The sequence below is a fragment of the Nitratireductor sp. genome, assembly GCF_017794765.1.
Classification (GTDB): domain Bacteria; phylum Pseudomonadota; class Alphaproteobacteria; order Rhizobiales; family Rhizobiaceae; genus Nitratireductor.
In genome coordinates, this window is sequence record NZ_CP051236.1 from 232,101 (window position 1) to 288,516 (window position 56,416).

The 56,416-nt window shown below is 61.3% G+C and carries 53 protein-coding genes, 1 tRNA gene and 1 other annotated feature (2 of these 55 only partly in view); of the genes, 22 read left to right on the forward strand and 32 right to left on the reverse strand.

The features are described 5' to 3' along the window. The 4 genes from HF949_RS01125 to HF949_RS01140 form a co-directional block, all read right to left on the reverse strand. Window positions 1-1,519, reverse strand: partial view of an ATP-binding cassette domain-containing protein gene (locus tag HF949_RS01125; protein WP_292897772.1) — the 5' portion only. It extends 170 nt beyond the left edge of the window; 1,519 of the gene's 1,689 nt are visible here — the first part of the coding sequence; its start codon is at window positions 1,517-1,519; the stop codon falls past the left edge of the window. Further along, window positions 1,519-2,910 carry a high-affinity branched-chain amino acid ABC transporter permease LivM gene (livM, locus tag HF949_RS01130; RefSeq protein WP_292897774.1) on the reverse strand — a complete coding sequence of 464 codons (1,392 nt, stop codon included), beginning with the start codon at window positions 2,908-2,910 and terminating at the stop codon, window positions 1,519-1,521. Before livM ends, HF949_RS01125 begins: the two co-directional genes overlap by 1 nt. Next, window positions 2,910-3,833: an ABC transporter permease subunit gene (locus tag HF949_RS01135; protein WP_292897776.1), complete on the reverse strand. Its 924-nt coding sequence runs from the start codon at window positions 3,831-3,833 to the stop codon at window positions 2,910-2,912. The genes livM and HF949_RS01135 overlap by 1 nt, the downstream gene beginning before the upstream one ends. A 371-nt stretch (window positions 3,834-4,204) precedes the next feature. Then, window positions 4,205-5,701, reverse strand: coding sequence for a CoA-acylating methylmalonate-semialdehyde dehydrogenase (locus tag HF949_RS01140; protein ID WP_292897778.1), 1,497 nt, complete (start codon window positions 5,699-5,701; stop codon window positions 4,205-4,207). Window positions 5,702-5,846: 145 nt separating this feature from the next. On the opposite strand from HF949_RS01140, the gene HF949_RS01145 reads away from it, so the two are divergent. The 4 genes from HF949_RS01145 (at window position 5,847) to HF949_RS01160 (ending at window position 9,334) form a co-directional block, all read left to right on the forward strand. Beyond that, window positions 5,847-6,728, forward strand: coding sequence for a LysR family transcriptional regulator (locus tag HF949_RS01145; RefSeq protein ID WP_292897780.1), 882 nt, complete (start codon window positions 5,847-5,849; stop codon window positions 6,726-6,728). A gap of 75 nt (window positions 6,729-6,803) precedes the next feature. Continuing rightward, entirely contained in the window at window positions 6,804-8,366 is a 1,563-nt protein-coding gene (locus HF949_RS01150) for a serine hydrolase (protein WP_292897781.1), read from the forward strand. Window positions 8,367-8,431: 65 nt separating this feature from the next. Next, a complete protein-coding gene (locus tag HF949_RS01155) occupies window positions 8,432-8,734 on the forward strand; it encodes an alkylphosphonate utilization protein (protein WP_292897782.1) in 303 nt (100 codons plus the stop codon). 150 nt (window positions 8,735-8,884) lie between these two features. After that, window positions 8,885-9,334 (forward strand): DUF305 domain-containing protein, encoded by a 450-nt coding sequence (locus HF949_RS01160; protein WP_292897783.1) that lies wholly within the window; start codon window positions 8,885-8,887, stop codon window positions 9,332-9,334. Window positions 9,335-9,352: 18 nt separating this feature from the next. Here the strand turns inward: HF949_RS01160 and HF949_RS01165 are convergent, their stop codons facing one another. From HF949_RS01165 to HF949_RS01210, 10 genes are all read right to left on the reverse strand, one after another. Further along, a complete protein-coding gene (locus HF949_RS01165) occupies window positions 9,353-10,519 on the reverse strand; it encodes a diphosphate--fructose-6-phosphate 1-phosphotransferase (protein ID WP_292897784.1) in 1,167 nt (388 codons plus the stop codon). Between the two features lie 89 nt (window positions 10,520-10,608). After that, window positions 10,609-11,463 (reverse strand): universal stress protein, encoded by an 855-nt coding sequence (locus tag HF949_RS01170; protein ID WP_292897785.1) that lies wholly within the window; start codon window positions 11,461-11,463, stop codon window positions 10,609-10,611. A gap of 111 nt (window positions 11,464-11,574) precedes the next feature. Continuing rightward, window positions 11,575-13,059, reverse strand: a complete 1,485-nt coding sequence (locus HF949_RS01175; protein WP_090328545.1) for a SulP family inorganic anion transporter — start codon at window positions 13,057-13,059, stop codon at window positions 11,575-11,577. Between the two features lie 72 nt (window positions 13,060-13,131). Next, window positions 13,132-13,187: a sequence feature (sul1 is cis-regulatory element that is thought to sense ions involved in sulfur or methionine metabolism; They are found in Alphaproteobacteria), on the reverse strand. Between the two features lie 69 nt (window positions 13,188-13,256). Continuing rightward, complete coding sequence (locus HF949_RS01180; protein WP_292897787.1) at window positions 13,257-15,056, reverse strand: DEAD/DEAH box helicase; 1,800 nt, start codon at window positions 15,054-15,056, stop codon at window positions 13,257-13,259. Window positions 15,057-15,215: 159 nt separating this feature from the next. Continuing rightward, window positions 15,216-16,610, reverse strand: a complete 1,395-nt coding sequence (locus HF949_RS01185) for a DHA2 family efflux MFS transporter permease subunit (RefSeq protein ID WP_292897788.1) — start codon at window positions 16,608-16,610, stop codon at window positions 15,216-15,218. Between the two features lie 59 nt (window positions 16,611-16,669). Further along, complete coding sequence (arsC, locus tag HF949_RS01190) at window positions 16,670-17,068, reverse strand: arsenate reductase (glutaredoxin) (RefSeq protein WP_292897789.1); 399 nt, start codon at window positions 17,066-17,068, stop codon at window positions 16,670-16,672. 11 nt (window positions 17,069-17,079) lie between these two features. Next, a complete protein-coding gene (arsB, locus tag HF949_RS01195; protein ID WP_292897791.1) occupies window positions 17,080-18,159 on the reverse strand; it encodes an ACR3 family arsenite efflux transporter in 1,080 nt (359 codons plus the stop codon). A gap of 9 nt (window positions 18,160-18,168) precedes the next feature. Further along, complete coding sequence (locus HF949_RS01200; protein WP_292897793.1) at window positions 18,169-18,678, reverse strand: arsenate reductase ArsC; 510 nt, start codon at window positions 18,676-18,678, stop codon at window positions 18,169-18,171. A 12-nt stretch (window positions 18,679-18,690) separates the two neighbouring features. After that, window positions 18,691-19,023 (reverse strand): ArsR/SmtB family transcription factor, encoded by a 333-nt coding sequence (locus HF949_RS01205; protein WP_292897795.1) that lies wholly within the window; start codon window positions 19,021-19,023, stop codon window positions 18,691-18,693. Window positions 19,024-19,964: 941 nt separating this feature from the next. Continuing rightward, window positions 19,965-20,792, reverse strand: coding sequence for a ferredoxin--NADP reductase (locus HF949_RS01210; RefSeq protein WP_292897797.1), 828 nt, complete (start codon window positions 20,790-20,792; stop codon window positions 19,965-19,967). A gap of 195 nt (window positions 20,793-20,987) precedes the next feature. On the opposite strand from HF949_RS01210, the gene HF949_RS01215 reads away from it, so the two are divergent. Further along, window positions 20,988-23,075, forward strand: a complete 2,088-nt coding sequence (locus HF949_RS01215) for a hydantoinase/oxoprolinase family protein (protein WP_292897799.1) — start codon at window positions 20,988-20,990, stop codon at window positions 23,073-23,075. Continuing rightward, on the forward strand, window positions 23,072-24,823 hold the full coding sequence (locus HF949_RS01220) for a hydantoinase B/oxoprolinase family protein (protein ID WP_292897801.1): 1,752 nt from the start codon (window positions 23,072-23,074) through the stop codon (window positions 24,821-24,823). The genes HF949_RS01215 and HF949_RS01220 overlap by 4 nt, the downstream gene beginning before the upstream one ends. Window positions 24,824-24,894: 71 nt before the next feature. On the opposite strand, the gene HF949_RS01225 is transcribed toward HF949_RS01220, so the two are convergent. The 4 genes from HF949_RS01225 to HF949_RS01240 all read right to left on the reverse strand — a co-directional run bounded on the left by HF949_RS01225 (window position 24,895) and on the right by HF949_RS01240 (window position 29,523). Continuing rightward, entirely contained in the window at window positions 24,895-25,812 is a 918-nt protein-coding gene (locus HF949_RS01225; RefSeq protein ID WP_441338396.1) for an esterase-like activity of phytase family protein, read from the reverse strand. A gap of 88 nt (window positions 25,813-25,900) precedes the next feature. After that, complete coding sequence (cobT, locus tag HF949_RS01230) at window positions 25,901-27,787, reverse strand: cobaltochelatase subunit CobT (protein ID WP_292897804.1); 1,887 nt, start codon at window positions 27,785-27,787, stop codon at window positions 25,901-25,903. 30 nt (window positions 27,788-27,817) lie between these two features. Continuing rightward, on the reverse strand, window positions 27,818-28,804 hold the full coding sequence (gene cobS / locus HF949_RS01235; RefSeq protein WP_292899963.1) for a cobaltochelatase subunit CobS: 987 nt from the start codon (window positions 28,802-28,804) through the stop codon (window positions 27,818-27,820). Window positions 28,805-28,905: 101 nt separating this feature from the next. Next, window positions 28,906-29,523, reverse strand: coding sequence for a J domain-containing protein (locus HF949_RS01240; RefSeq protein WP_292897806.1), 618 nt, complete (start codon window positions 29,521-29,523; stop codon window positions 28,906-28,908). A 145-nt stretch (window positions 29,524-29,668) separates the two neighbouring features. Here HF949_RS01240 and HF949_RS01245 point away from each other — a divergent pair, with 145 nt between their 5' ends. Further along, entirely contained in the window at window positions 29,669-29,950 is a 282-nt protein-coding gene (locus HF949_RS01245; RefSeq protein ID WP_292897808.1) for a BolA family protein, read from the forward strand. An 18-nt stretch (window positions 29,951-29,968) separates the two neighbouring features. Here the strand turns inward: HF949_RS01245 and HF949_RS01250 are convergent, their stop codons facing one another. From HF949_RS01250 to HF949_RS01260, 3 genes are read right to left on the reverse strand one after another with little or no spacing between them, the layout of a single operon-like run. Next, window positions 29,969-31,234, reverse strand: coding sequence for an HlyC/CorC family transporter (locus tag HF949_RS01250; protein WP_292897809.1), 1,266 nt, complete (start codon window positions 31,232-31,234; stop codon window positions 29,969-29,971). Continuing rightward, the gene (gene aroB, locus HF949_RS01255) at window positions 31,231-32,358 is read right to left on the reverse strand and encodes a 3-dehydroquinate synthase (protein WP_292897811.1); all 1,128 of its coding nucleotides are present in this window, start codon (window positions 32,356-32,358) and stop codon (window positions 31,231-31,233) included. The genes HF949_RS01250 and aroB overlap by 4 nt, the downstream gene beginning before the upstream one ends. Continuing rightward, on the reverse strand, window positions 32,355-32,954 hold the full coding sequence (locus HF949_RS01260; RefSeq protein WP_292897813.1) for a shikimate kinase: 600 nt from the start codon (window positions 32,952-32,954) through the stop codon (window positions 32,355-32,357). Before HF949_RS01260 ends, aroB begins: the two co-directional genes overlap by 4 nt. A 149-nt stretch (window positions 32,955-33,103) precedes the next feature. On the opposite strand from HF949_RS01260, the gene HF949_RS01265 reads away from it, so the two are divergent. The 3 genes from HF949_RS01265 to HF949_RS01275 all read left to right on the forward strand — a co-directional run bounded on the left by HF949_RS01265 (window position 33,104) and on the right by HF949_RS01275 (window position 35,239). Then, complete coding sequence (locus HF949_RS01265) at window positions 33,104-33,253, forward strand: histidine kinase (protein WP_223021831.1); 150 nt, start codon at window positions 33,104-33,106, stop codon at window positions 33,251-33,253. Window positions 33,254-33,261: 8 nt separating this feature from the next. Beyond that, window positions 33,262-34,188: a site-specific tyrosine recombinase XerD gene (xerD, locus tag HF949_RS01270; RefSeq protein WP_292899964.1), complete on the forward strand. Its 927-nt coding sequence runs from the start codon at window positions 33,262-33,264 to the stop codon at window positions 34,186-34,188. Between the two features lie 100 nt (window positions 34,189-34,288). Then, a complete protein-coding gene (locus tag HF949_RS01275; RefSeq protein ID WP_292897814.1) occupies window positions 34,289-35,239 on the forward strand; it encodes an acetyl-CoA carboxylase carboxyltransferase subunit alpha in 951 nt (316 codons plus the stop codon). A gap of 7 nt (window positions 35,240-35,246) precedes the next feature. On the opposite strand, the gene HF949_RS01280 is transcribed toward HF949_RS01275, so the two are convergent. Both HF949_RS01280 and HF949_RS01285 read right to left on the reverse strand, forming a co-directional pair. Continuing rightward, a complete protein-coding gene (locus tag HF949_RS01280) occupies window positions 35,247-35,894 on the reverse strand; it encodes a Vgb family protein (RefSeq protein WP_292897815.1) in 648 nt (215 codons plus the stop codon). 35 nt (window positions 35,895-35,929) lie between these two features. Then, window positions 35,930-37,150 carry an HTH domain-containing protein gene (locus HF949_RS01285; protein ID WP_292897817.1) on the reverse strand — a complete coding sequence of 407 codons (1,221 nt, stop codon included), beginning with the start codon at window positions 37,148-37,150 and terminating at the stop codon, window positions 35,930-35,932. A 112-nt stretch (window positions 37,151-37,262) separates the two neighbouring features. On the opposite strand from HF949_RS01285, the gene HF949_RS01290 reads away from it, so the two are divergent. Together HF949_RS01290 and HF949_RS01295 are read left to right on the forward strand one after the other, a co-directional pair. Next, the gene (locus tag HF949_RS01290; RefSeq protein ID WP_292897819.1) at window positions 37,263-38,039 is read left to right on the forward strand and encodes a DUF899 domain-containing protein; all 777 of its coding nucleotides are present in this window, start codon (window positions 37,263-37,265) and stop codon (window positions 38,037-38,039) included. Continuing rightward, window positions 38,026-38,682, forward strand: coding sequence for a DUF2182 domain-containing protein (locus tag HF949_RS01295; RefSeq protein ID WP_292897821.1), 657 nt, complete (start codon window positions 38,026-38,028; stop codon window positions 38,680-38,682). Before HF949_RS01290 ends, HF949_RS01295 begins: the two co-directional genes overlap by 14 nt. A gap of 15 nt (window positions 38,683-38,697) precedes the next feature. Here the strand turns inward: HF949_RS01295 and HF949_RS01300 are convergent, their stop codons facing one another. From HF949_RS01300 to HF949_RS01310, 3 genes are read right to left on the reverse strand one after another with little or no spacing between them, the layout of a single operon-like run. Continuing rightward, window positions 38,698-39,429 carry an amino acid ABC transporter ATP-binding protein gene (locus HF949_RS01300; protein ID WP_292897823.1) on the reverse strand — a complete coding sequence of 244 codons (732 nt, stop codon included), beginning with the start codon at window positions 39,427-39,429 and terminating at the stop codon, window positions 38,698-38,700. Further along, window positions 39,426-40,100 (reverse strand): amino acid ABC transporter permease, encoded by a 675-nt coding sequence (locus tag HF949_RS01305; protein ID WP_292897824.1) that lies wholly within the window; start codon window positions 40,098-40,100, stop codon window positions 39,426-39,428. Before HF949_RS01305 ends, HF949_RS01300 begins: the two co-directional genes overlap by 4 nt. Before the next feature lie 29 nt (window positions 40,101-40,129). Continuing rightward, window positions 40,130-40,873: an amino acid ABC transporter substrate-binding protein gene (locus HF949_RS01310; protein ID WP_292897825.1), complete on the reverse strand. Its 744-nt coding sequence runs from the start codon at window positions 40,871-40,873 to the stop codon at window positions 40,130-40,132. A gap of 447 nt (window positions 40,874-41,320) precedes the next feature. Between HF949_RS01310 and HF949_RS01315 the strand changes: the two genes are divergently transcribed. Both HF949_RS01315 and HF949_RS01320 read left to right on the forward strand, forming a co-directional pair. Continuing rightward, complete coding sequence (locus HF949_RS01315) at window positions 41,321-42,610, forward strand: L,D-transpeptidase family protein (protein ID WP_292897827.1); 1,290 nt, start codon at window positions 41,321-41,323, stop codon at window positions 42,608-42,610. Window positions 42,611-42,612: 2 nt separating this feature from the next. Continuing rightward, a complete protein-coding gene (locus tag HF949_RS01320) occupies window positions 42,613-42,843 on the forward strand; it encodes a sulfurtransferase TusA family protein (protein ID WP_292897828.1) in 231 nt (76 codons plus the stop codon). On the opposite strand, the gene HF949_RS01325 is transcribed toward HF949_RS01320, so the two are convergent. Both HF949_RS01325 and HF949_RS01330 read right to left on the reverse strand, forming a co-directional pair. Further along, window positions 42,840-43,946, reverse strand: a complete 1,107-nt coding sequence (locus tag HF949_RS01325) for a CobW family GTP-binding protein (protein WP_292897829.1) — start codon at window positions 43,944-43,946, stop codon at window positions 42,840-42,842. The two genes, HF949_RS01320 and HF949_RS01325, sit on opposite strands and share 4 nt — an antisense overlap. A 6-nt stretch (window positions 43,947-43,952) precedes the next feature. Continuing rightward, window positions 43,953-45,068: a D-alanyl-D-alanine carboxypeptidase family protein gene (locus HF949_RS01330; RefSeq protein WP_292897830.1), complete on the reverse strand. Its 1,116-nt coding sequence runs from the start codon at window positions 45,066-45,068 to the stop codon at window positions 43,953-43,955. 401 nt (window positions 45,069-45,469) lie between these two features. On the opposite strand from HF949_RS01330, the gene HF949_RS01335 reads away from it, so the two are divergent. The 3 genes from HF949_RS01335 (at window position 45,470) to HF949_RS01345 (ending at window position 49,498) form a co-directional block, all read left to right on the forward strand. After that, window positions 45,470-46,633, forward strand: a complete 1,164-nt coding sequence (locus HF949_RS01335; protein ID WP_292897832.1) for a M20 aminoacylase family protein — start codon at window positions 45,470-45,472, stop codon at window positions 46,631-46,633. An 85-nt stretch (window positions 46,634-46,718) separates the two neighbouring features. Next, window positions 46,719-46,795, forward strand: a tRNA-Arg gene (locus HF949_RS01340). 687 nt (window positions 46,796-47,482) lie between these two features. Further along, on the forward strand, window positions 47,483-49,498 hold the full coding sequence (locus HF949_RS01345) for a DUF4139 domain-containing protein (protein WP_292897834.1): 2,016 nt from the start codon (window positions 47,483-47,485) through the stop codon (window positions 49,496-49,498). Between the two features lie 8 nt (window positions 49,499-49,506). On the opposite strand, the gene HF949_RS01350 is transcribed toward HF949_RS01345, so the two are convergent. Then, complete coding sequence (locus HF949_RS01350) at window positions 49,507-49,983, reverse strand: MarR family winged helix-turn-helix transcriptional regulator (protein ID WP_007010256.1); 477 nt, start codon at window positions 49,981-49,983, stop codon at window positions 49,507-49,509. Window positions 49,984-50,202: 219 nt separating this feature from the next. Here HF949_RS01350 and ectA point away from each other — a divergent pair, with 219 nt between their 5' ends. The 5 genes from ectA to HF949_RS01375 all read left to right on the forward strand — a co-directional run bounded on the left by ectA (window position 50,203) and on the right by HF949_RS01375 (window position 55,068). Beyond that, window positions 50,203-50,805 carry a diaminobutyrate acetyltransferase gene (ectA, locus tag HF949_RS01355; RefSeq protein WP_292897837.1) on the forward strand — a complete coding sequence of 201 codons (603 nt, stop codon included), beginning with the start codon at window positions 50,203-50,205 and terminating at the stop codon, window positions 50,803-50,805. 46 nt (window positions 50,806-50,851) lie between these two features. Then, window positions 50,852-52,141 (forward strand): diaminobutyrate--2-oxoglutarate transaminase, encoded by a 1,290-nt coding sequence (gene ectB / locus HF949_RS01360; protein ID WP_292897838.1) that lies wholly within the window; start codon window positions 50,852-50,854, stop codon window positions 52,139-52,141. A gap of 5 nt (window positions 52,142-52,146) precedes the next feature. Next, window positions 52,147-52,539 (forward strand): ectoine synthase, encoded by a 393-nt coding sequence (locus HF949_RS01365; RefSeq protein WP_292897839.1) that lies wholly within the window; start codon window positions 52,147-52,149, stop codon window positions 52,537-52,539. Between the two features lie 87 nt (window positions 52,540-52,626). Beyond that, window positions 52,627-53,562 carry an ectoine hydroxylase gene (thpD, locus tag HF949_RS01370; protein WP_229449764.1) on the forward strand — a complete coding sequence of 312 codons (936 nt, stop codon included), beginning with the start codon at window positions 52,627-52,629 and terminating at the stop codon, window positions 53,560-53,562. Window positions 53,563-53,583: 21 nt separating this feature from the next. Next, entirely contained in the window at window positions 53,584-55,068 is a 1,485-nt protein-coding gene (locus tag HF949_RS01375) for an aspartate kinase (RefSeq protein WP_292897842.1), read from the forward strand. Window positions 55,069-55,199: 131 nt separating this feature from the next. Here the strand turns inward: HF949_RS01375 and HF949_RS01380 are convergent, their stop codons facing one another. The 3 genes in view from HF949_RS01380 to HF949_RS01390 are tightly spaced (at most 3 nt apart) and all read right to left on the reverse strand, a layout consistent with a single transcriptional unit that may run on beyond the window. Next, window positions 55,200-55,493: a GNAT family N-acetyltransferase gene (locus tag HF949_RS01380; RefSeq protein ID WP_292897844.1), complete on the reverse strand. Its 294-nt coding sequence runs from the start codon at window positions 55,491-55,493 to the stop codon at window positions 55,200-55,202. Beyond that, a complete protein-coding gene (locus tag HF949_RS01385) occupies window positions 55,490-56,116 on the reverse strand; it encodes an alpha/beta hydrolase (protein WP_292897846.1) in 627 nt (208 codons plus the stop codon). The genes HF949_RS01380 and HF949_RS01385 overlap by 4 nt, the downstream gene beginning before the upstream one ends. Before the next feature lie 3 nt (window positions 56,117-56,119). Further along, on the reverse strand, window positions 56,120-56,416 hold the end of the coding sequence (locus HF949_RS01390) for a ring-cleaving dioxygenase (protein WP_292897848.1). The gene runs 636 nt beyond the window's last position; 297 of the gene's 933 nt are visible here — the last part of the coding sequence; its start codon lies beyond the right edge, outside the window; it ends in the stop codon at window positions 56,120-56,122.

The window sequence follows — 56,416 nt, forward strand, 5'->3', positions numbered from 1 at the left end:
GGAAGGCGAGATAAGAGCCAACCCATTGCACCTCGGCCTTCTTCCAGGCGGCGATCTGGTCGAAATGCCAGATGCCGAGCGCGTTCAGCTTTTTCTCATTGGCCGGCCCGATGCCCTTGACGCGGGTGAGGTTGTTGGCCCCGCCCGCGCGCGGCTTCTTCGTGCCGTGCGGCTGGCTGCCCGGATAATCGCCGGCATTGGCAATCTTGATCTCGCTGGCGGCGGGTGCGGCCTTGCTCGCAGCGGCGGCTTTCGGTTTCGCAGCGGTTTTGGGTTTTGCCGCCACGGTTTTCGGCGCAGCGGGAGCGGCAGCTTTTTCCGAAGATGCCGTGGTCGCGGCAAGCTTCGAGGTGGCGGGCTTCGAGGCAGACGATTTTGACGTCCGTGGTTTCGTGGCCTTTGCCGCAGAAGCCTTGGCGCCGGCTGCCTTTGCGGCAGACGTCTTTGTTGCGCCTGTCTTTTTCGACGCTGATCCCGACTTCTTCTCCGCCGCGCCTTGCTTCTTCGCAGCCGAAGCGGGTTTGGACGCTGAAGCCTTTTTCGCCGGCTCATCACCGGTGACCTTGGCCAGGTCTTCGCGCACCTCCGGCATGTCGATCTCGGCTTCGTCATCCACGCCCAGATAGGCGGCAATGACCTTCGGATCGTTTTTGACGAACTCGGCCGGCCCGTCGGAGATTTTCACACCGTAGTCGAGCACGATCACATGGTCGGAGATTTCCATCACCACGCCCATGTCATGTTCGATGAGCAGCACCGAAACCTTGTGCTCGTCGCGGATATACTTCAGCAGCTCGTTGAGCTCGGCGGATTCACGCGGGTTGAGCCCCGCCGCTGGCTCATCCAGGCACAGAAGCTGCGGCTTGGTGCACATGGCGCGGGCAATCTCCAGACGGCGCTGGGCGCCATAGGGAAGATCGGCCGCAGGATCGTCGGCACGATCCACGAGGTTCGTATGTTCGAGCCAGTACACCGCCCTGTCGACGGCCTCCTGCTGCGCCTTCTTGTAGCTTGGAAGACCCAGAATGCCACCGATGGAAAAGCCTGAAGCCACCATCAGCGGGTTGTGCTGGGCAACCAACAGGTTTTCCAGGACAGTCATGCCGCCGAACAGGCGAATGTTCTGGAAGGTGCGCGCCACCTTGGCCTTGTGCGAGATCTCGTGATCGGGCATGCGCTCAAGCAGGTAGACGGCACCGTTTCCGGTGGTCTTCCAGCGCTGTCCGCTGTCGGTCAGCGTTTCCACGTCATCCTGCTGCCGGCCTGGCCCGTGACGCATCACGATGCGCCCTTCGGTCGGCTTATAGAATCCGGTGACACAGTTGAAGACCGTGGTCTTGCCCGCACCATTGGGTCCGATCAGGGCGGTGATATCGCCCCGACCGACATTGAAGGAGAGGTCCCCGACGGCCACAAGGCCGCCGAAGCGCATGGTCAGATGTTCGACGCTGAGGACCGGATCCCGGTCCCAGTTGGGCGTCGACTGATCAGAGTTTTTCATGGTCGTTGCCGCGTCCATCAGTGTCCCTCACCCTGAGCCACCATATCGGCGCCAATGCGTTTCTTTTCCTTCAGAACCACGGAGGGTTCCCGGGTCGAGATCAGACCGCGCGGCTTCCACACCATGATGAGCACCATGGCGAGGCCGAAGATCAGCATGCGGTACTGCACCGGATCGAAACCGGAACCGAAGACCTGCTGAAGGAAGCCGAGATTGCGCAGCATCTCGATGCCACCGATCATCACGACGGATGCGATCACCACGCCGACCTGCGAGCCGAGACCGCCCAGCACCACGATGGCGAGGATGATCGCCGATTCAAGGAAGGTGAAGCTCTCGGGCGAAATGAAGCCCTGCCGCGTGGCGAAGAAGGAGCCCGCGAAACCGCCGAACATGGCGCCAATGGAAAAGGCCGTGAGCTTTGTGTTGCGCGTGTTGATCCCCAGCGACCGACAGGCGATCTCATCTTCGCGCAGCGCCTCCCAGGCGCGCCCGATGGGGAGGCGGCGCAGGCGCATGGTCACGAAATTGGTGATCAGCGCCAGGATGAAGATGATGTAATAGAGGAAAATGAAGCGCTGGATCGGATCATAGGCAATGCCGAAGAAATCGGCAAAGCCGCCCTCGCCCCGCTTGAGCTCCAGTCCGAAGAATGTCGGCTTCGGAATGCCCGAAATGCCGTCTGGGCCATTCGTGAACTCATACCAGTTCAACAGAACGACGCGGATGATTTCACCGAAAGCCAACGTGACGATCGCAAGATAATCGCCGCGCAATCTGAGCACCGGAAAGCCGAGCACGATGCCCCAGCAGGCCGCCAAAATGCCGGCGAGCGGCAGGGCGAACCAGAAGCCGATGTCGAGATATTGCGCCAGCAGCGCGAAGGAGTAGGCGCCGACCGCGTAAAAGGCGACATAACCCAGATCGAGAAGACCGGCGAGCCCCACCACGATGTTCAGTCCCCAGCCGAGCATGATGTAAGTCATGATCAGGATAGCCAGGTCGATGAATTGACGATCCTTGCCCGGGAAGAAGGTGGTGAAGAAGAAGGGCAGCACCAGAGCGAAGGCAAAGAGCGCCCGCATCAGCCATTTGCCCGTTCCGGCAAAGCGCGTGCCGCTAGGCATTGCATCGGCAAACTTCCGCGTCAGCGGGCTGTCAGTCCTCAAAACAAAGAGATTGAGCAGGAGCCGCCCCGCAAAAACGACAAGGATCGAGATGATCCAGGCGCCCCAGCGCATCTTGAGATCAAGACCGCCGGGCGCGATGTCGGTGCGGATGCCGATGAAGAAGAAGCCGAGAACAGCAACCAGGAGGCCGGCAATGGCGGCGTCCTTGACCGAAGCGGCGAAGGAGTTGGGGTCGTTCTGCTGGGCAGCGACCGCCTTGTTCGAACCCGTCATCGCCATCAGACCTTCTCCACTTCAGGCTGGCCGAGAAGGCCGGAGGGCAGGAAGATCAGCACGATGGCCAGGATCGAGAACGCTGCAACATCCTTGTATTCGACCGAGAAATAGCCTGACCAGAACACCTCAATGAGGCCAATCAGAAGGCCACCCAGCATGGCGCCCGGAAGCGAGCCGATGCCGCCGAGCACAGCCGCGGTGAACGCCTTAACGCCGGCCAGGAAGCCAATGTAGAAGTCGATCACGCCGTAGAGCAGCACGAACATCAGACCGGCCACGGCCGCCAGTGCCGCCCCCATGACGAAGGTCAGGGAAATGGTGCGGTCGACATTGATGCCGAGAAGTGCCGCCATCTTGCGGTCCTGCTCACAGGCACGCTGCGCGCGACCGAGAGGCGTGCGGGTGATGAGGAGCGTAAAGCCCGCCATCAGCGCAACTGTCGTCAGGATGATGATGATCTGCATGTAGGAAAGCTGCACGACGATGCCGGTCGCACTTCCCTCCATCAGCGTGATGCCACCCTGGATCTGGGGCGGTAGCGGCTTGACGCGCGCGCCCTGCGTGATCTGCACGAAGTTTTGCAGAACGATCGACATGCCGATTGCGGTGATCAACGGAGCGAGACGGAAGGAGCCGCGGAGGGGCCGATATGCGAGCCGCTCGACGGTCCACCCCCAGGCGGAGGTGAAGAACATGGCCACGATGAGCACGATGAGCAACACCACGGGCAGGAATGCAAAGCCGAGCACGGTCGTCAGGATGAGGAACATCGCCAGAGCGATGAACGCGCCGATCATGAAGACATCGCCATGCGCGAAATTGATCATTCCGATGATGCCATAGACCATGGTGTAGCCAATGGCGATCAGCCCATAGATGGAACCCAGCGTCAGCCCGTTGATAAGCTGCTGGACGAAATATTCCATGTATATGCAACTCCCCTGAAATGTCGCCCTTCAGGCGCATTTCTTATTTTTTCCCCTTGATAGTCGTAGAGGAATGACGCCCGATTGCAACGGCAAATTTCCCACGACCGGCTCCAAACCGAAGGCCGGTTTTCCCGGCTCTTGTTGACGCGGGAAGCTAGCACTGGACCAATGCAATGTCATTGCATTGAAGTGGAAAAATTGCCGATATCTCGCGAATTTTATCGAAATTTGCCGCGAACGCGCATCAATATTGCAAGTTTGATACAAAAAAGAACAAAACAGTTCTACACCCATCAGCAAATGAAAAGCCCGCACCGACAACCGGTGCGGGCTTCTCTCCAAACTGGAGAATGGGTGTGAAAACCCGCTTAATTCATTGTCGGAATGACGAATTCTGCACCGTCCTTCACACCTGATGGCCACCGCGAGGTGACTGTTTTGGTTTTCGTGTAGAAGCGGAATGCGTCCGGCCCATGCTGGTTCAGATCGCCAAAGGAAGACGCCTTCCACCCTCCGAAAGTATAATACGCGATCGGCACGGGAATGGGGACATTCACCCCCACCATGCCGACATCGACACGGGCAGCAAAATCACGTGCGGCGTCCCCGTCGCGGGTGAAGATGGCAACGCCATTGCCGTATTCGTGATCATTGGGCAGAGCGAGCGCTTCTTCATAGGTGTTGGCGCGTACGACCGAGAGGACGGGACCAAAAATCTCTTCCTTGTATATCCGCATGTCTTGGGTGACGTTGTCGAAGAGGCAGCCGCCCATATAGTAGCCGTTCTCATAACCCTGCATCTTGAAATCGCGCCCATCGACAAGGAGCTTTGCGCCCTCCTTGACGCCGAGGTCGACATAGCCCTTCACCCGCTCCAGTGCCTGTTGGGTGACGAGCGGACCGAAATCGGCCGAGGCGTCGGTTGACGGGCCGACCTTGAGGCTTTCAACGCGCGGAATAAGCTTCTCGACCAGCCTGTCGGCGGTCTCCTTGCCGACCGGCACCGCGACGGACACCGCCATGCAGCGCTCGCCTGCGGAACCATAGCCCGCTCCGATAAGCGCATCGACCGTCTGATCCATATCGGCATCGGGCATGATGATGAGATGGTTCTTCGCGCCGCCAAAGCACTGGGCGCGCTTTCCGTTGGCGGTCGCGCGGCTGTAGATGTATTGTGCGATCGGGGTGGAGCCCACGAAGCCGACAGCCTTGATGTCCGGATCGTCGAGGATGGCGTCGACTGCTTCCTTGTCGCCATTGACCACGTTGAGCACGCCCTCGGGCAAACCGGCCTCAAGGAACAGTTCTGCAATGCGCATCGGTACGCCCGGATCACGCTCGGAAGGCTTCAGCACATAGGCGTTGCCGCAGGCGATGGCCGGCGCGATCTTCCAGAGAGGGATCATGGCCGGGAAGTTGAACGGCGTGATCCCGGCAACAACGCCGAGCGGCTGGCGCATGGAATAGACATCGATGCCCGGGCCCGCACCCTCGGTGTACTCACCCTTCATCATGTGCGGCGCACCGATGCATACCTCGACCACTTCGAGCCCGCGCTGAATGTCGCCCTTGGCATCCGGAATGGTCTTGCCATGTTCGCGGGCGAGAAGCTCGGCAAGCTCGTCATAATCGCGATGCACGAGTTCAAGGAACTTCATGAGAACACGCACGCGGCGCTGGGGATTGGTCTTTGCCCAGCCGGGCTGTGCTGCCTTGGCGTTCTCGACGGCGGCGCGCACTTCTGCAGCGCTGGCAAGCGCAACCTTGCATCGCACCGTTCCATCCATGGGCTGCATGACATCCTGGCTGCGCCCACTCGTACCGGCGACATGCTTGCCGCCAATGAAATGACCGAAATCCTCCATGAGGCTTCTCCCTGATTATGAAGTCGGCGTCATTGTCACCACTCATGCCCGGATTTGCAACGCGACGCGAACAGCAACCGTTGTGCGAAAATTAAAGTCGAAATAATATGTCGCGTGCGAAAAGTATCGAACGCGGGAGCAGTGAATGAACTGGGACGATGTGCGCGTGTTTCTCGCCGTGGCGCGGGCAGGCCAGATTCTGGGTGCGGCGAAGCGACTTGGACTCAATCATGCGACGGTCTCGCGCCGTGTTGCCGCGCTGGAAGATTCCATTGGTGCGAAGCTCTTTCACAGGCTGACAACGGGTACCGAACTGACGACCGCAGGCGAACAACTGCTTGCGACGGCAGAGCGTATGGAAGCCGACATGATAGCCGCGCGGGCCGAAATCGCAGGCGAGAGCGAGGATGTGACCGGCACTGTACGTATCGGCGCCCCGGACGGATTTGGCGTAGCGTTCCTCGCCTCACGCCTGGGCGCGCTCACAGAACGCCACCCCGGCTTGTCGGTCCAGCTCGTCCCCGTCCCGCGCTCGCTTTCACTGTCGCGCCGCGAGGCCGACATTGCCGTGACGGTGGATCGCCCCACGGAGGGGCGACTGGTGGCCGCCAAGCTGGTGGACTATACGCTTGGGCTGTATGCATCGAGAGCCTATGCGCAAGCACACGACCTGCCCCAGAGTGCGAACGATCTTCGCCACCACCGGCTTGTCGGCTATGTGCCTGATCTCGTCTTCAGTCCCACCCTCGACTACGCCGCAGAGATCTCCGAAAACTGGTCGGCCGACTTCGCCGTCTCATCGGCCATGGGCCAGGTCGAAGCGGTGCGCTCCGGTGCCGGCATTGGCATTTTGCACACGTTCATCGCACGTGCGCATGAAGACCTGATCGCACTCGACTGGGCCGAACCCATCCGGCGCAGCTACTGGACGGTCTACCATGAATCCATGCGTCCTACACGGCGCATTCAGGTAACTTCAGCCTTCATTGGTGAACTGGTTGACAAGGAACGACATCTCTTCTGCTGAGCGAATGTTTTTCTTTCGTTAAAGACTTCGCTCCAAGAACGGTCAGTGCAATCGGTTCATACTGGAGACTTTGCGATGGCACCCCGTATTCTCGCAGCCGCAGTCGCGCTGGCCCTTTTCGCAGCGCCGCCAACCGCCCTGGCCAACGATCTGCCGCCACCCGCCCAGACAGCAGGCATAGCCATTCCCGCAGGGCAGATCGAGAAGGCTGTCGAGGCGCTGGATGGCATTATCGAAAGCGCCATGCGGGAAACCGGCGTTCCAGGTCTTGCTGTCGCCGTGGTGCGCAGGGACGAGGTTCTTTTTGCCAAGGGCTATGGCGTGCGCAAGGCAGGCGAGGAAGGCGCGGTTGACACAGACACGGTCTTCCAGCTCGCATCGCTTTCCAAACCGGTAGGCGCAACCGTGGTTGCGAAACAGGTGGGCGAAGGCCTCGTGGACTGGGACACGCGAATGTCCGAAATCCTGCCCTGGTTCAGGCTTTCCAATCCCGAGAGCACGGCCCTCCTGACCGTCGGCGATCTCTATGCGCACCGCTCGGGCCTGCCAGACCATGCCGGTGATGACCTTGAAGATCTTGGTTACCCACAGAAGGTCATTCTCGAACAGCTTCGGCACTTAAAAACCGGCCCTTTTCGACTGCAATACGCCTACACGAATTTCGGCCTGACGGCTGCTGCCGAAGCCGTGGCCGGTGTTGCCGGCAAGGACTGGGCGACGCTGAGCGAAGAAGCAATCTACAAACCACTGGGAATGGAGCACACCTCCTCGAGGCTGGGCGATTTCCTGGCGCGCGGGAACCGCGTCTACAACCATATGCGCGGGGACGATGGCTGGGAGGTGCTTTTCCAGCGCGACCCGGATCCGCAATCACCGGCCGGCGGTGTCAGCGCCAGCGTGAACGACATGGCGAAATGGATGCGCATGGTGCTCGGCAATGGCGCCTTTGAAGGGCGGCAGATCGTGGAGGCCGCAGCACTCCTTCCGGCACTGAGCCCTCAGTCGGTCTCGGGACACCCTGCCGTCCCGGCCGCCCGCGCCGGCTTCTATGGTTACGGTTTTGGTGTGGGCGTCTCGCCGGCAGGCCGTGTGATGATCAGCCATTCGGGCGCCTTTGCGCTGGGCGCGGCAACCAATTTCATCATGATCCCTTCGGCCGATATCGGCATTGTCGTCTTGTCCAACGCACAGCCCATCGGTCTCGTCGAAGGCATCTCCATGAGTTTCATGGATCTCGTACAATTTGGTGAAATCCAGCGCGATTGGCTGGCCATGTACCCGGTGCTCTTCGGTCCCATGCTGGATCCGTTCGGCAAGCTCGCCGGCAAGGAAGCGCCGGAAGATGCAAAGCCCGCTCGTGAGTTCGAAAGCTATACCGGCACTTTCGCCAACGCATATTTCGGCAATCTGACCGTCGAGGAGGCCGATGGCGGCCTGACGATGAAGGTGGAAGGCACGAAAAGCAGCTTCCCGCTGCAACACTGGACGGGCGACGAGTTCATCTTCCGTCCGCTGAACGAGAACGCCATGAAAGGTTCCATTTCTTCGGTCCGGTTCTCGATGGACGGTGAACGCGCCAAGGCGGTGCAGGTGGAATATTTCGACGCGTTCAATGACGGTGCTTTCGTCCGAAAATAGTCGAACCGAAATGACATCCGTTGGACGATGCATGGACGCTGGTCCCGTAGAAAAGAAGGCGCAATATGACAAACAGCGATGACGACTATGTGTATGACGACGTGACCGGCGAATGGATGCCGGCCTCTGAAATGGCAGCCCTTGAGGGGCAGCGCAGTGCGGTTGTCGATGCTGAAGGCAATGCGCTGACCGATGGCGATTCGGTTACGCTGATCAAGGACCTCAAGGTTAAGGGTGCGGGCCAGACCCTGAAGCGAGGCACCTTGATCAAGACCATTCGCCTGACAGACAACAAGGAAGAGATCGACTGCCGCCACGATGGTATCAAGGGGCTTGTACTGCGCACGGAATTCGTGCGCAAACGTTAGGCGAAAACAGGTAGGTTTGGCTGGCAGGAGACAATCTCTTGCCCGCCTGCAAGCGGTGGACGAGGCAGGGCGTCGCCAACGCAAGCCGGAACCTCCCCCCTGTGGCGTGAGTTGACGGGTCAACGGGATCAAGAAACGGAGCCCAGGCCCATGTCCTACAGCCGGTTTGCCGCGATGATCGGAACCTCGACCATCGTCATGTTCGGGTTGATGTATCTGAATACATATGCGCTCGATCACGTCTTCTGGAGCGAAACGCGAGCCTGGATGGCATTGCTCATGGGGGCGACCATGGCCGTGATCATGCTCGGCTTCATGTGGGCGATGTACAAAAACTCCGCGGCCAATCTCGGCATCGTCGCAGCTGCCGCCATCGTGTTTGCCGCCTCGCTCTGGCTGGTTCGCAGCCAGGCCACGGTGGATGACGTGGACTATATGAAGGCCATGATCCCGCACCACTCGATTGCGATCCTGACCAGCAGACGGGCAAACATTTCAGACCCGCGCGTGCGGGAACTCGCTGATAAAATCATCGAGGCTCAATTGCGTGAGATCGATGAGATGAAGGCGCTGATCAAGGATCTGGAGCGGCAGGACTGATCAAGGTTTGCGTCGGGCTCAAACGAATGGCTTCGCCGGATCGTAGCGGCGCGGCAGGAGGCGGTGCAGATAGGCGAGCCCCTCGTCTGACAGACGGTTTTCATCCGGCCTGAGATAGGTGTCGGGCATGTGGCGGGTCTTGCCGGCTACGGCGTCCAGATCGACCAGGCGACACGCGGTTCTCTCACCGTCGAACTGAAGCGCGACGGACCCGTCACCCTTTTCGACTGAGCGGACAGCGAAAGCGCCGGCCTCGAAAGCCTCGCGCGCATCGGTCTCGCTGATCGTGGCGATGTTGCCGCGCGGCAGATAGCCGAACGTGTCGACGCGGGCGCGCTGGCCGGCAAGATCCTCGGCCAGAATGCGCTCGATGGCCTGACCGAGATCGCTGCCGGAGAGCTTGAGATTGCCGTGGGCATCACGCTCCTGCATCTCGGCTGGCACCAGTGTTTCGATGAGCGAGCGGCCATCGGCATCGGAGACCCCCTCCGACATGGCCACGACACAGCGCCCGTGGCGGGCGACCGTCGCCTTCACATCCTCGATGAAGCGGCGGCGTTCGAAGGCGCGTTCGGGCACATAGACGAGATGCGGGCCGCTTTCTTCATCGAGCGCCCAGGCGGCAGCGGCTGCCGTCAGGAAACCCGCATGGCGGCCCATGACGATGCCCACATAGACACCGGGCAGAGCGCGGAAATCGAGATCGATGCTCAGAAAGGCGCCGGCGACCATTTCACCCGCCGAGATGAAGCCCGGCGTATGATCGTTTTCCATCAGGTCGTTGTCGATGGTCTTTGGCGCGTGCATGAAGGTCATGCCACCGCCCGATGCATCGCGCAGAATGGCCTGTGTACCCGACGTGTCGTTGCCGCCAATGTTGATGAAGGCGTCGGCGCCGACTTCCTTCAGACCTTTCATGATCTCTTCGCAATAGGCCGCGTTCGGCTTGTCGCGGGTGGAGCCAAGCGCGGCACTCGGCGTCGCAGCGATGCGCCGAAGCTCGATCTCGGTGAGATCGGAGAGAGTAACGAAGCGCCCTTCGCGAATGCCCCGCACGCCATGTAGCGCACCGAGCACCCGGCAGCCGGGATAAAGCTTCATGGCTTCAAGCGTCGCACCGGCAACGGTCTGGTTGATGACGGCGGTGGGGCCGCCACCCTGGGCGATGACGAAGGTTTCAGCCATGGTTCGCACTCGTTTCTTGCAATCGGGATTTGCCATTCATGGCATGGCGAGCGCGGGGCTGGAAAGACCCGTCATGCGCGCATGCAGGATTAGCGGAAGAGCATGACCGGAATCTTGCAGGAGCGCAGCATCGCCTCTGTCGTCGAGCCGATGATCAGGCTGCGGATGCGCGAGTGGCCATAGGCGCCCATGACGAGCAGGCCGTAATTCTCGCTCTCGACACGCTCGGAGATGACCGTCTCGGGCTGGCCGGGCAGCACCTCGCTTGTCGCCTCGATGCCACCGCCACGCAAAACGGCTTCTGCATCAGCAAGCCGGTTGCGTGCCTCGGTCGTGTCGCTGCCGACCGTGAGAAGCTTGACGGAAGGGCCGGCAAACAGCGGCGAGCGTGACATGGCGTCCACCGCCTTCATGCTGCTTGCGCCACCATCATAGGCGACGAGCACCTTGTCGATCGGCTTGAAGGCGCGGTTGGCGACGAAGACGGGGCGATGGCTCGACCGCACCACGCGCTCAAGATTTGAGCCGAGATGCAGTTTGGCAAAATCTGCCGCCTCGCCGCGCTTGCCGATCACCAGAAGGTCGGAACCCTCCTCCACTTCGGCCACCGTCTCGACCACATCACCGTGGCGAATGCGACCCGAGACCTTTTCGATGCCGGCGGCGCGCACGGCAGCCTCGCCATCTTCGAGGATGGCACGGCCGCGCTTCATGGCAAGGCGCGCGCGCTGTTCATCAAGCTCGGAAAGCTCCTTCAGAAGCGATGACCGCGCGCCAAGGGCGATGTTGCCGGAGAGATCGGACGGGGCGCTGCCCGTCTCTCGGCGGCCAAGCACATGGAGAAGCTCCACGGAGGCTTCAAGCCTGCCGGCGATCCATGCCGCGTGTTCGCACACGCTCTGCGAATAGATGGAGCCGTCGATGAATGCGGTGATCTTTGACATCTATTTCCCCTGTAGCATCGGGCCGAAAAGTGGAATCCGGTTTCCGGGAATACCGATGCTCAATTAAAAATCTAGATCGTCCTTTGTGCGTCCGAACGGACGCACGGCGATCTAGTGACCCATCAGCTTCTCAAGCGCGCCCGGCTTGTCGTGAATGCCAAGCTTGTCGACGATCGTTTCGCTGGCCTCGTTCATGCCAATGATTTCCACCTCGGCACCGTCGCGGCGGAATTTGAGCACGATCATGTCCAGTGCGCCAACACTGGAAATGTCCCAGATATGCGCGCGCGAAACATCAATGGTGACCTTGTCCAGCCCTTCCTTGAAGTCGAAGGCGGCGTTGAAGTCCTCAACGGATGCGAAGAAAAGCTGACCTTCGACGCGATAGGTGCGCTCGCGCCCGTCCTCCGACAGGGTGGAGGTGACGCGGAAGATCTGAGCGATCTTGCCCGCGAAAAAGATGCCGGAGAGAAGCACGCCGACCAGTACGCCGATGGCGAGATTGTGGGTTGCCACCACACAGACGACCGTGGCGAGCATGACCACGGAGGAGGAGAGCGGATGCTCGCGCAGGTTCTTGATCGACGACCATGAGAAGGTGCCGATCGAGACCATGATCATGATGGCGACAAGTGCGGGCATCGGGATCTGACGCACCCAATCGCCCAGAAGCACGATCATGAACAGGAGAAAGACACCGGCGACAAAGCAGGAAAGACGCCCGCGTCCGCCCGATTTCACATTGATCATCGACTGGCCGATCATGGCGCAGCCGGCCATGCCGCCGATAAAGCCGGTGGCGGTGTTGGCAAGGCCCTGACCGATGCATTCCTGGTTCTTGTTGCTCTGCGTGTCGGTGAGCTCATCCACCAGCGAGGCGGTCATGAGCGATTCCAGAAGGCCAACCGCTGCCACCGCCGCCGAATAGGGCAGGATGATCTGCAGCGTTTCCAGATTGAGCGGAATGTCCGGAATGAGGAAGACCGGGAAGGTGGAGGGAAGCTCGCCCATGTCGCCCACCGTGCGCACATCGAGGCCGAAGGCGATGGACACCGTGGTGAGCACGATGATGCAGATGAGCGGCGACGGGATCGCCTTGGTCAGACGCGGAAACAGATAGATTATGGCAAGGCCTGCCGCGACCATCACATAGGTGAGGTTCGGCACGCCGATCAGCTCGGGCAGCTGGGCCATGAAAATCAGGATCGCCAGAGCGTTGACGAAGCCGGTCATGACCGAGCGCGAGACGAACCGCATCAGATGGCCGAGCTTCAGGAGGCCTGCCCCGATCTGCAACAGGCCGGCCAGCACCGTGGCGGCGAGCAGATATTGCAGCCCATGCTCCTTGACCAGTGTGACCATGAGCACGGCGGTGGCGGCGGTCGCCGCCGAAATCATGCCCGGCCGGCCACCGGCGATGGCCGTGATGACCGCGATGGAAAAGGAGGCGTAGAGCCCGACCTTCGGGTCGACACCAGCAATGATGGAAAAGGCGATGGCTTCGGGGATGAGCGCAAGCGCGACCACAAGGCCGGAAAGGAGATCGGCGCGAATATTGCCGAACCATTCGTCACGGTAATGGGAAAGCGAGAACATGGAACCTTCAGGAGACATGACCTCCCAACCGCCGACAGGCTTCTGCGGCCGGGAAAGACAGAAACGATCGAGGTTGCGCCGGCGGATCAGCGGCCGGCAGAGCCACCCGGAGTTTCACCGGGTCCTAAGCGGATGCGCGGTGTTTAACCCGGATGATGCTGCGGCGCAACATTGTTCGTCTCCTGAAGGCGCGCGTGTCAGTCGGGCTTTTTGCGCGCCTTCTTCTTGCCGCCAGCGGACTTGGCGAATTTCGGCTTGCCGGGCTTGCCGTCTTTCTTCGCCCAGGGCTTGGCATCGTCGCGCCATTCGCCACCCTTGCGATGCGGCTTGCCGGCCGGCCTGCGCTTGCCCGCAAAGGGTTTCGGACCGCTGCGCGACGCAAACTGCGGAACGCCATCGAGCTGGACCACGCGGATGCTGCGCTCCAGAACGGCCTGCGGGCCGATGGCCGCGAGGAAACGGTCGACACAGGCGGCATCGAGCTGAACGAATGTCTCGTCCTGCTGCATCTTGATCGCGCCGATCTCGCGCTTGGTGATATCGCCCGCACGGCACAGAAGCGGGATGAGCCAGCGCGGCTCGGCATTCTGCTTGCGGCCAACCGACAGGGAGAACCAGACGCTCTCGTCGAATTCCTCACGGCGCGGCGCGCGTTCCTCGCGCATGCCGCCACCATCCTGGATGGTCACTTCCGTGACATCCTCCGGCGCGGAGAGCTTGGCACGGTGAAGCCGGACGAAGGCTGCCGCGATCTGTTCGGCACCATGCTTCTCAAGGAGCGCTTTGACGAAGTCTGCCTCGTTATCCTGAATGGCATCTTCCAGATGGGGGTCGGCCATCAGTCGTTCGTCATCGCGCTGAAGAACCGCGTCGGCGGAAGGCGGGCTGGTCCACTCAAGCCGCACCTTGGCATCGCACAGAAGGCGCTCGGCCCGGCGGCGGCCATTGGGCGCGACGATGAGCGCGCTGACGCCCTTGCGCCCTGCCCGCCCGGTGCGGCCCGAGCGGTGCAGAAGCGTTTCGGAATTGGTGGGCAGGTCCGCGTGCACCACGAGCTCAAGATTGGGCAGGTCGATGCCGCGGGCCGCAACATCCGTCGCCACGCAAACGCGGGCGCGCCCGTCGCGCATGGCCTGCAGCGCATGGGTGCGTTCACTCTGGCTGAGCTCGCCCGAAAGCGCAACGACCGAGAAACCGCGATTGTTGAACCGCGCGGTCAGGTGATTGACGGTGGCGCGCGTGTTGCAGAACACCAGCGCATTGCGCGCTTCATAATAGCGCAGCACATTGATGATGGCGTTCTCGCGCTCCTGCGGAATGGCGAGGAAGCCGCGATACTCAATATCACCATGCTGTTTCTGTTCGGCGGCGGTGGTGATGCGCACCGCATCGCGCTGATAGTTCTTCGCCAGATTGGCGATGGTGCGCGAGACGGTCGCCGAGAACATCAGCGTGCGGCGCTCTGCGGGAGCGGCATCCAGAATGAATTCCAGGTCCTCACGAAAACCGAGATCGAGCATCTCGTCCGCCTCATCCAGCACGACAGCGCGCAGATCCGACATGTCGAGCGCATTGCGGCGGATGTGGTCGCACAGGCGGCCGGGCGTGCCGACAACGATATGCGCACCGCGCTCAAGCGCGCGACGCTCGGTGCGGATGTCCATGCCGCCGACGCAGGAGGCGATGACGGCACCGGTTTCGGCATAGAGCCATTCCAGCTCGCGCTTGACCTGAAGCGCCAGTTCGCGCGTGGGCGCAACGGCTAGGCCGAGCGGAGCGGCGGCACGGTCAAAGCTTTCCGCGCCGTCAAGCAGGCTTGGTGCCAGCGCGAGGCCGAAGGCAACGGTCTTGCCGGAGCCGGTCTGGGCGGAAACAAGCGCATCGGCGCCTTCGGGTTCCAGTTCCAGAACAGCCTTCTGAACCTGGGTCAATTCGGTATAGCCGCGCTTGTCCAACGCCCGGCCAAGCGCTGGCACAATGCCTTCGAACTCGGTCATTCATCTTCTTTCGGAAATGAGCGCGCTTCGAGAGATCGGCGGAGCAGATCGCCTGGCAGGCGCGCAGCGTGGCGATTTCGCCAACGCTTTTGCGCCGTACTACGCGTGTCGGAGGCAAATGTACAGCGGGGAGTGTCAAATTCCCTTTGCTTCGAACGCTTAGCCGGCAGCGGCCTCGCGCTCGTCTCGTGCCGTCAGGCGCATCATGACCAGGGCGAGAAGCATGGTGGCCGCCGAGACGATTGAGAGCGTCACGAACGCATTGAAATAGCCTTCGGCACCATCGGCATGGGCGAGAAGGACGACGATCAGGACAGCACCGATTGCGCCGCCGACACGCTGAACAATGTTCACCAGCGTTGCCGCATCGCCCATTTCCTCTTTATGCGCGGCGGCGTAGGCAGCCGTCATGGCCGGCATCTGGCCAAGCGCCATGCCGATGCCCCTGACGACGAGAAGCGGTGCCAGCCAAAGCGCCGGAAGCGGCGTGGGCAGAAGGAAGGGCAAGGTGCTCAAGAGGAGCGCAAGTGCGCCGGCAAGCGTTACCCGTCCCGCGCCGAAACGGTCTGTCAGCGCGCCGCCGACCGGCAGGGCCAGAGCGCTGCCGAGCCCCATGGCCAAAAGCAGAAATCCGGTCTCCACCGTGTCGCGGGCTGCGATCACCTGGAGGTAAAGCGGCAGGAGCAGGAGCCCGCCATACATGTTGGCACCGGTCAGGCCGGTTGTGAGCGTCGCCGTGGCAAAGACCGGCCTCCGCAGAAGCGCGAGGTCGATAAGGGGTGGTCGCGCACGTGTGGCGTTTGCAACGAAGCCGGCGACGAGGACGAGGCCGGCGACGACACAGACAAGATTGATGCGTGTGAGGCCATCGGCACCGAATTCGGTCGCGCCGTAGAGGAAGAGCGGCAGCCCGGCACCAAGCAGAAGCAGGCCCGCAATATCGAGATGCCGCGTCTCGTCCCGGTCGCCGGCTGGCACAAGCCCCTTTGCGAGAAGAAGTGCTGCAACGCCGACCGGAACGTTGATCCAGAACAGCCAGCGCCATGACGCATGATCGAGCAGGAGCCCGCCAATCGCCGGGCCGATGGCCGGTCCCAGCGCAACGACAAGTCCAAGCGCGCCCATGATGCGGCCAAGCTGCCTGGGGCCTGCAGTCGCACCGATGATCGCCTGTCCCGCCGGCACCATGAGACCACCGGCGAGCCCCTGAAGAAAACGGGCGGCGATCAGTGACCACGGCCCGGGCGCGATGGCGCAGAGCACCGATGCGCCCGTGAACCCCGCAAGGCTGAACGCCCACACGCGGCCATAACCGAAACGGTTTCCGAGCCAGGCGGCGGCAGGAAGGGAGATTGCCAGCGCGACCAGATACCCAGTGGCAATCCACTGGATCAAAGGCAGCGTGGTGGTGAGATCTTCCCGTATCGTTTCGAGGGCGAGATTGACAACCGTGGAATCGAGCATCGCCATGAACGCGCCAGCGCCGGTGACGGCGGCGATCTTCCATATCCGCGCGGGGATGGCCGGCGGCGGTGTCTTGCGATCCGTGCTCACGGGCCGGAACTCTCAACCGGCCCGGAGCTGAAGTCAACGCGCGATCACGTCGCAGCCGCCTACCGCACCACCTCGCCGTCTTCCTTGGTGAACGCTTTCACCGCGCCCTCAGGCAGTAGCTCCAGCACGGTCTCGGACGGGCGGCAAAGCTTTGTGCCGCGCGGGGTTTCCACGATGGGGCGGTTCATCAGGATCGGGTGCGCGACCATGAAGTCGATCAGTTCATCGTCGCTCCATTTGTCTTCGCCAAGGCCCAGCTCGTCATAGGGTGTGCCCTTCTGGCGCAGGATCGCGCGAGGCGACACGCCCATGGCGGCAATCAGCGACACCAGTTTTTCGCGGCCGGGCGGGGTCTTGAGATATTCGATCACCTGTGGCTCCTCACCGGCTTCGCGAAGCATGGCCAGCACGTTGCGCGAGGTGCCGCATTTCGGGTTGTGATAGATGGTGACGGTCATGATTGTCTCGCTCAGCTCGTGGGAAACCAGTCTCGGGTGCGGTTGGCAAAGGCGACCAGCGACAGCATCACCGGCACCTCGACCAGAACGCCCACCACCGTGGCAAGTGCCGCGCCGGAATTCAAGCCGAACAGGCTGATGGCCACAGCCACCGCAAGCTCGAAGAAGTTCGACGTACCGATAAGGGCGCAGGGGGCGGCGACATTGAACGGCACTTTCCAGATGCGGGCCGCGAAATAGGTCAGGAAGAAGATGCCGTAGGACTGGATCAGGAGCGGCACCGCGATCAGCACGATCAGGATCGGCCGCTCGACGATGACATGCCCCTGAAAGCCAAAGAGCAGCACCACAGTGACCAGAAGGCCGATCACGGAAACGGGTTTCAGCGAAGCGGTGAAATCCGAAACCGCCTTTTGCGCCTCCGCGCCCGAAGCGCGGCCGGTCAGCCATTTGCGGGTCAGGAAACCGGCGACAAGCGGGATCACCACATAGAGGCCGGTGGCCAGAAGCAGCGTCTCCCACGGGACGGAAATGTCTGTCACGCCGAGCAGCAGCGCGACGATGGGCGCGAAGGCGAATATCATCACCACATCGTTGAGCGAAACCTGCACGAGCGTGTAGGTGGCGTCGCCCCGGGTGAGCTGGCTCCACACGAAAACCATCGCCGTGCAGGGTGCTGCGCCCAGAAGGATGAGGCCGGCAATGTATTGCTGCGCATCGGCGGGCTCGATCCACGGCGCGAAGACATATTCGAAGAACAAAACGCCGAGTGCTGCCATGGTGAAGGGCTTGATGAGCCAGTTGACGGCGAGCGTCAGGACAAGTCCCTTGGGGCGGTCGCCAATATGGCTGAGGCTCGCGAAGTCGACATTGACCATCATCGGGAAGACCATCGCCCAGATGAGAACGGCAACGACCAGGTTGACTGAGGCGTATTCGAGGGATGCGAGAAAGCCGAACAGGCCCGGCATCAGATTTCCGAGGGCTATGCCCGCGATGATACAGAGCGCCACCCACACGGACAGGTATTTCTCGAAGAAGCCGATGCCGCCCGCCGGGGCGTCACTGCGGTTCAGAATATGGTCGGTCATCAGTGAATCCTATTCGGTATGGGCAGGAGCACGGCCGATATCATCAAGACGGCGCTGCAGGGAAAGCCGATCAAGCGAGGCGAGCGGCAGCGCCGTGAAGATGGTGACGCGATTGTTGAGCATGCGGTAGGTGTCTGCGAAAGCGAGACGCTTCTCGGCCTCGGTGCCGGTAACCGCCGCCGGGTCGGGAAGCCCCCAATGGGCTGTCATCGGCTGGCCGGGCCAGACAGGACATGCTTCCTGCGCAGCACTGTCGCAAAGCGTGAAGACGAAATCGAGCTTGGGAGCATCCGGTGTTGCGAACTCTGCCCAGTCTTTGGAGCGGGCAAAGGAGATATCGTGGTTCATGCGTTCGAGCAGTTCCAGCGCGAATGGATGCACCGATCCTTTAGGTTGGGAGCCGGCTGAGTAAGCCTTGAAGCGCCCCGCGCCGACCCGGTTCAAGACCGCTTCGGCAAGAATGGACCGAGCGGAATTTCCGGTGCACAGAAAAAGCACATTGAACGTTTTATCACTCATGGCACAAGCCTCCTAGCAGTGACAGGTCGCAGCCTCGATGGCGGGGCGGCACAGATCGGGATTTCCGTTGCAGCAATCTTCCATGAGGAAGGCGAGGAGATCGCGAAAGCCGGTCATGTCGGCGGTGTAGCGAATGATGCGCCCTTCCCGCTCGGCCCGGATCATGCCCGACTGCGAAAGAACCTTGAGGTGCGCGGAAGCGGTGTTCTGCACGACACCGAGCCTGGTCGCCACCTCTCCCGCGGGCAGCCCCCCGGGCCCTGCCTTCACAAGCAGGCGAAACACATCGAGCCGGGTCTCCTGACCAAGCGCGGCAAGTGCGTCGATAGCCTCAAACTTTTTCATTATCCAAATATCCGGATTTGTCGATGTATTAAAGCGCTTTTTGCATGGTTGCGGGAAGGCGTCAAGAAGCATTGGGAGCTCACTTGATGAAAACCGGGCCGTGCGCTCGCGCATTCTGCCAATGGGTTCCGGGTCGGTCCCGGGATGCCAGCCTCCTTCTACCCGCTCGCAGGGAGAAGGGGTGTTTGGTGCTGGTGCGCATTCTGCAGAAGGGGCGCACGGGCATTTCTGGGCAGGCTCCTTCGTTGCCGCGCAGGGTTGCCGCCGGGGTTTGGATCCTTCGGGAAACGGGGCGCGTTTTTCGTGCCTCTCTGTTGTGAAATAAGTGGCGCGAAAAGCGCGCCCCGCCGGCCGCTGTCCCGTCTGCCGGCCGGTCACTCGGGCGATCTGTGCCCTAGCGGCTTTTCCGCAACCGGCATGATGCCGGCCGCCGGCCTTTCGCGGGCCCTCACAGGCCCCGGGTTACCGAACCCGAGGGGGAGGCTGCCGTCGCCCCTCCTGATCCCCGGCTCCGGWCCCGGTTCCCGACAGGGGCGATGGGGGAAGTGTAGCGGAGGTTTTGAGGGTGGGGAGAAAAGAGCGAATAGGGAGTAGCGAATAGCGAGTAGGGAACGCGCTTCAACTCCCTCGTGATCCCATGGCCTGATCATGGGATCCATGCCGTTGCGGTGGTGACGGGGTAGGAGTGAGAAAAAATGTACGTGCCCGGGACGGGCCGAAGTTTATCCCCGGCGTCCCGGCAAGGGTCCTCGGATCAGGTCCGAGGATGACGAGGGAGTGTTCGGGGTCGCAGCCCCTTCTACCCGCACCCGTTCGGCAGGTTCAGGAGGCGAAGGGGCAAAGATGTGGTGCGATCATGTGAAGAGCTTCATCCCGACCGGGCGAAGCGCCAACCGGACCGCATGGCAATGGGGCCGAGACGCCCTGCCCTGAACACAACCTCAGCCGACGAAGGCGCGCTCGACGACGAAATCGGCCGGCTCGGCGTTGGAGCCTTCCTTGAGGCCCGCCTTCTCGACCAGCGCCTTCACATCCTTGAGCATGGCCATGGAGCCGCAGATCATGACGCGGTCATTCTCGCGATCGAAAGGCTCGGTGCCGAGCTTCTTGAAGAGTTCGCCATTCTCAATCAGCGTCGTGATGCGTCCCATTACGGGCGAGGTTTCGCGCGTGGTGGAGGTGAAATGGGTCAGGCGGCCCTCGACCAGCTCGCCGATCAGCGGATCGTCCCTGAGAGCGGTCACCAGTTCCTTGCCGTAGTCAAGCTCGGCGACGTCGCGGCAGGTGTGGGTGAGAATGATGTCGTCGAACTTCTCATAGGTCTCCGGGTCGCGGATCAGGCTCGCGAAGGGCGCGATGCCCGTGCCGGTGGAGATCATGTAGAGGTTTTTCGCCGGCGTCAGCGCATCGTTGACCAGCGTACCAGTGGACTTCTGGCGCATGAGCACCGTGTCGCCGGGCTGGATCTTCTGCAGATGCTGGGTCAGCGGACCATCCGGCACCTTGATGGAGAAGAACTCCACCTCCTCGTCCCAGGCGGGGCTGGCGATGGAATAGGCACGGAAGACAGGCTTCTCCGCATTGGGCAGGCCGATCATCACGAACTCGCCGGAGCGGAAGCGGAAGCTCTGCGGCCGCGTGATGCGGAAGGCAAAGAGATTGTCCGTGTAGTGTTTCACCGATGTCACGCGCTCGGCAAAGCAGCCGGCGGGAATCGGGAATTCAGGGGTCTTTTCGGCGTCGTTCTCGCGGAGCGCAGCGCTGTCCATGAATACTGTCCTCGTTCGGTCGGAAGTCTCTAAGCCGGTTTCCGGTTCGGATGCAAACCCAAATCGCGGTACCAATGGCTGCTCTTGCCTGTCGAAATTATTAGTATACAAATGAATTTGACGTCAAGTTTGGTGCGTTCGACACCTATTTCATTTGGTCGGGTCAACAAAGGTTTCACATTCCGGATTTCACCCATGAATCAGAAAAAAGGCATCAATTCGGGTTCTGTGGTCGTCGGCATCGATGTGGGCGGCACCTTCACCGACCTGATCCTGATCGATTCCCGCGAAGGGTCGGACACGGGAGCCCGGGTGCGGGTCGCCAAGACCCCGACCACCGTCGAGAACCAGGCTTTCGGTGTGGTCAACGCGATACGCGAGACCGGGGTTCCGGCATCCGAGATCGGCCTGATCGTGCATGGCACGACCACCACGACCAATGCGGTGCTGGAGCGGCAGCTTGCCAGAACCGGGATGATAACAACCGCCGGTTTCCGCGACATCATCGAGCTTGGGCGGCGCACACGACCACAGGCCTATGGCATGACAGGAACCTTCACTCCGGTGGTGCCGCGCAATCTGCGGCTCGAAGTGGATGAGCGCATGGACGCCGCCGGAAACGTGCTCACACCACTCGATGAGGATGGCGTGCGCGCGGCGGTAAAGGCGCTGCTCGATCAGGGTTGCGTTTCACTGGTGATCCATTTTCTCCATGCCTATGCCAACCCGGCGCACGAAAAGCGCGCCGCCGAAATCGCCGCCGAACTCTGGCCCAACAATTACATCACCACTGGACATGCGCTGCTTTCCGAAGCGCGCGAGTTCGAGCGCGGCGTAACGGCTGCGGTCAACGCCTCGGTGCAGCCGATCCTGGAGCGCTACATCGCCCGGCTTTCGAACGAGTTGCAAGGCCTCGGCTATGCGCGCGACTTTCTGGTGATGAACGGAAATGGCGGCATGATTTCCGCTGCCCATGTGGCCCGTGAGGCCGCCAAGACGGTGATGTCCGGCCCGGCCTCGGGCGTGATGGCCGCAGCCTTCACGGCGCGGCGGGCGGGCGTCGACAATCTCATCACCTACGATATGGGCGGCACATCCACCGATGTGGCTCTGGTGCGCGGCGCGCGACCGGCCGTCTCCAACGAGATTGAGGTGGAATATGCCATGCCGATCCACGTGCCGATGGTGGACGTGCACACGGTGGGAGCCGGCGGCGGATCGATCGCGCGCGTCAACGATGCGGGGCTCCTGGAAGTGGGACCGCAGAGTGCGGGCGCAAAGCCTGGCCCGATCTGCTATGGCCGCGGCGGCACGGAGCCGACCATCTCCGATGCCAATCTTCTTCTGGGCCGGTTGAACTCGAAAAAACTTCTCTCCGTCGACAATCCGGTTTCCGTTTCCGATGTCGAGGCGATCTTTGCAAAAAGGCTTGGAAGCCGTCTCGGGCTTTCGGGCGTGGAAGCGGCGGGTGCGGTGCTGCAGATCGCCAACATCAAGATGGCGGGCGCGATCCGCATGGTCTCGCTCGGCAAGGGGCACGACCCGCGCGATTTCGCGCTGTTCGCTTTCGGCGGCGCTGGGCCGCTGCATGCGGCAGCCCTCGCTCGCGAACTGGGCATTCCGCGCGTGATGGTGCCGGCACGGCCCGGCATCACCAATGCGCTTGGCTGCGTGGTCGCCGATCTGCGGCACGATTTCGTGCGCACGGTGAACCGCCCTGTCGCGAGCCTCGACGTGGCGCTGGTCAAAAGCCTGCTCGAAGAGCAGCGCGCCGAGGGCGAGGCGCTGATCGCGGAAGAGACGGTCCAGCCGGAGCGCATCGAGTGCGTGCACACGGCGGACATGCAGTTTGTTGGCCAGACGCATCTCATCAATGTGCCGCTGCCCGGCCCCGAGATCGATCGGGACACGCTGCAGACGCTTTTTGAAGAAGCCTATTTCGCCCGCTTCAAGGTGCGTCTGCCAGAGATCCGCGCCAATCTCGTCAATCTCAACACCTCCGTGATCGGCGTGCGCGCCGATATCGACCTTGCCAGCCTGATCGACCCGGCGGGACGTGTGGCAACACTGACCGAAGCGCTGAACGAAAAACGACAGGTCTGGTTTGCCGGCGACTGGCACGACACGCCGGTCTATGCCCGCGAAAAACTGCCGCTCGATGCGGAGATCGAGGGGCCGGCGATCCTTGAACAGCTCGACACGACAACGGTGATCGAACCCGGCGACCGGGCCGCATCCGATGCCGATGGGAACATCATCATCACGGTGGGAGCGGGCCGATGAACGACACCTCTTCTCTCGACGCCATCACGCTCTCGGTCATCCAGGCGGCGCTACAGCAGGTGTGCGACGAGATGGACCTGACCTTCTCGCGCGCCGCCTTCTCGCCCGTAATCGCCGAGGCAAACGACCGTTCGGATGGCATCTACGCCGCCGAGGATGGCGCGCTGATCGCGCAGGGCTCGGCCGGTCTGCCGGTCTTTGTCGGCGTGATGCAGTATTCCACGCGCACGCTCATCGAGCGCATCGCGGGTGGCGAGACGGCAGCGCCCGAGCCCGGCGACATCTACATCGTCAACGACCCGTATCTCGGCGGCACACACCTCATGGATGTGCGCTTTGCCATGCCGGTCTGGCGTGATGGGAAAATCTTCTGCTGGCTCTCCAACACCGGCCACTGGCCGGACATTGGCGGCGCGGTTCCGGGCGGCTTTTCCGCCTCCGCCACGGCGGTGGAGCAGGAAGGGCTGCGCCTGCCGCCGGTGAAGCTTTTCAAGAAGGGCGAACTCGACCCGGAAATCTACGCGATCATCTGCTCCAACATCCGCGTTGCCGACCAGCGCATCGGCGATATTCGCGCGCAGGGCGCGGCTTTGGAAGTGGGTGCAGATCGGCTGGCACAGGTGCTCGACCGCTATGGCGACGAGACCGTGCGACAGGCCATTGCCGAACTGCGCACCCGCGCGGCGACGCAGATGCGCGCGCTGATCGCGCCGATCCCCGACGGGGTCTATCGCGGCGAGGCTTTCGTGGATTCCGACGGCGTGATGGACGAACCGCTGACCATCGCGCTGGCCATCGAAAAGAAGGGCGACACGCTGACCTTCGATTTCGAAGGATCGAGCCCGCCCTGCATGGGGCCGATGAACAGCGTGCTCGCGACAACGCTGTCCTCCGTCTATCTGGCGATGCGCCATATCTTTCCCGAAGTGCCGCTGAGTGCGGGCGCGTTCGAGCCGCTGATCATCAAGAGGCCGGAGGGTACGTTTCTCGACGCGCGCTATCCGCGCCCGGTCTCGGGCTGTGCGGCGGAGGTCTCGCAGCGCATTGCGGAGGCCGTGTTCGCGGCGATGGTGAAGGCGCTGCCGGAAAAGGTGACTGCTGCACCTGCCGGCTCCAGCGGCAATTTCGCGCTTGGCGGGCATGACCCGGCGCGGGGCCGTGATTTCGTGATGTACCAGATTTCCGGCGGCGGCTATGGCGGCAATGCCGACCATGACGGGCTGACCAATGGGTGCTCTACCATCGGTATCTCCAAATCGCCTCCGGTGGAGGTAATGGAGCAGGCCTTTCCCGTGCTCTATCGGCGCTATGCGCTGCGCGAGGGCTCGGGCGGTGCCGGCGAGCATCGCGGCGGGTTCGGCCTTTCCTATGAGGTGGAGCTTCTGCGCGGCGACGCCCGCGCCTCCTTCGTGATGGATCACGGTCGCACCGGCCCGCAGGGCGTGCTTGGCGGGAAGGACGGCAGGGTGAACGAGGTGACGGTGTGGCGCGATGGCAGCGCGCATGTGCCGCCGCATCTTTCCAAGGAACAGGATATTCCGCTGAAAGCCGGTGACCGGGTTTGTGTTGGCACACCCGGCGGCGGCGGCTATGGCGATCCTCTGAAGCGCGCGCCGGAAAAGGTGCTGCGGGATGTGGCGCTCGGATATTACACAGCGGACGAGGCCGAGGCGCTGTTTGGCGTGGTGTTCAGCGCAGATGGGATGACGGTGGACGAAGTGGCGACGCTGGCGAAGCGCGGCGGCTGAGAGGGTTGAGCCAGGCGCCCTCATCCTGAGCTTGTCGAAGGGCGAGGGCGCTTGTTGCCATAGGGCGCCACTCACTCCCCAAGCAGCCGAAACTCCAGATAGAGATTGCGCTGCAGGAGCGAGTGGTTGTCGTCGGACATGAGCGAGACCATGGTCGCGCCATCGGCGCGCTGCCAGACATCGAGCGCTTCCATATTGTCGATCTGGTAGTCCATACCGGCGGTGAAGAGCACCGGACCGTCCGCCACGCTTCCAGGCGCAATGGAAGCGCCTTCGATCCGGCGTATGCGCATTGCCACACCGCTGGCGAAGGCGAAACGGCGCTCCAGCAGAAGCAGATCGCCATCGGGCAGAAATGCACCATCGGTGATGTCGAAACCCTCGGAGCGCGCGACGGTGAAGACGCCCTTCAACGGCCCCTCGAGAATGGCGGCAAAGCAATTGCCATCCTCATCGATGCTGCGCTCGGCAACGACGACACGCGCCCCATCAAGCCGCCCGCCCGGCGGCGCATAGGCGATGGTTTCGAAGCCGCGATTGCTGCGCAACTCCTCTCGCGGGACGAGATAATCGAGATCGCGGATGGCAGCTCCCATGGCATCGCGCTCGATCTCGAACTCGGCAATGCGCTGAACGCGCTCGAAGCTTACGGTAGCCAGTTCGCCGCTGACGGCGATGCCCTCGGCATCGGTGGTCCATTTCTCGCGCGTGGAATTGCCGTCTCCGTCCACCATGGGCTGCATGGAGAACTCGGCAAAGCCGGAAGGCCGTCCCTCGGCATCTCGGGTCACAGTCCCGAAAAACCAGAACCCCGTGTCGGAAACGCCGATGAGCTCAGTGCCAGGCGAGGTGAAGCGAAAAGACGAAAACGCCCCGAAATGATCGACCGGTGAGGTCATGGAGAGACCGCCGACAAACTCCAGCGGTCCGAATTCGGTTTCATAAGAGCCAATGGCGAAGTGACGAATGGGCACCGCATTGACCGCCATGGGAATGGCCGGTTCCTGCGCCTTTACCGGGATGGCGATCGCAAGGGTGAGCGCCGCAAGAAACAGGCGCAGGCCCAAGGGACGCAGACTAGCCCGCACGCCGCATCGCGCCGCCGCTGCGGCGCGCGCCCTCTTCCTCGAAGAGCGAGGCCAGCTGCTCGGTCATGGCACCGGCCAGTTCCTCGGCATCGACAATGGTGACGGCGCGGCGATAGTAACGCGTGACGTCGTGGCCGATGCCGATGGCCAGAAGCTCGACCGGCGAGCGGGTCTCAATCAGGTCGATGACCCCGCGCAGATGCCGCTCCAGATAATTGCCGGGATTGACCGACAGGGTGGAATCGTCGACCGGCGCGCCATCGGAAATCATCATCATGATCTTGCGCTGCTCGGGCCGCGCCATCAGGCGCTGGTGCGCCCACAGAAGCGCCTCGCCATCGATGTTTTCCTTCAGGAGCCCTTCGCGCATCATCAGGCCGAGATTGCGCCGCGCGCGGCGCCAGGGGGCATCGGCGCTCTTGTAGATGATGTGGCGCAGATCGTTCAGACGGCCAGGATTGGCGGGCTTGCCTTCCTTGAGCCATTTCTCACGCGCCTGCCCGCCCTTCCACGCTCGCGTGGTGAAGCCAAGGATCTCGACGCGCACACCGCAGCGCTCCAGCGTGCGGGCCAGAATGTCGGCGCAGGTGGCGGCCACCGTGATCGGCCGGCCTCGCATGGAACCCGAATTGTCGAGCACCAGCGTCACCACCGTGTCGCGGAAATTGGTGTCGCGCTCCTGCTTGAAGGAAAGCGGCTGCATGGGATCGATCACGAGGCGCACCAGACGCGCCGTGTCGAGAACACCTTCTTCCAGATCGAAATCCCAGGAGCGGTTCTGCTGCGCCATCAGGCGGCGCTGCAGCCGGTTCGCCAGACGCCCGACCACGCCCTGCAGATTTGAGAGCTGCTTGTCGAGGAAGGCGCGCAGACGGTCGAGCTCTTCCTCATCGCAAAGCTCTTCAGCGCCGATAGTCTCGTCGAACTCGGTGGTGAAAACCTTGTAGTCTATGTCGCGCGCGGCCTGGTCGAACGGGCTGTCGGGACGGCGCGCCTCTCCAGGCGTTTCCGAATCGAGCTCGTCGTCTTCTGAGACATCGTCGGCGGTGGTGTCGCCGGCTTCGCTCTCGCCGGTCTCGGTGTCCTCGCTCTCGCCGCTGGACTCCTCGCCTTCGCTCTCTTCGCCGCCGGAATCATCCTCTTCGCTCTGCTCGGCCTGTTCCTGCGCCTCGGGTGCGTCGCTGTCTTCCTCGCTCTCCTCGGTCTGCTCTTCCTCGGCCAGGTCCTCGCCAAGGTCAATGGAGGAGAGAAGATCGCGCACGGCACGGGCAAATCCGTTCTGATCGTCGATCTGGCTCGCTAGCGCGTCAATGTCCGCTGACGCCTTGTCCTCGACCCAGTCGCGCCAGAGCGCCACAAGCTTCTCGCCGCTTTTTGGCGCAGGGCGACCGGTCAGCTTCTCGCGCACCATCAACGCGATCGCTTCCTCAAGCGGCGCATCGGCCCTTTCGCTCACATCGGCCAGATTGGCGCGCTCATACTTGTCCTCGAGCATGGCGGCAATGTTGTCCCCCATGCCCTGCATGGCACGCGAGCCAATAGCCTCGACGCGCGCCTGCTCGACGGCGTCATAGATGGCACGCGCCTCATTGCCTTCCGGCGCGAGACGACGGTGCAGATCGATGTCGTGGCAGGCGCGGCGCAGCGCCATGGAATCGCCAATGCCGCGCGTGACCGTGAGCGCTTCGGCCGTCGCCCGTTTGGGCAGATCAGGAAGGCGTGCACGGCTACCGGTCAGCGACGGCTTGTCCTTGGAAAAGGACACCTCAAGCTCGTGATCGCCCGCCACCGCGCGCATGCAGGCGGTGGTGGCCCGCTTGAACGGGTCGAGCGGCGCTTCGGCGGCTTGTCCGGGCTTTCGGTTGGTCTGGCTCACGGGTCGTCTTTTCTCGGCCTTGTCGCCGCGCTAGCTCAGCGCAACATTCGCAGCCGATTCCGGCAATTCCTCACCGAAGGCGCGCTGGTAGAACTCGGCGACCAGCGCCCGCTCCAGCTCATCGCATTTGTTGAGGAAGGTAAGGCGGAAAGCGAAGCCGACATCGCCGAAGATCTCGGCATTTTCCGCCCACATGATCACCGTACGCGGGCTCATGACGGTGGACAGATCACCATTCATGAACGCCGAGCGCGTGAGATCGGCGACCCGGACCATGCGCGAAACGGTCTCACGCCCCTTCTCGTTCTGAAAATGCTTGTTCTTGGCCTGAACGATGGCGACTTCATCGTCATGCGGCAGATAGTTGAGCGTGGTCACGATGGACCAGCGGTCCATCTGCGCCTGGTTGATCTGCTGCGTGCCGTGATAAAGGCCGGTCGTGTCGCCCAGGCCCACCGTGTTGGCCGTGGCGAAGATGCGGAAGGCGGGATGCGGGCGGATGACGCGGCTCTGATCGAGCAGGGTCAGGCGGCCGGACGATTCCAGAACGCGCTGGATGACGAACATCACATCCGGACGGCCGGCATCGTACTCATCGAAGACCAGCGCGACATTGTGCTGGTAGGCCCAGGGCAGGATACCGTCCTTGAACTCGGTGACCTGCTTGCCTTCCTTGACGACGATGGCGTCCTTGCCGACGAGGTCGATACGGCTGACATGGCTGTCGAGATTGATGCGGACACAGGGCCAGTTGAGACGGGCGGCCACCTGCTCGATATGGGTCGACTTGCCGGTGCCGTGATACCCGGAAACCATCACGCGGCGATTGTGGGCGAAACCGGCCAGAATGGCGAGCGTCGTCTGCTTGTCGAACAGATAGTCCGGATCAACGTCCGGCACGTGGGAATCGGCCACGGAATAGGCTGGCACGACCATATCGGAGTCAAACCCGAATGTATCTTTCACCGAAACGGTCGTGTCGGGCAAATTTGCGATATCGCGGTCAATCTTGTTCATCATGCCTCCAGCGGCCAGGCCCTTGCCTGCATCGCTTGAACTTTTTGTTTTCCGGAACGTCTCATCAGACATCGTTCAAGGCGTCTTATCAGACGCGCGCTTTAACAGAAACCCGCCTGCTTCAACAGACGGTATGCTTCAAGCACGCTTCTGAGCCGGTCTTCGGACCCCCGGTCGCCACCATTCGCATCGGGATGGTGTTGCTTTACAAGGTTCTTATACCGCGCCTTGATCTCTTCGCTAGTGGCTTGTGCGCCCAGGCCCAGTGTTTCCAGCGCCTTGGCCTCAAGCGGTTTGAGACGTTTTGCACGCGGCTTGCGCTCCGCCTGCTTGTCGCCAAACAGGTTAAACGGATCGCCCATGCGGTTGTGATAGGCAGCCCGGCCGGAACGATAGGTCGAAAAATCGGCAGCGGCACGCGTTTCGCTGTCACCGCCCATCTTCCAGGTGGGGCGGTGCCCCGTCAGCGCTTCCTTCTGGTAGCGCGCAACCTCGGTGTCGCTCAGGCCTGAAAAATAGTTGTAGCCCTTGTTGTATTGCCGCGCGTGATCGACGCAGAAGCGGAAATACTGCCCCTCCGCGTGACGCCCTACGGGCGCACGATGCATGCCCGGCTCATCGCAGCCATCCCATTGGCAGCGTGGCGCGCGAGATTTCGCCTCCGCCTGAGGGTCGGGTCGAATTCGAATTTTCTCGAAATATTTCGAGTAGGGTTTCATATCGGACTGTGTGTCACCAAATCAGTGTGGAAGTATGGCCGCTCAGCGCAGGGATACAAGAATTGACTTTTGGTCAAAGTTCGACCTAGCGCTTGAATCGAACGTGAATTTGGGGATGCACCCCATATGGTGTGAGGAAACGGAATTGTCCATCCAGTCAACGATAGAAAGCAAGCTGACCAGTGCATTTTCTCCAGAGCGGCTTGCGGTCATCAATGAAAGCCACCTGCATGCAGGCCACCAGGAGCATTTCGATGGCACGGGCGAGACGCATTTCCGCGTGCGTATCGTTTCAGAAGCATTTGCCGGGATGAGCCGCGTGGAACGGCACCGCGCCGTCAATGAGCTGCTCGCCGAGGAACTCAAACACCCGGTACACGCACTCGCCATCGAACCGGCAGCTCCTGGCGAGCCGACGCGCTGGTGATCAAGCGAAAACGGAGGATCAGGCGAGCGGCCTGATCCGAAGCTTCGTGATGCGGTTCTTGTCGCGCTTCATGACGATGAAGCGCTTGCCGAAGAAGGTGAAGGCCTGCTTTTCTTCGGGAATCGTCTGGGTCTCGTGGATGACAAGGCCGGCGATCGTCGTCGCCTCCTCATCCGGCAGGTTCCAGTCGAGCGCGCGGTTCAGGTCACGGATCGGCACAGAGCCCTCCACCACGATGGAGCCATCGGCCTCCTGTTTGACACCCTGAACCTCCACATCGTGCTCATCGGCAATGTCACCGACGATTTCCTCGATGATGTCTTCGAGGGTAACAAGGCCCTCCACCTCGCCATACTCATCGACGACGATGGCGATGTGCGCCTTGCGGCGCAGAAAGGCGTTGAGCTGGTCCTGCAAAGTGGTGGTGTCGGGAACGAACCACGGCTTGGACGCCACTTTGGCGATGTCGATCTTTGTGTAGTCGTTCTGCACATCGCCGAGCGCGCGCAAGAGGTCCTTGGCGTGAACAACGCCGACAATATTCTCCGTCGACCCCTTCCAGATCGGAATGCGGGTGTAGGGGCTGCGCAGGATTTCGCGCACCACAACCTCCGGAGCCTCGTCCGCATCGACCGAACGCATGTTGGTGCGGTGGATCATGACGTCGGAGACTTCCAGCTCATGCAGGTCGAGCAGACCGCCGACACGGTCGCGGTCCTGTTTCACCACAGCACCCTCGCGGTGGAGCACCTCGACGGTACCGCGCAGCTCTTCATGGGCAGACAGCATCGACTCGCGGCTTTGCAGATCGACGCCGAAAATCGAGAGAAGAAGCCGGACAATCCCGTTGGCAAGCGAGGACAGGAAGCCGAACAAAAGCACCACGATGCGCGCGAAAGGCGACACGGTGAGCGCGAACAGCTCGGGCTTTGCAAGCGCCCAGGACTTGGGCAGGATTTCAGCAAAAATGACCAGAAGGACGGTCATGATGACGGTTGCGTAGAGCACGCCGGCATCACCGAAGATTTTCAGGAACAGGCTGGTCGTGAGCGCAGAGGCGAGAATATTGACCAGATTGTTGCCGATCAGAAGCGCTCCCACGAGCCGGTCTCGCCGCTGTATCAGGCGATCGACCAGACCGGCGCGCGCATCGCCATTTGCTTCCATCGTGTGAAGCCTGGCGCGCGAGACGGCCGTCATGCCGGTCTCGGTTCCCGAAAAGAGAAATGAGAGCGCGATCAGGCCCAGAATAATGCCGCCTGTGATCCACATCTCGGGTGTCATTGCGATAGAGCTCCCTCAAGAAAGGACAAAACCTCGCTTGCCGGCACATCCTTCGCAACGAAAGACTGGCCGATGCCGCGGGTGAGAATGAAGGTAAGCGCGCCGCGCGACACCTTCTTGTCCTGCGCGATATAGGTCAAAAGCCGATCGGCGCCAGGCAGGTCGCCGGGCACATCGGAAAGCCGGGTGGGCAGGCCGACAGCAGCAAGATGCGCCTCGACGCGCTCGGCATCATCCGGGCTTGCCAGATTGAGCCGCGCGGAGAAACGATGTGCCAGTGCCATGCCGATGGCGACACCCTCGCCATGCACCAGCCGCGCGCTGTCATAGCCCGTCGCCGCCTCAAGTGCGTGGCCGAATGTGTGGCCGAGATTGAGCAGCGCCCGGTCGCCCTTCTCAAGCTCGTCGCGGGCCACCACGTCGGCCTTCGCCCGACACGACTGCGCAATGGCTTCGACGCGCTCGCTCCCCCCGGCAAAAACCGCCTGCCAGTTTTTCTCCAGCCAGGCGAAGAAGTCCGGCCGGTCGATCAGCCCGTACTTGGCGACCTCGGCATAGCCCGCGCGGAACTCGCGCGGCGAAAGCGTATCGAGCACGGCCGTATCAGCGATGACAAGCTGCGGCTGGTGGAAAACGCCGACCAGGTTTTTTCCATGAGCAGTGTTGATGCCGGTCTTGCCGCCGACAGAGGAATCCACCTGGGCGAGCAGCGAGGTGGGCGCCTGGACGAAGTGCATGCCGCGGCGCACGACGCCGGAGGCAAAGCCCGCCAGATCGCCCACCACGCCACCGCCAAGCGGGATGACGACATCACCGCGCTCAAGCCGGGCATCGAGGATGCCGGCCACCACCTCTTCAAGCGTTGCGAAACTCTTCGAGCGCTCACCCGGTGCAACGGTGATCGCGGCCGATTCCACACCAGCGGCAGCGAGACTTCCCTGAAGGGTTGCCAGATGATTTGCCGCGACATTGGTGTCCGTGACAATCGCCGCGCGCACACCAGGGAGGCGGGAGGCAATTTCCGCGCCCGCCTGTGCCAGCAAGCCCGGCCCGATCAGGATGTCATAGGAGCGCGCACCAAGCGAGACATGCACCCTGGCGGGCGCGGCATTCACATCATTCATGATCGGATGTCCTTCCGGCGTTCGTCCTGCAGATACGCGTCGAGGGCGGCAATGACCTCGGCCACGATGACCTCCTTGGGCTCGTTGCGCGAGTGAATGACAATGTCTGCTTCGGCGTAGAGCGGGTAGCGTTCGTCCATGAGACTGCGCATGACGCCTTCGGGGTCGTCATTGTTCAAGAGGGGTCGGTTCGAACGACGCCCGACACGCTCCATCAGGGTCGGCAGATCAGCTTTCAGCCAGACCGAGACACCGCGCCGCGCGACGGCCCGGCGCGTCTGAGCGTTCATAAACGCCCCGCCGCCGGTGGAGACAACACGGGGTCCGCTCTTCAGCAGGCGAGCGATCACCCGGCGCTCCAGCGAACGAAACTCGGTTTCACCATAGGCTGCGAACAGATCCGGCACCGTCATGCGCGAGACCGTCTCGATCTCGTGATCGCTGTCGATGAAGGGCAATTTCAGCACATCGGCCACACGCCGGCCAATCACCGTCTTGCCTGCGCCCATCAGGCCGACGAAGACCAGCGACCGCCTGCCCAGCCGGCAAGCGAGATTTTCTGCATCTGGAACTGATAGGTTTTCGGTGAATGTCATTCTCGCGCCTCTGCCTGCCGGTTTCGACACAAAAGCCATGATCCGTCAAGCGCTTGACTGTCGAGCACCCCACATACTTGCTTGCAAAGAAGGAACCGGCATCCCATAAACGGCCTGGGCAGGGGAAGACAGAACGGGGCACTGAAAGCATGCCGACGCTTTTTCGGCTATTGATGATCATCGCGGTCCTTGCCGGCCTGGTTTATGGCGCCATGGTCGCTCTCGTGACCTTCGTGGAACCGCAGACCGGCGAGATGAGTGTGCGGATTCCGGCAGAAAAGCTGAATCCATCGCAATGACACCCAGGATCGGCAGCGGCGCGCGCATCGAGGCTTTTCTGGAGATGATGGCAGCCGAGCGCGGCGCCAGCGACAACACGCTAGCCTCCTACCGCCGTGACCTGGAAGACGCAGCCCTGCATCTTGCAGCAAGTGGAAAGACACTGCAGGATGCCGACGCAGACGATCTGCGCGCTTTTTTGAGCACCCTTTCCACTCAGGGTTTTGCAGCCACCACCCAGACCCGCAAGCTCTCCGCCCTCAGGCAGTTTTTCCAGTTTCTCTATGCCGAAGGCCTGCGCGACGATGACCCGACAGGCGTACTCGACAGCCCGAAAAAGGGGCGCGGCCTGCCGAAGACGCTGAGCGAGAAGGATACGGGAAACCTGCTGGAACGAGCAGAAGCAGAGACCCACGAAGCAACCGCAGGTACGCCGGAGCACACTGCCGCGGTGAGGCTTCATGCACTGCTTGAGGTGCTCTACGCCTCGGGCCTGCGCGTTTCAGAACTGGTGAGCCTGCCGGTAACGGTTGCGCTTCGGGACGAGCGTTTCTTTGCCGTGCGCGGCAAGGGCGGCAAGGAGCGCATTGTGCCGCTCTCCGGCAAGGCGCGCGCGGCCATGCAGACTTGGCTCGCGGTGCGCAAGGCAAACCCCTCCTGGGCAGAGAGCACCTGGCTCTTTCCTGCCAGTTCCGAGAGTGGTCACCTGCCACGACAGGTTTTTGCACGGGAACTGAAGGCGGTCGCCGCGCGCGCGGGCATCGATACGGCGAAGATCTCACCGCATGTGCTGCGCCACGCCTTTGCAAGCCATCTTCTGCAAAATGGTGCGGACCTGCGCGCCGTGCAGGAACTGCTGGGTCATTCGGACATATCCACGACGCAAATCTATACGCATGTGCTTGAAAAACGCCTTGCCGAGCTGGTTCAAAAGCACCATCCGCTTGCCGATTAGCTTCATGAACGTTATGTGGAGCGTCACATTACCGGCGGCAGGCCGTGTTCAACCCAGAGATGCCTCTATCGCAGTGTCTCGTGTTCGATTTGGCGAGTGAATGTACAACTATCTCGATTTTGAAAAGCCCGTTGCCGATCTCGAAGGCCAGATCCTTGAACTGAAAAAGCTCGCCGAAAGCGGCGAAGCTGTGGACGTCGCCGATGAGATCGCACGCCTTGAGAAACGCTCCAAGGACGCACTGGTAGAAATCTACCGGTCTCTGACGCCCTGGCAGAAGGCACAGGTCGCGCGCCATCCCGACCGTCCGCACTGCCTCGATTATGTACGCGGACTCTTCACCGATTTCACACCGCTTGCCGGCGACCGCGCTTTCGGCGAAGACAATGCGGTGATTGCCGGTTTCGCGCGCTTCAACGGTCAGTCCGTTGCAGTGATCGGCCAGGAAAAAGGCAATGACACGCAGAGCCGGCTGAAGCACAATTTTGGCATGGCCCGGCCCGAAGGCTACCGCAAGGCCGTGCGTGTCATGGACCTGGCGGACCGTTTTGGCATTCCTTTGATCAGCATTGTCGACACGACAGGTGCCTATCCCGGCATCGGCGCAGAAGAGCGCGGACAGGCCGAAGCCATTGCCCAGTCAACGTCGAAATGCCTTGGTCTGAAAGTTCCCAACATCGCGGTTGTCATCGGCGAAGGTGGCTCGGGTGGCGCCATTGCCATCGCCACGGCCAATCAGGTCTACATGCTGGAGCATGCCATCTATTCGGTGATCTCGCCGGAGGGCGCTGCCTCCATTCTGTGGCGCGACTCTGCCCGTGCGAAAGATGCGGCAACCAACATGAAGATCACCGCACAGGACCTCATGGGCCTTAAGGTGATCGACGGCATCATTCCCGAGCCGATCGGCGGCGCGCACCGGGCACCGGAAAAGGTGATCGCGGCGGCCGGCGAGCAGATCGCGAAGGGATTTGCCGAAATGGCCGAGGGCAAGATGGACTATCGCGAGCATCGCCGCGAGAAGTTCCTCGCCATCGGCCGGACGTTGTAAGCCTCGATCAGGCGGCGGAAGCACGCTGGGGTCTGCGCACCACGCGGATGGTACCACTGTTTCCGCCACCACAGAAAAAGCGGTCGCCGCCGTCGGATTCAAGACCCGAAATGCCCATACCGGACGGCATGTCCAGTTGGGTCAGCACTGCCCCGTTTTCGGGGTCGATGCGCCGAAGTTCATTTTCGTCGCCTTCCCACGTGCCGTGCCACAGCTCTCCATCCACCCAGGTAACACCCGTAACGAAGCGGTTGGATTCGATGGTGCGCAGGATCGCTCCTGTCTCCGGGTCGATCTTGTGGATTTTTCGATCACGGAACTGCCCGACCCAAAGTGCGCCATCCGCCCAGGCCAGTCCGGAGCTGCCTCCATCCTGCGGTGCAGGGATGCTGGCCAGAACCGAGCCGGTTTTCGGATCAATCTTCTGGATCCGGTCTTCTGCGATCTGAAACATGTGCGTGCCGTCGAAGGCCGTGCCCGCCATTGCCGTCATCTCGATCGAGCGAACGATATGGCCTGTTCCGGGATCGACGGCGTTCAACCTGTCTCCCGAAGCAAACCACACATACTGTCCGTCATGGGTGACGCCGTGAACGGCCTCCACGTCCGGGAAGGGGCCGAGTTCCTGGATGATGTCTGCTTTTGATCTGGTCATGATCCATTTCCTTTCCGATTGATCATGGACCGAACCTATCCGTCGGTGATTTTGGCCGGGAGTAACAAGTTTGTCGGGAAACCGGGCAGTGTTGGCACGACCCAGCGGCAGGCGCGACCGCGCCCGAAGGATCGCACCTTCTTCTCCTCCCGCAACCGCTCAAGGGCCCGCTGAACCGTACGGGAACTGACACCCAAAGCCAGTGCAAGCGCCGCGCTGGACCAGGCCTCTCCATCCGCGAGCAGCGCCAGAACATCTGCATGGCTGTCTTCTACGGGCTGCGCCAGAACAACAACGTCCCGCCCCTCTGGAACAGTCAGAACGAAGCCAGCATCTGTTGAGCGCAGACCTGCATGGTGCCTGAGAAGCGCTCGCAATCTGCCGATCTCGACCCGCAGACGCGCGCGGTGGGATTCATCCGCAACCCGGCCTCTGAACGCTTTTGCCACCAGCACCTCGCGAGACACATCCGACGGCCATGCTTCGGCAAGCGCACGTGCAAGAGCGAAGAGAACCGGTCGTGTCTCGAGCCCGATGATCGCGCCTTCACTGCGAATGACATGCCGGCAGGCATCGACCACCAGCGTGTTCGCCGCGAGAAGCGTCTCCACCTGATCAAGCTGGAGCAACGCTTCACACTTGCTCGTCACCAACCTGGCAGCAGGCGCCTCCAGCGCCCGTTTGGCCGTCTCAACCTCGCTGACCAGTGCGGGGATGCCCGCCTGCCTTGCAGCAGCGGCAGCGCGCTCCAACGCGGTCCGCGCCTTCCTTGCTTCAACCCGACGCATGGCGATGCCGGCGACCACCATCTCGCAGCCGGCCTGTGCCTGCAGTGGCAGCAGGCGCGGATCGAGCGCATCAAGCGCGTGCTCGGCCTCATCCAGACGGCCGATCAGCAGGAGATGCCGCGCGGAGAGGTAACGGGCATAGGCGGCGTTGACGGTGTCGCCGTGTCGTTCCAGCGTATCGCGAGCCCGTTGAAGCGCCTCCTCCGGCCAGCCCAGATCGCGTGAGACGAGGGCGATCTCGGCTTCCGCCACGACACAGCGCGCCCGCGCCCTGTGCTCCCGCGGACTGAATGCGCGGGCCGCGCGGCGCAAAAGCGCCTTGGCCAGATCCAGATCGCCAAGCTGCGCCATGGCAATGCCACGCAATGCGAGTGCTGGCGCATCACTACGCAGGGCAATGCGATTGAGCGCGCCCAGAGGGTCACCCGCCGCCAGGGCACGGCCCGCTGCCGTGATCAGAGCGTCCATCTAAATCGCGTCACGATTGTCACTCTCACCCCCGAAAACCGATCCCTACTCTAGCCGACTGCCGCCCGCCGACAAGACGCGGATGACAGGCGGCAATGCAAAGGAGAAAACCATGACCGTACACTTAACCGGAACACGTGAGGAATGGCGCGCAGCGCGGCTGGCGCTTCTGCAGGAGGAAAAAGAGCTCACCAGACGCAGCGATGCGCTGGCACAGAAGCGCCAGCAGCTCCCCTGGGTGCGCATCGACAAGGAGTATCGCTTCGACACGGAGAAGGGCGAAGCCTCGCTGCCTGATCTTTTTCAGGGACGTTCGCAGCTTCTCGTCTACCATTTTATGTTCGGCCCGGACTATGAGGTGGGCTGCCCCTCCTGCTCTGCCATAGCGGACGGGTTTGATGGCTCGGTGGTTCATCTGGCCAATCACGATGTGACCCTGATGGCCATATCCCGCGCACCGCTCTCAAAGCTGATGGCTTTCAGGAAACGGATGGGCTGGTCCTTTCCATGGGCCTCTTCCGGCAAGTGCGACTTCAATCAGGATTTCGGGGTTGGCTTCACGAAAGAGCAGCAAGCCGAAGGCATCGAATACAATTTCCGCAGCGAACCTCCGATGAAGAACTCGCTGGCCGGCAAAACGATGGCGACCTGGGATGGCGACAGCCCCGTTGCCCAGACTGCCGCGATGACGGGGACCGACGTACCAACCTTCACACGCGAACGACCCGGTGCAAGCGCATTCGTGCTGGAGGACGGCGTGGTCTACCACACCTACTCGGCCTATTCGCGGGGGCTGGACGGGCTATGGGGCATGTATCAGTGGCTCGATCGCACGCCCAGGGGACGCAACGAGACCGGCATGTGGTGGCGCCACCATGACAAATACTAAAGCGCTCCCCGTGGCGCTCGCCCTGGCCGCGACGCTGGGGCTCTCCGCTCTCTGCTGGGGTGTCATGGCGCAGAGGTTGGGCACCATGCAGATGGGGCCGTCCGCCCCACTCGGCCCGCTTCCTGCGTTCATTGCAATGTGGGTCACGATGATGGCTGCGATGATGTTGCCCGGTATCGCACCAACCGTTGTGAAGACTGCCAGAGGTGGCGCTTCAAGTACAGCCGTGCTGGGGTTCGTTGCCGCCTATCTCATCGTCTGGGCCGTGATCGGCCTGCCGGTCTATCTGCTCTACCAGCCTCACGGCACCGCCATTGCGGGCATCGTCACGATTGCGGCAGGCCTATACGAGCTTACTCCGGTCAAGAAGGAGGCTCGCCGGTGTTGCCATGACCCGATAGCATCCGGAGTTGAATGCGGACTCTTCTGCGTCGTGGCGACCATGGGACTGATGGCAATGCAGATCGCCATCGGCGTCATGAATCTTGGCTGGATGGCGGCGGTGACACTCATCATCTGCGTGCAGAAACTGATACCGCCGCGCGCAGTGCTGGACACCAGCCTGGCCCTGGGCCTGATCGCCCTCGGGCTCGCCATCATCGCCGTTCCGGAACACGTGCCCGGCCTAATGCCGGACATGTGAGGATCAGCAGCCCGATCAAAGCACCTTGCGCAGAAATGCGCGGGTGCGCGGGTCCTCCGGATCGCTGAACATCCTCTCGGGCGGGCCCTGCTCGACGATTCTTCCGCCATCCATGAACAGGACGCGGTCGGCTATGTCGCGGGCGAACTGCATTTCGTGCGTGACGATCAGCATGGTCTGACGCGCATCGGCCACGCGCTTCAGCAATTGAAGCACCTCATCCACCCATTCGGGATCGAGCGCCGAGGTGGGTTCGTCGATCAGCATGATCTCGGCCTCCGCCGCCATGGCGCGACCTATGCCGACACGCTGTTGCTGACCACCGGACAACGCGGCCGGGTAGCTCTGCGCCTTGTCGGCGAGACCGATGGTGGCCAGTATCTCTTCGGCACGGGCATTCGCCCTCGCCCTGTCCCAGCCCCGGACAGTGATCAAACCCTCGGCAATATTGTCGCGCGCGGTCATGTTGGCAAAGAGCGCGTAGTTCTGGAACACGAAGGAGGTCTGCCGCCGTAGCGCGAGCTCCTCTGCGACCCTTAGTCGGCGCGCATCCACAGTGACAGGGCCAATGGTGATGGTCCCTTCGTCGGGCTTTTCGAGAAAATTGAGCGAGCGCAGCAGCGTCGACTTCCCTGTGCCGGACGGGCCGATGATGGCAACACGCTCACCCGAACGGATATCGAGATCGATGCCATCCAGAACGGTATTGTCGCCGAAACGCTTGGTGAGCCCCCGGACAGAGATCATCGCGCCACCGCCTTTCCGAGCCGCGCCTCAAGTTGGCGTTGGACCACCGTAAGCGCCTCGACAATCACCCAATAGATGATCGCCACCAAAATGAAGGCCTCGAAATAGAGAAAGCTGCCGGCGGCTTCCTTCTGGGCAGCGCCCATCAGCTCCGTCACGCCCAGCGTGAAGGCAAGCGAAGTGCTCTTGATGATGTCAACGAAGTAGTTGACGAGGGTCGGAGCAGCTATGCGGGCCGCCTGCGGCAGGATGATGCGACGCATCATCTGCGCTGTCGTCATGCCAACAGAGCGCGCCGCTTCCCATTGTGAACGGTCAACCCCGAGGATCGCAGCGCGAATGCTCTCTGCCATATAGGCCGCGAAATGCAGGGTGATCCCCATGATCGCCGCGGTAACCCCATTGATGGCTGTCAGAAACGAAAACACCTGCGGCAGGCCGTAATAGAACAGGAAAAGCTGTACCAGCAGGGGTGTGCCGCGGAAGAAGCTGATGAACACCTGTGTGAGGCCATCGAGAAGAGGGACACGCATGACGCGCACTATGGCCATTAATGACGCTAGCAACAGCGCAAGGACCATTGCCACCGACGCCATGGCGAGCGTCAGCGGCACATATTTGAGAAGCACGGGGACGAGCCCCAGCATATAGTCGAGATCAAGTGGTCTCATCGTCCCCGGCTCTCATTGGCGTTGCGTGTTTACTGGGTAATGTCGGTGCCGAACCATTTCTGCGAGATTTCGGTCAGCGTGCCGTTTTCCTTTAGCGTGGTGATGGCCGCATCCACGCGGTCGCGCAGCGCCTTGCTTTCATCGTCGTTGCGGAACGGGAGCGCGTTGCGGATCTCGGAAAAGGGCTGGCCGGCGAGCGCCAGCGGCAGCGGCGTTTCCTTGATCACCTGGCTGGCGCTGACGCGGTCCATGACGAAAGCGTCGACACGGCCGAGCGCAGTATCCTGCTCGAGATTGCTCTCATAGGTCTTGATGTCGATCTCGTCGGCATAGGGCAGTTCGCGCAGAAGCTGCTCGAAATTGGAGCCAAGGTTGACGGCGACCGAGCGGCCCTTGAGGCTTTCAGGTCCGGTGATCTCACCCTCATTGCCCTTCTTCACGACCACCTGCGCGCCATCGATGACATAAGGCTGCGAGAAGGCAAACTTCGCCTCGCGCTCGGGAGTGATGGTGATCTGATTGGCGATGGTGTCGATACGGCCGGACTCGAGCGCGCCGACAAGGCCGGAAAAGCTCATCGTGACATACTCCACCTCGTCACCCGTCTCCTTGACCACGGCGTCAATGAAATCCACCTCGAAGCCCTGAAGCTTGTCCTGCTTGACGAAGGTGAACGGGAAATAGCCGCCCGACATGCCCACACGGATGGCTTCTGCGTTGGATGCCGAAACAGTGGCGGCGAAAATTGCTGCTGCTAGTGCCAGTTTGCGCATTGTAATCTCCAGCGGCGCCATGCGCCTGCGTGTTGCTTGGTGCGGCACAAATAGTCAGTGTAGAAAAAATTTCTATACACTGGCGATAATGGCAAGATAAAAAGCCAGTTTTTTGTCTTTTAATCCATAGTTTTAGTACATAATACTATAAAATATGGATTGTTGAGCATGCTTTGGCTGCCCCGTCCGCAGCGTCGATGGCGGGTTTCTGCCGCTAAGGCAGGGACAGGGAGCGCAGGCGCCACTTGCGCGCTGACCATTCCTCGCCTAGAAGCCGCGAAAAGGCCACAAAGCCCGACAAAATGCCACGAAAAGGTCACGGCCTGGCTGCAATGCCTAACGAGCCGGGTAATCTTTTCGAAAGCATAAGGGTTCATTTTCTATAAGCGGAGTGGCATTCTAGAATCTCCGCATGGGGCCCAAATTGGCGGGACGCGACAACATTCCATGACACGCCTGATCAAATATGCCTTCTTGCTGTCGACAGCGCTCGCGCTCGCCGCATGCAACGAAACATTTGAAGACATCGCGCCAAAGGCCGAGCGTCAGTTGCCGGCACGCATCGTGCAGACGATGAAGGCCAAGGGGATGAGCAAGAACTCTCCCGTCATGATGCGTATCTTCAAGGAAGAAGGAAAGCTTGAGGTCTGGAAGGCCAGGACCAATGGCCGCTACGACATCATCGCCAGCTACGACATCTGCAAATGGTCGGGCCAGCTCGGGCCGAAATTCACAGAGGGTGACCGCCAGGCGCCAGAAGGTTTCTACACGGTCCGCCCCGGCCAGATGAACCCGAAATCAAGCTATTATCTTGCTTTCAACATCGGTTTTCCGAACGCCTACGACCAGGCAAATGGCCGGACGGGCAAACACCTGATGGTCCATGGCGCCTGCTCGTCCGCCGGCTGCTATTCAATGACCGACGAGCAGATCTCGGAAATTTACGCATTTGCCCGCGATTCCTTCAACGGCGGGCAGCGCGAGTTTCAGGTGCAGGCGTTCCCCTTCCGCATGACAGCGGAAAACATGGCACGCTACCGGAACGACCCGAATTACGATTTCTGGAAAATGCTCAAGGTCGGTTACGATCACTTCGAACTGACCAAGATCCCCCCGAAGGTCGATGTGTGCGGCAAGCGCTACGTCTTCAACAGCGAACCCGTGGACGGACAGAGCTTTTCCCCGACTGCCGCGTGTCCGCCAATGAGCCAGCCTGAATCGTTGCTCACGGCGTATCGTCAACATCAGGCGCTTTACGACATCGCGTTCAACAAGGCTCTCAAAACGCAGTCGACGGCGAAGCGCTCCGAGACCATAGCAGGGCATGAGGAAGCGCGCCTGGTGGCTGACTGGAGCAAGCGCCGCGCCCGGGGCGAGAAGGTTTCGCGCCTGCCGCCCAACATTCCGTCTCCAACGGCGGTCGCTGCAGCACCTCAACCTGCATCCACGCCTGCTATCGCTGCTACAGCTTCTGCCTACACGGCCGAGCCTGCGTCGCGCCTTCAGAGCGCGCTGGAAGCCGCTGCCGCCCAGCCTGAACAGCAAGAGCCTGAACAGCAAGAGGCTTCAGACAACCCTGCTCCTGCCGTAACGGAAGCGACGGTCGAGGGCGCCGTTCCGAATCCGACACCGCGGCCTGATACAAGCGCCGAACGCACCGCATCCGTCCCGGCTCCGGCCACTGGCGGCCAGGGAACCTCGCTGCGCCGCCGCTTTCAGAATATCTTCAGCCGCTGATCGTGACAGCCGCGCCGCAGACATACGACCTCAAGGGGCTCAACTGCCCCTTGCCTGTTCTGAAAGCGCGCAAGCGCCTCGCAGGCATGCCAAGTGGAGGCCGGCTTTGGCTGGAAACCACTGACCCGCTGGCGGTCATAGACATTCCGGCATTCTGCAACGAGCATGGGCACCTGCTCGTCGAGACCGAAGCGACCCCTGACGGTCATCGCTTTCTGGTGGAACGAGGCTAAGGACGAAACCCGGCTATGGCGAGCGGGTTGTCCTCAAGGGCGGCTCTGTCGGGCGTGTCGATCGCCGCTTCACCCACAAAGGCCGCGAACAGGCCCTTCACATAGGTTTCATCGAGGCCGGTTCCGATAATGACGAGGCGCACGCCGCGCGTCCCGTCGGGCCACCCCGTCAGATATCGCGGCTCATGCAGGATCTGGCGCACTCCCTGCACGACAAGCGGACGATCGGGCTGCCCGCTGAGCTCCACGAGGCCCTTCAGCCGCAGAATATGCGGTCCGCACTGGCTGCGCAGAAGGTCGAGAAAACTCTCGATTGCCGGCCCGCTGATGGGACGGTCATGCGTCAGCAGTATCGTCTCGAAGGCTGCGCTATGTCCATGCCCATGGTCATGGTTGTGGTTGTGGTCGTGTTGGTGCTCGTGATCATGGTCATCACTATGATGCTGATTTGGCGAAGCCTCACGCAGGACCGCTGCGGCGCGCGAACCAATCTCGAGCGCACTGCAATCGATAAGAGCGGCTGCCTCCATCTCGTCCACCCGAAGTGGCTTTAGACCCGGTGCAAGCTTGGCAAGATGTGCTTTCAGATCGCGAAGAACATCCGCTTCAACCATGTCGGTCTTGGTGAGAAGAAGCCTGTCGGCCACCGCCACCTGATGCCGGGCCTCCTCGTGCGCTTCGAGCGTCGCACGCCCGTGCATGCAATCAACCAGAGTAACGACGCCATCAAGCCGGAAACGGGCAGCGAGCGCCGGGTGGGCGGCAAGTGCCTGCAGGACCGGCACAGGATCTGCGAGGCCTGTCGTTTCGATCACCACGCGTTTTAGACTGGCTGCGCGGTCGTTCGTCAGCCGTTCGTCGAGCCCGAGCAGCGTATCCACCAGCGCACCGCGTACAGTGCAGCAAAGGCAGCCATCGGATAGCTCGACGACCCCATCGGAAGCCTCTCCCACCAATAGATGATCAATGCCCACCGCACCGAACTCATTGACGATCACCGCTGTGTCCGAAAGAGCCGGATCCCGCAAAAGCCGATTGATCAAGGTGGTCTTGCCGGCGCCGAGAAAGCCCGTGACAAGCGTCAATGCAATATGGTTGGCCATATCGTTTCAGCCGCCCTGCGCTGTCTCGGCCGTGGCACTTTTCAAAGGATAATCCGGCCGTGGCGTCGGAATCGGAACATCGGCGTAGCGCGGCACGGAGGGCGCAGGACCGGTAGCCCCGCCAAGACTGATCGCCACGGCGCGCGGCTCGTGATCCATCGCCGTCAGATAAGGCGAGCGTTCTACCAGGAGATTGTCATCGTCACCGCGTTCAAAACGCGCCTTGACCGCCGCTTCCGAACAGACCTCGGGGCGCATGTCGACCGCCACGTCCCGCCCCTCCCCATAAGGCGCGAAAGAGGCGATGGAGGGGGAAACCGCACCTTGAATCCTGAACCCTTCGGCAAGCAGACGTGCGGCTTCCTCGCCGCGCTCCACCTGCGATGGAGCTCCCAGCACGATGGTCGCAAGCGTGCGGCCATTGCGTGTGGCGGTAGCCGCCAGATTGAAGCCGGACGAACACACATAACCCGTCTTCATGCCATCGGCGCCCGGAAAGCGACCGATCAGCCAGTTGTAATTCGGCAAGACCTTGTCGCCGGTGCGTATCGCCTCAAGCGAAAAATAGTGCGCGTGCTGCGGGAACTCGGTGCGGATGGCCCGCACGAGAAGCGCCAGATCACGCGCGGTGGTGTATTGCTCGGTAGAGAAAAGGCCGTGCGGATTGACGTAATGGGTTCCGGACATGCCAAGCTTTCGGGCTGCAGCATTCATGCGTTCTGCAAATGCACCAACCGAACCACCGACGTTCTCGGCAATGGCCGTCGCCACGTCATTCGCGGATTTGACCATGATCAGCTTGATCGCGTTGTCGAGAGTCAGCACCGAGCCGGCCGGATAGCCCATCTTGCTCGGCGGCTCCCGCGTTGCCCGCTTCGAAATCGTAACCGGCGAATCGAATTGCAGCTCGCCATTCCGCACCGCCTCGAAAGCCACATAGGCCGTCATCAGCTTGGTCAGCGATGCAGGATACCACCGCTGGAAGGCATCTTCATGGGACAGAACCCTGCCGCTGTTGACATCGAGAACGATCGTCGGCCCTGCCAACGCCGGCAGAACTGCCGCGATCATCCCCATCACTGCCCCGGCCACAACGGGCGTGGCGAACCTTGCGAAACACATGCGCATTATCCGAATTTCATGTCCGCCTGAAAAATCAGGCACAATTGTTGACCCGTATACCGATCATGACCCGATGCGCCAGCAGAACGAAGTCAACGACCAGACTTAAACCCTGTTCGTTTCTCGCTGATGAAACCGGGACCATTTAACGCGACCCGGTACTTATAGCAAAAAACCATTATGCCGGCGTCTGAATCTCACTCGCGGAAGCCGGCGGGTGGCGCGCGAAAGTCGGAACTGGCCCATGCGGATCAGCTTGCAATCGCACGCAATCACATCTTACCTGCTTCACAGCTTCAGACTGATGACCACAGGATGGATGCGGGCCCACCGGCACTTTTGCGAAACCCGCTCCACAATGAGACCCGAATACCGGCAAAAATTTGAAGGAAGTGCAAAACATGCCGATCTTGAACCGTTCTGCGGAGTTGCAGGCAGAAATCACAGAATGGCGACGTGATATTCACCGCAATCCCGAACTTCTCTTCGATGTGCATCGCACCGCCGGTTTCGTGACGGAGAAACTCCGGGAGTTCGGTTGTGAAGAGGTCGTGACCGGACTTGGCAAGACGGGCGTTGTCGGCATTATCCAGGGCAGGTTGGGCAACGGCCCGACCATTGGCCTGCGGGCCGATATGGACGCCTTGCCGATGACGGAGATGACGGGCAAACCCTGGACCTCCACATCCCCGGGAAAGATGCATGCATGCGGTCATGACGGACATACGGCGATGCTTCTCGGCGCCGCCAAATACCTTTGCGAAACACGCAACTTCAAGGGCAGGGTCGCGGTGATTTTCCAGCCGGCCGAGGAAGGCGGCGGCGGCGGCAACGAAATGGTGAAAGAAGGCATGATGGAGCGCTTCGCCATTGAGCGCGTCTTCGGCATGCACAATCTGCCTGGGCTGCCGATCGGCCAGTTCGCGACCAGACCCGGGCCTATCATGGCTGCCACTGCGGAATTTGTGATCACAGTGAAGGGACGCGGTGGTCACGCTGCCATGCCGCACACGGTGGTCGACCCCATTCTTGCCGCCAGCCAGATCGTCACAGCGCTCCAGAGCATCGCGTCGCGCAATGTACACCCACTCGACTCTGTGGTGGTTTCGGTCACCAAGTTCCATGCCGGAGATGCCTTCAACGTGATTCCGGATACGGTGGAACTGGCCGGTACTGTGCGCACTCTCAAGAAGGAAGTGAATGCCGATGCCGAAAGCCGGATGCGCACAATCTGTGCAGGCGTGGCGGCGGCTCACGGAGCCGCGGTTGAGATCTTCTACGATTCCAATTATCCGGTGACGTTCAACCACGCTGAGGAAACGGCCTTTGCGAGCGCCGTGGCTAGCGAGATTGCCGGCGCGGCGAATGTGGACACCGACATTACCCCCACCATGGGCGGCGAAGACTTTTCCTACATGCTTGAAGCGCGCCCCGGTGCTCTCATCTTCATCGGCAATGGCGACAGCGCCGCGTTACACAACACGGCCTATGATTTCAACGACGACGCCATCCCGCATGGCGTCAGCTATTGGGTGCGGCTTGCTGAAAACGCCCTGGCGGGCTGATCCCGCCGCGACCTATGGACGGGTTCTGCATGATGCCCATTTCATCTTGGCGAACCGGCTTCATCGCGTTATGAGAGGGTTTAGCGGTCCCGTAGCTCAGCAGGATAGAGCATCAGATTCCTAATCTGAGGGTCACAGGTTCGAATCCTGTCGGGATCGCCATTCATCAGCGGGTCCATTCTCGTCACATTGCCTGGATTCATCAGCGGAGATAGTGTTTTCATCTTCTCCGTCACGTGTGGTCTCCGTTGCCTCTGCACGAACTTTGACAGGGTCCAGTGTGAGCCGTCGAATGTCTATGGGCCTGAAATAAAGCATGACCGCAAGAACCAGAAAGCTAAACACCACCGATATTGGAACAGCGAGTTCCGATACAAACAAAACGAAATTCCCCATACTCTCTCGCTTAATGCAGTTTCAGGGGAACCAAGAGATGCTTCGCGTTCTCGATCGTCCTTCATCACACCTAGCTTAAACGGCTAAGTGTTATATACTTCAAATACCCGCAATAATTGCAATACGATCAAGGTCCCCACCCGTCGAATAGAAACGATCTAACGCAAATTTGCCGGCTTTAAATTAACTTGAGTTAAGTTTCCGCGTCTTTCTTCCGCTACGTCAGCATAATCACGGTCCGTATCAGTATGGCGGAGCCCCATCCACACCAGGCCAAATACAATCGAGAAGGTCTGACAAAGGTGGAGAACGGCGAGGGAGCGGCCTCAGATATCCGCACCCTTCTTCTGCACGATTTTTGCGGCTCATGCCACGATCCGATCCATATGCACTGCTAGCGAAAAGACGTTTCAGCCTTATCCGGCCCATTCCCGGCCAGCGTGGAGAAATGATGTGAGAGCGAATCCAATCCCCAATGTGAACCGCAACATCGTGCGCGCCGCACTATACGGCGCCTGTTTTGCCCTGGCACAGGCGACACCGTCGGCCCTGGCCGACATCATCGATAACGGGCGGATCAAGGCGATCACGCTTTCCTCCGGCGGGCTGGCCGAGGTGAGGCGCTCCGCACGCATCGATGGAGATGGCGCGCTCCGCGTCGATATTCCGCTCGACCAGGTGGACGACTTTTTGAAAAGCCTGGTTGTGAGAGATCCCGCAGGCACCATAGATGCGGTCACGCTGGATGGGCTTTCCCCGGTGGAAGAGACGTTTCGCCGGCTTCCGTTCAGCCCGGGTGACATGGGCTCTGTGCCAGCACTGGCTGCTGCGCTTCAGGGTATCTCAGTGCGCGCCACTTCGGGCGGGCGCTCCGTCGAAGGCATGATTCTCGGTGTCGAAACAGAGCAGGCAGGCAGCGAGGAAGCACCGCGCACCGAGCGGGTTCTCACCGTGATGACCGCAGATGGCACGCTAGAGCTTCTGAAACTTGGTATGGACACCAGACTGGACATACTCGACGAGGCACTCAGGGAACGATTGCGCGAGGCGGCCAAGGTGAGCGGACGCGGGCGCACGGATACCATCAGGTCTGTAGCGATCGCACTGTCGGGAACCGGCGAACGCGATATAGCGGTTTCTTACGTGGTGCCTGCTCCGGTTTGGAAAACAGCCTATCGGCTCGTTTCAGACGGCGAAGACACAGCGCGCCTGCAGGCATGGGCAGTGATTGAAAACGCAACCGGAGAAGACTGGGAGGGCATTGGTCTTACGCTCTCATCCGGAGCACCGGTAACACTCGCCCAGAAACTGCATCAGCGCTATTGGAGCGCACGCCCGGACATTCCCGTGGCCGTCGGCAACGCCGCGCCGCCACGACCGGACGCTTCAGCCGGCCTGGAGATCGCTCAAATGGATTCCGCCCCCCGCCACATGCGTGCATTCAACGGCGCCGCAGCTCCCGCGCCGATGGCCGACATGGTTATGGAAGAGCCTTCCGCCCCCACCAGTCGCACCGCGGCGCAAGAGGGCCGAACGAGCGCCACCTACCATTTGCCGAACCCCATTCACCTTGCAGCGGGACAGAGCCTCTCCGTGCCATTCGTGGACGCCGAGATCGAAGCTGAGCGGGTCTCAGTCTTTCAGCCAGAGAGCGGTGGGATCCACCCAATCGCTGCGGTTTTCCTCAAAAACGGCACCGAAGCCAGCCTGCCGCCTGGGATCGTCACGGTCTATGATCGCACGAGCGGTTATGTGGGCGATGCGCAGCTTCTGGGCATTCCGGCCGGCGAGAGCCGCATGGCAAGCTTTGCCAGCGATCGCAAGGTCGAGATCACGACGGAAACGAAACCGCAGGAGATCGTCGGCGAGGTAGCGATCAGCGAGGGCGTTCTGCGCACGACGACGGTTTCACGAATCACCACCACCTACAGGATCAAGGGGGCTTCGGACGCAAAGCGTACAGTACTGATCGAACACCCACGTCGCGATGGGTGGCAGATGGAAGCCGCCGCGCTCGATAGCGCAACCCCCACCCACTATCGCCTCCGCGCCACGGTGGAAGCCGGCGGAACATCCACCATACGGGCCGTGATGGAACGCAGCCACATGGAGAGTTTCGCTCTTACCGAAGCCAGCGCCGATGCGCTTTATGTATGGGCCGGCTCAGCCACCGACAGTGATACCGACAAAAAGCTGAAGGAGCTTGCCGCGCTCAAACGGGAGGCCACAGCGGCAGAGCGCACTGTGGCGAACCTCCAGCAGGCGCTGGAGCGGGCTGCCGGCGACCAGGCCCGCATTCGCGACAATCTGGGCTCCCTCCCCGGCGAAAGCGCCCTGGCCGAGCGCTACATGCGCATGCTCGAAGAAGAGGAAAATCGGATTGCCGCGCTCAATCAGGAAAGAGCGAAGGCCGAACGCGATCGGGATCGTCTGAATGGCGAGGTGCGGGCGTATATCAGCAGACTCTGAAAACGCCTTTACTTGCGATCCACCGCGCCGACATCGAGCAGCGGCGCGGCATCCAGTGCACCGGCATTAAGCATTGCGCCAACACGCTCAAGCGCAGCGACGATCATTCCCTGCTCCCAGTCGGGCAGGGCCTGAAACTGCTCGGAAAACGTCTTCTGCAGCGGATCGGGAGCAGCGCTCAGGAGAGCCCGTCCTTCCTCCGTCGGCGCGACCCAGACCACACGCTTGTCGCGTTCGCTGCGGGTGCGGGTGACGAGGCCGCGCGCCTCCAGCTTGTCGACCAGAGACGTTGCAGTCGCCTGTCCGACGCCGGCCTTGCCGGAGATATCCTTGGGCGTCGCCCTGCCGGCTGCAGCGACGATTTCGAGCACGATGAGCTGCGGCGTCGTCAACCCGGTGGCCCGGGCGAGCGTCCGCGCGTTCAACTCTGTTGCACGCAGAATACGCCGCAACGCGATCAGGCTCGTTTCGGTACGATCTTCCATGTCGTCATTCCCAAACTCGCAGGCCGAAAGGGCGATTCTTGGCCGCCACTCCCCGCATATCTATGGATAGCAGAGAAAATATATTTTGATTAGCGAATAAAATTTTCCTTGGAAACCCATTCATTTCATGGGCTTGAGCGCTCTACGGAACCATTTCTGTTTCCAGCGGTTGAAATATCCTTCGATAGTCATAATATTCGGCGCGCTATGAGGAGACCAATGGCCATTACTGATATCAAGCTTGTACGCAAGCGATCGCCCGAAATTGTCTATCGCCCCCCGCGCAAGGAAGACGGCGCGGACGTGTGGCGGCTCATCCAGTCCTGTGAGCCGCTCGACGAGAATTCACTCTACTGCAATCTGTTGCAGTGCGACCATTTCGGCGACACATGCATCGCCGCCGAAAGAGCCAGCGACGGAGCGCTGGTAGGCTGGGTTTCAGCCTATCTTCTGCCCGATGAAGACAACACACTGTTCGTCTGGCAGGTTGCCGTGGACAAGAGCGTCCAGGGCATGGGCGTCGGCAAGAAGCTGCTCGCTGCATTGCTTGACCGGGAAGCCTGCGAAAACGTGCAGGCACTCAAGACCACCATCACCTCCGACAACAAGGCAAGCTGGGGCCTATTTACCTCGCTCGCCCGCAGCCGCGGCGGTGAATTGAGCCACGAGCCTTACTTCCGCAAGGATGCGCATTTCGATGGCAAGCATGCCACCGAACACATGGTGACAATCCAGTTCACTGAAAATGCGTCTGACAATTTGAGCGGAAACTGGATGTCCCTGCGCAAAGCAGGCGAGGCCCGGAGCGACGACGCCGCCTGATCGCGGCGTCCACAACCGCACGACCGAACAATCCGAAGGAAAAGACATGACGACCGTTACGACGGACGACAAACAGATTTTCACGCGACGCGAGTCGGAAGCGCGCAGCTATTGCCGCAGCTTCTCCACCGTGTTCACAAGGGCGAAGGGCGCGACTCTCACAGACGCCGAAGGCCGGGACTATATCGACTTTCTGGCCGGCTGTTCGAGCCTGAACTATGGCCACAACGACCCGGACATGAAGGCAGCGCTGATCGAGCATATCGAGCGCGATGGTGTCACCCACGGGCTAGACATGCACACCGACGCGAAGGCCGAGTTTCTCAAAACCTTCGAGCGGCTGATCCTGCGTCCGCGCGATATGAATCACCGTGTCCTCTTCACCGGCCCGACGGGTGCCAACGCCATCGAGGCTGCGCTCAAGATCGCCCGCAAAGTGACGGGACGCCAGAACGTCGTGTCCTTCACAAACGGCTTCCACGGCGTCACGCTTGGCGCGCTGGCAGCCACCGGCAATGGCTATCATCGCGGCGGAGCCGGCGTGCCGCTCAACCATGTCACGCGCATCCCCTATGACGGCGCGATGGGCGGCGACATCGATACGGCAGATCTCCTGAACCGGATGCTTTCGGAGCCCTCCAGCGGCGTTGAAAAGCCGGCTGCAATCCTGCTCGAAACCGTGCAGGGCGAAGGCGGGCTGAATGCCGCATCGCGCGAATGGGTGCGTCGCGTCAGCGAGATTGCCCGCGCCCATGGCGCGCTGCTGATCATCGACGACATTCAGGCAGGCTGCGGCCGCACCGGCAATTTCTTCTCCTTTGAGGAGATGGGCATCTCGCCGGACATCATCACCATGGCGAAATCGCTGTCGGGCTATGGCCTTCCGTTCGCAACGGTTCTGGTGAAGCCGAAATATGACGTCTTCGGCCCGGCCGAGCACAACGGCACCTTCCGCGGCAACAACCATGCCTTTGTCACCGCACGCGTGGCGCTTGAAAAATTCTGGGCGGACGACACGTTCCGCAACACGATCGCCGAGCGCAGTGCCTATCTGGAAAAGCGGCTCAACGAGATCGCCGCGCTTCTGCCCGATGCCCGCGTGAAGGGCCGGGGCATGATGATGGGTGTGGACGTGGGCTCCGGCGAGCTGGCGAGTGACATCTGCAAACGCTGCTTCCGCGATGGCCTGATCATCGAGACCTCAGGGGCGCATGATGAAGTGGTGAAGATCCTTTGCCCGCTCAACATCGAGCAGGAGACCTTTGAGCGCGGTCTGGACATTCTTCAGTCTGCCGTCGCCGAAATAAGCCAGAACACAAAAATCGCTGCGGAGTAACGAACATGATCGTGCGCGACCTGAACGAAGCAAAAAACACTGATCGTCATGTCCACTCGGAAGGGTGGGACAGTGTCCGTCTTCTCCTGAAATCGGACGAGATGGGTTTCTCCTTCCACATCACCACCATCCACGCCGGTGCCGAACTGCACATGCATTACAAGAATCATCTTGAATGCGTCTATTGCGTCGACGGCACGGGCTCCATCGAGGACTGCGCCACCGGCGAGGTTCACAAGATCAAGCCGGGCGTCATGTATGCGCTCGACAAGCACGACAAGCATATTCTGCGCGCCGACGCGGAAAAGCCGATGATCATGGCATGCACCTTCAACCCGCCGGTTTCCGGCAAGGAAGTGCACCAGGCCGACGGCTCTTATGCGCTGGAGGATGCATAACCTTCCTGAAGCCTGGCACCCTTCAACATCGGGGTGCCAGGCTCATGCATCCGACGGCGAAAACCCTGAAAGAAAAGGAGAACGACCATGACAGCGATGTCGAAGGAACGTGACCGAAGAAGTCAGGATCCCTATCCCAGCAGGTTGCCGGAAGAACGCTGGCTGCCCCGCCAGGACCGAACCGTCTGGAGCCAGTGGCGCCCCGATGCGCCCCTGACAGCACAGCAGGCCGACCAGTTTGACCGTGACGGCTTCCTGATCCTCAAAGACATTTTCACGGCCGAAGAGGTCGAGGCACTGAAGGCCGAATCCGCCGCCATGCGCAATGGCGAGCGCGATCTGATGGATGGCAGCGTGATCACCGAGCCCGGCTCGGATGAGGTCCGCACCATCTTCAAGCTGCCCGAGCAGAGCTCCCTCTTCAATCGTCTGGCCAGCGACCGCCGCGTTGCAGGCATTGCCCGTTTCCTTCTCGGCGACGAGGTCTACATTCACCAGTCGCGGCTGAACTACAAGCCCGGTTTCACCGGCAAGGAATTCTACTGGCACTCGGATTTCGAGACCTGGCACGCCGAGGATGGCATGCCGCGCATGCGCGCTGTCTCCGCCTCGCTGCTTCTGACCGACAATGACGCAATGAACGGCCCGCTCATGCTGATGCCGGGCTCCCACAAACAGTTCATCGCCTGCGCCGGTGAAACGCCCGACGACAATCACAAATCCTCGCTCAAGAAGCAGGAAGTGGGTGTGCCATCACATGAGGCGCTGACCAAGCTTGCAAGCGAACACGGCATCACTGCTGCCACCGGCAAGGCCGGCACGCTGGTGCTTTTCGACTGCAACACCATGCACGGCTCTAACGGCAATATCACACCGTTTCCGCGTTCCAATGCCTTCTTCGTTTTCAACGCCGTATCGAACCGCCTTGAAGAGCCCTATGGCGCGAAAAAGGCCCGCCCCGATTTCCTCGCGGAGCGCGGCGAACCAACCCCTGTCGAAATCAAGACCGGGAAACTGGCATAAGCCACAACTGAACTGGACATTATGACTGACCGACAAGAAAGCGGTGCGGCCGAAACGGGCCGCACCAACCAGCAACAACGAGGCATCCACACCGTCGAGAAGATCGGTGGAACATCGATGAGCCGCGCGCGCGAGCTGCTCGACACGATCCTGATCGGCAAACGCAAGGGCGATGCACTCTACAACCGCGTCTTCGTCGTTTCCGCGTTCGGCGGCATCACGGACAAGCTGCTGGAACACAAGAAGTCAGGCGAACCCGGTGTCTATGCATTGTTCGCCCACGCCGACAACGAACATGGGTGGATGGAGGCGCTGAGCGCTGTGAGCCGCGCCATGCACGCGATCAATGAAGAGATGTTTGACGAGGCCGCCGACCGGCACGCCGCCGACGACTTTGTGCGCGAGCGCATCGAGGGCGCGCGCGGCTGCCTGATCGACCTGCAGCGCCTGTGCTCCTACGGGCATTTCCAGCTCGGCGAGCACATGCAGACGATCCGTGAGCTTCTCTCGGCGCTGGGTGAAGCGCATTCGGCCAACAATCTGGCCCTGCTTCTGCGTCGCTCGGGCGTGAATGCACGCTTTATCGACCTAACCGGCTGGCGCGATGAAACGCAGCCGAGCCTCAACGAACGCATCGAACAGGCGTTTGCCGAGATCAACCTCTCACGCGAGCTGCCCATTGTCACCGGCTATTCGCAATGCCGCGAAGGCCTGATGCGCGAGTTTGACCGCGGCTATTCCGAAGTGACCTTCGCCACCATCGCGGCACTGACCGGCGCGCGCGAAGCGATCATTCACAAGGAATTCCACCTTTCGAGCGCCGATCCGCGCCTTGTGGGACCGGAGAATGTGCGCAAGATCGGCCGCACCAATTACGATGTCGCCGACCAGCTCTCCAATATGGGCATGGAGGCGATCCACCCGAAGGCGGCAAAGAAACTGCGTCAGGCGGGTGTGCCGCTGCGCGTCGCCAATGCTTTCGAGCCGGAAGATCCCGGCACACTCATCGATGCCGAGCCTGCCGATGGTGTCGGCGTGGAAATGGTCACCGGCCTGCCCGTCACTTCGCTCGAACTGTTCGAGCAGGACATGGTGGGCGTGAAGGGTTACGACGCGGCGATCCTCGAATCGCTGACCCGCCACCGGGTGCGCATCGTGTCGAAAAGCTCGAACGCGAATTCCATCGTTCACCATCTGGAGGCGACGCTCAAATCCGTGCGCCGCGTGGAGCGGGATCTGGCCGAACGCTATCCCGCCGCGCGCATCACCGCACGCCGCGCCGGCATGGTGTCGGTGATCGGGCGCGACCTGACCGGGCTTGGCGTCATGCTGGAAGGTCTGAAGGCTCTGGACGAGGCTGGCGTAAAGCCGCTTGCCTCGCAGGAGACGGGTCGCGGCGTCGACGTACAGTTTCTCGTCCGCAATGAAGATCTGGAAAAAGCCGTCAAGGCGCTACACCGGGCCTTCATTGAAGAGGGGGAGGAGACGTTGAAGGAAGCGGCCTGAGCCGGTTTCCTTCAACGTAACCCGTTCGCCATGAGCATTTTGCAGTCAGGTGGTGTCACCTGACTTCTGCGTAAGTGGGCAAAATCCGATAGATTGAGCGGTTCACCGTTTCTTGGAAGCGCGGATCCGCCCTAGCGCGCCAGGACGTCGGCCCATTCCGGATGGCGTCGAAACTGAGCGGTGGCAAATGGGCACAACGGCCTGATCTTGATACCCTTGGCGCGCGCGTCTTCCACGGCGCGCGTGACAAGCGCGACGCCGACTCCCTGCCCGCGAAACGCCTCCGGCACGCCCGTGTGATCGATGATGATCTGGCTCGTTCCGATCTTGGAGTAGGTCATCTCCGCTTCGTGGCCATCGGCGCGATAGAGATAGCGCCCCTTGCTGTCATTGTCTTCGACAATGATGGATTCGCTCACACTCATTGTTCCACTCCCTTCAGAAACGAATGCAGGAACCGCCCTGCCGCCAATGTTTCGTTCGGGCGTATTTCATGCCCGCCCTCATGCCATTCGATCTCGGTCTCTGCACCGGCTTCGGTGAGATAATCCCCAAGCCGTGTTGTGAGATGAGCCGGGCAGATGGGATCTTTCCGCCCCGCCGTAAGCAAAAACCGCGTTGTTACGGTCCCCTCGCCCCAGCGGGGCGCAAAGGGAATGAGCGGATGCATCAGCACGGCAGCATCGAAAAGCTGCGGCGCGGCAAAGATCACGGATGCGAGAATGTTCGCTCCGTTGGAGTAGCCCAGACCGAGCACCGCGCTGGGCTTTTCCCGCTGCACATGGGCGGCGATGAATTCACGCATCCTGTCGGTCGCCCGAGCCAGATCGTCCATGTCGTAGACCCCCTCGCCGGTGCGCCGAAAGAAACGTGCCGCGCCCTGTTCGCTGACATCGCCACGCGGTGAAACAATGCCGGCTCCGGGCGCCAGCTCCGCACCCAGCTGCAGGAGCTGACGCTCGTCGCCGCCTGTTCCATGGAAGAGGAACAGGAGCGGTTTTCCCGGCCCCGCCGAGGCCAGGTGATGCACGTAATTTTTCACCGCCATGGCTCAACCACCGATCTTTGGAAGCGATGCCTCGAGCCGCTCGCGCAGATGCGCGTGCTGTCTGGGCAGTTTCAACGCCTCGCCCAGATGGGCCATGTCCTCATCACTGGCAAAGCCCGGATCATTGGTCGCAATCTCAAAGAGCACACCGCCGGGAGCGCGGAAATAGATCGAATGAAAATAATCCCTGTCGATCACCGGCGTGATCTGAAAGCCCTGTGCCACCAGTTCCTCGCGCACGGCGATCTGCGCTTCGTCATTTGCAACGGCAAAGGCGATGTGATGAACCGAGCCGGCTCC

What these genes read in the sequence shown, in the direction of transcription:
- HF949_RS01140 (WP_292897778.1), bottom strand. Translation starts at nt 5,701, where the DNA reads ATGGAGGATTTCGGTCATTTCATTGGCGGCAAGCATGTCGCCGGTACG.
- HF949_RS01265 (WP_223021831.1), top strand. Translation starts at nt 33,104, where the DNA reads ATGCCGACGCTTTTTCGGCTATTGATGATCATCGCGGTCCTTGCCGGC.
- ectA (WP_292897837.1), top strand. Translation starts at nt 50,203, where the DNA reads ATGGCCATTACTGATATCAAGCTTGTACGCAAGCGATCGCCCGAAATT.
- HF949_RS01180 (WP_292897787.1), bottom strand. Translation starts at nt 15,056, where the DNA reads ATGACCGAGTTCGAAGGCATTGTGCCAGCGCTTGGCCGGGCGTTGGAC.
- arsC (WP_292897789.1), bottom strand. Translation starts at nt 17,068, where the DNA reads ATGACCGTCACCATCTATCACAACCCGAAATGCGGCACCTCGCGCAAC.
- HF949_RS01350 (WP_007010256.1), bottom strand. Translation starts at nt 49,983, where the DNA reads ATGGAAGATCGTACCGAAACGAGCCTGATCGCGTTGCGGCGTATTCTG.
- HF949_RS01200 (WP_292897793.1), bottom strand. Translation starts at nt 18,678, where the DNA reads ATGAGTGATAAAACGTTCAATGTGCTTTTTCTGTGCACCGGAAATTCC.
- HF949_RS01365 (WP_292897839.1), top strand. Translation starts at nt 52,147, where the DNA reads ATGATCGTGCGCGACCTGAACGAAGCAAAAAACACTGATCGTCATGTC.
- HF949_RS01165 (WP_292897784.1), bottom strand. Translation starts at nt 10,519, where the DNA reads ATGGCTGAAACCTTCGTCATCGCCCAGGGTGGCGGCCCCACCGCCGTC.
- HF949_RS01205 (WP_292897795.1), bottom strand. Translation starts at nt 19,023, where the DNA reads ATGAAAAAGTTTGAGGCTATCGACGCACTTGCCGCGCTTGGTCAGGAG.
- cobS (WP_292899963.1), bottom strand. Translation starts at nt 28,804, where the DNA reads ATGAACAAGATTGACCGCGATATCGCAAATTTGCCCGACACGACCGTT.
- HF949_RS01170 (WP_292897785.1), bottom strand. Translation starts at nt 11,463, where the DNA reads ATGTCAAAGATCACCGCATTCATCGACGGCTCCATCTATTCGCAGAGC.
- HF949_RS01275 (WP_292897814.1), top strand. Translation starts at nt 34,289, where the DNA reads ATGTACAACTATCTCGATTTTGAAAAGCCCGTTGCCGATCTCGAAGGC.
- HF949_RS01175 (WP_090328545.1), bottom strand. Translation starts at nt 13,059, where the DNA reads ATGTTCTCGCTTTCCCATTACCGTGACGAATGGTTCGGCAATATTCGC.
- thpD (WP_229449764.1), top strand. Translation starts at nt 52,627, where the DNA reads ATGACAGCGATGTCGAAGGAACGTGACCGAAGAAGTCAGGATCCCTAT.
- HF949_RS01260 (WP_292897813.1), bottom strand. Translation starts at nt 32,954, where the DNA reads ATGACATTCACCGAAAACCTATCAGTTCCAGATGCAGAAAATCTCGCT.
- HF949_RS01335 (WP_292897832.1), top strand. Translation starts at nt 45,470, where the DNA reads ATGCCGATCTTGAACCGTTCTGCGGAGTTGCAGGCAGAAATCACAGAA.
- HF949_RS01380 (WP_292897844.1), bottom strand. Translation starts at nt 55,493, where the DNA reads ATGAGTGTGAGCGAATCCATCATTGTCGAAGACAATGACAGCAAGGGG.
- HF949_RS01385 (WP_292897846.1), bottom strand. Translation starts at nt 56,116, where the DNA reads ATGGCGGTGAAAAATTACGTGCATCACCTGGCCTCGGCGGGGCCGGGA.
- HF949_RS01315 (WP_292897827.1), top strand. Translation starts at nt 41,321, where the DNA reads ATGACACGCCTGATCAAATATGCCTTCTTGCTGTCGACAGCGCTCGCG.
- aroB (WP_292897811.1), bottom strand. Translation starts at nt 32,358, where the DNA reads ATGAATGATGTGAATGCCGCGCCCGCCAGGGTGCATGTCTCGCTTGGT.
- HF949_RS01215 (WP_292897799.1), top strand. Translation starts at nt 20,988, where the DNA reads ATGAATCAGAAAAAAGGCATCAATTCGGGTTCTGTGGTCGTCGGCATC.
- HF949_RS01225 (WP_441338396.1), bottom strand. Translation starts at nt 25,812, where the DNA reads ATGGCGGTCAATGCGGTGCCCATTCGTCACTTCGCCATTGGCTCTTAT.
- HF949_RS01280 (WP_292897815.1), bottom strand. Translation starts at nt 35,894, where the DNA reads ATGACCAGATCAAAAGCAGACATCATCCAGGAACTCGGCCCCTTCCCG.
- HF949_RS01135 (WP_292897776.1), bottom strand. Translation starts at nt 3,833, where the DNA reads ATGGAATATTTCGTCCAGCAGCTTATCAACGGGCTGACGCTGGGTTCC.
- HF949_RS01295 (WP_292897821.1), top strand. Translation starts at nt 38,026, where the DNA reads ATGACAAATACTAAAGCGCTCCCCGTGGCGCTCGCCCTGGCCGCGACG.
- HF949_RS01310 (WP_292897825.1), bottom strand. Translation starts at nt 40,873, where the DNA reads ATGCGCAAACTGGCACTAGCAGCAGCAATTTTCGCCGCCACTGTTTCG.
- ectB (WP_292897838.1), top strand. Translation starts at nt 50,852, where the DNA reads ATGACGACCGTTACGACGGACGACAAACAGATTTTCACGCGACGCGAG.
- HF949_RS01160 (WP_292897783.1), top strand. Translation starts at nt 8,885, where the DNA reads ATGTCCTACAGCCGGTTTGCCGCGATGATCGGAACCTCGACCATCGTC.
- HF949_RS01150 (WP_292897781.1), top strand. Translation starts at nt 6,804, where the DNA reads ATGGCACCCCGTATTCTCGCAGCCGCAGTCGCGCTGGCCCTTTTCGCA.
- HF949_RS01300 (WP_292897823.1), bottom strand. Translation starts at nt 39,429, where the DNA reads ATGATCTCTGTCCGGGGGCTCACCAAGCGTTTCGGCGACAATACCGTT.
- HF949_RS01285 (WP_292897817.1), bottom strand. Translation starts at nt 37,150, where the DNA reads ATGGACGCTCTGATCACGGCAGCGGGCCGTGCCCTGGCGGCGGGTGAC.
- HF949_RS01155 (WP_292897782.1), top strand. Translation starts at nt 8,432, where the DNA reads ATGACAAACAGCGATGACGACTATGTGTATGACGACGTGACCGGCGAA.
- livM (WP_292897774.1), bottom strand. Translation starts at nt 2,910, where the DNA reads ATGGCGATGACGGGTTCGAACAAGGCGGTCGCTGCCCAGCAGAACGAC.
- HF949_RS01220 (WP_292897801.1), top strand. Translation starts at nt 23,072, where the DNA reads ATGAACGACACCTCTTCTCTCGACGCCATCACGCTCTCGGTCATCCAG.
- arsB (WP_292897791.1), bottom strand. Translation starts at nt 18,159, where the DNA reads ATGACCGACCATATTCTGAACCGCAGTGACGCCCCGGCGGGCGGCATC.
- HF949_RS01290 (WP_292897819.1), top strand. Translation starts at nt 37,263, where the DNA reads ATGACCGTACACTTAACCGGAACACGTGAGGAATGGCGCGCAGCGCGG.
- HF949_RS01305 (WP_292897824.1), bottom strand. Translation starts at nt 40,100, where the DNA reads ATGAGACCACTTGATCTCGACTATATGCTGGGGCTCGTCCCCGTGCTT.
- HF949_RS01210 (WP_292897797.1), bottom strand. Translation starts at nt 20,792, where the DNA reads ATGGACAGCGCTGCGCTCCGCGAGAACGACGCCGAAAAGACCCCTGAA.
- HF949_RS01330 (WP_292897830.1), bottom strand. Translation starts at nt 45,068, where the DNA reads ATGTGTTTCGCAAGGTTCGCCACGCCCGTTGTGGCCGGGGCAGTGATG.
- HF949_RS01240 (WP_292897806.1), bottom strand. Translation starts at nt 29,523, where the DNA reads ATGAAACCCTACTCGAAATATTTCGAGAAAATTCGAATTCGACCCGAC.
- HF949_RS01375 (WP_292897842.1), top strand. Translation starts at nt 53,584, where the DNA reads ATGACTGACCGACAAGAAAGCGGTGCGGCCGAAACGGGCCGCACCAAC.
- HF949_RS01325 (WP_292897829.1), bottom strand. Translation starts at nt 43,946, where the DNA reads ATGGCCAACCATATTGCATTGACGCTTGTCACGGGCTTTCTCGGCGCC.
- HF949_RS01250 (WP_292897809.1), bottom strand. Translation starts at nt 31,234, where the DNA reads ATGACACCCGAGATGTGGATCACAGGCGGCATTATTCTGGGCCTGATC.
- HF949_RS01145 (WP_292897780.1), top strand. Translation starts at nt 5,847, where the DNA reads ATGAACTGGGACGATGTGCGCGTGTTTCTCGCCGTGGCGCGGGCAGGC.